At 64.7% G+C, this 56959-nt stretch carries 55 protein-coding genes and 1 other RNA gene; 50 read left to right on the top strand and 6 right to left on the bottom strand.

What is annotated here, in order from left to right:
* Nucleotides 1-27 precede the first annotated feature (27 nt).
* A complete protein-coding gene (locus tag ABQU90_RS17130; RefSeq protein WP_055854422.1) occupies nucleotides 28-1254 on the bottom strand; it encodes an ATP-binding protein in 1227 nt (408 codons plus the stop codon).
* A gap of 133 nt (nucleotides 1255-1387) precedes the next feature.
* Between ABQU90_RS17130 and ABQU90_RS17125 the strand changes: the two genes are divergently transcribed.
* Nucleotides 1388-1462, top strand: a non-coding RNA gene (locus ABQU90_RS17125) — sX9 sRNA.
* A gap of 226 nt (nucleotides 1463-1688) precedes the next feature.
* Here ABQU90_RS17125 and ABQU90_RS17120 read toward each other — a convergent pair.
* The 3 genes from ABQU90_RS17120 to flgA all read right to left on the bottom strand — a co-directional run bounded on the left by ABQU90_RS17120 (nucleotide 1689) and on the right by flgA (nucleotide 3059).
* Entirely contained in the window at nucleotides 1689-2021 is a 333-nt protein-coding gene (locus ABQU90_RS17120; RefSeq protein ID WP_055854424.1) for a flagella protein, read from the bottom strand.
* Between the two features lie 15 nt (nucleotides 2022-2036).
* Complete coding sequence (flgM, locus tag ABQU90_RS17115; RefSeq protein ID WP_055854427.1) at nucleotides 2037-2348, bottom strand: flagellar biosynthesis anti-sigma factor FlgM; 312 nt, start codon at nucleotides 2346-2348, stop codon at nucleotides 2037-2039.
* A 66-nt stretch (nucleotides 2349-2414) separates the two neighbouring features.
* Nucleotides 2415-3059 carry a flagellar basal body P-ring formation chaperone FlgA gene (gene flgA, locus ABQU90_RS17110; protein ID WP_055854430.1) on the bottom strand — a complete coding sequence of 215 codons (645 nt, stop codon included), beginning with the start codon at nucleotides 3057-3059 and terminating at the stop codon, nucleotides 2415-2417.
* Nucleotides 3060-3458: 399 nt separating this feature from the next.
* Here flgA and ABQU90_RS17105 point away from each other — a divergent pair, with 399 nt between their 5' ends.
* From ABQU90_RS17105 to ABQU90_RS17020, 18 genes are all read left to right on the top strand, one after another.
* Nucleotides 3459-4403, top strand: coding sequence for a chemotaxis protein CheV (locus tag ABQU90_RS17105; RefSeq protein ID WP_016901727.1), 945 nt, complete (start codon nucleotides 3459-3461; stop codon nucleotides 4401-4403).
* A gap of 566 nt (nucleotides 4404-4969) precedes the next feature.
* A complete protein-coding gene (gene flgB / locus ABQU90_RS17100) occupies nucleotides 4970-5371 on the top strand; it encodes a flagellar basal body rod protein FlgB (RefSeq protein ID WP_055854433.1) in 402 nt (133 codons plus the stop codon).
* A 3-nt stretch (nucleotides 5372-5374) separates the two neighbouring features.
* Nucleotides 5375-5782 (top strand): flagellar basal body rod protein FlgC, encoded by a 408-nt coding sequence (gene flgC, locus ABQU90_RS17095; protein ID WP_005914451.1) that lies wholly within the window; start codon nucleotides 5375-5377, stop codon nucleotides 5780-5782.
* Between the two features lie 37 nt (nucleotides 5783-5819).
* Nucleotides 5820-6491, top strand: a complete 672-nt coding sequence (locus ABQU90_RS17090; protein ID WP_115512938.1) for a flagellar hook assembly protein FlgD — start codon at nucleotides 5820-5822, stop codon at nucleotides 6489-6491.
* Between the two features lie 31 nt (nucleotides 6492-6522).
* Entirely contained in the window at nucleotides 6523-7746 is a 1224-nt protein-coding gene (gene flgE, locus ABQU90_RS17085) for a flagellar hook protein FlgE (protein WP_115527748.1), read from the top strand.
* Nucleotides 7747-7890: 144 nt separating this feature from the next.
* On the top strand, nucleotides 7891-8646 hold the full coding sequence (gene flgF, locus ABQU90_RS17080; protein ID WP_055854442.1) for a flagellar basal-body rod protein FlgF: 756 nt from the start codon (nucleotides 7891-7893) through the stop codon (nucleotides 8644-8646).
* A 991-nt stretch (nucleotides 8647-9637) separates the two neighbouring features.
* Nucleotides 9638-10423, top strand: coding sequence for a flagellar basal-body rod protein FlgG (flgG, locus tag ABQU90_RS17075; RefSeq protein WP_006452262.1), 786 nt, complete (start codon nucleotides 9638-9640; stop codon nucleotides 10421-10423).
* Between the two features lie 38 nt (nucleotides 10424-10461).
* Nucleotides 10462-11154 (top strand): flagellar basal body L-ring protein FlgH, encoded by a 693-nt coding sequence (flgH, locus tag ABQU90_RS17070; protein WP_323522972.1) that lies wholly within the window; start codon nucleotides 10462-10464, stop codon nucleotides 11152-11154.
* A 10-nt stretch (nucleotides 11155-11164) separates the two neighbouring features.
* Nucleotides 11165-12283 carry a flagellar basal body P-ring protein FlgI gene (locus tag ABQU90_RS17065; protein WP_055854446.1) on the top strand — a complete coding sequence of 373 codons (1119 nt, stop codon included), beginning with the start codon at nucleotides 11165-11167 and terminating at the stop codon, nucleotides 12281-12283.
* A 1-nt stretch (nucleotide 12284) separates the two neighbouring features.
* Nucleotides 12285-13475, top strand: a complete 1191-nt coding sequence (gene flgJ / locus ABQU90_RS17060) for a flagellar assembly peptidoglycan hydrolase FlgJ (RefSeq protein WP_323522974.1) — start codon at nucleotides 12285-12287, stop codon at nucleotides 13473-13475.
* Nucleotides 13476-13486: 11 nt separating this feature from the next.
* Nucleotides 13487-15361: a flagellar hook-associated protein FlgK gene (gene flgK / locus ABQU90_RS17055; RefSeq protein ID WP_115512935.1), complete on the top strand. Its 1875-nt coding sequence runs from the start codon at nucleotides 13487-13489 to the stop codon at nucleotides 15359-15361.
* The gene (gene flgL, locus ABQU90_RS17050) at nucleotides 15361-16566 is read left to right on the top strand and encodes a flagellar hook-associated protein FlgL (RefSeq protein WP_055854455.1); all 1206 of its coding nucleotides are present in this window, start codon (nucleotides 15361-15363) and stop codon (nucleotides 16564-16566) included. Before flgK ends, flgL begins: the two co-directional genes overlap by 1 nt.
* Nucleotides 16567-16884: 318 nt before the next feature.
* Nucleotides 16885-18084 carry a flagellin gene (locus ABQU90_RS17045; protein ID WP_055854457.1) on the top strand — a complete coding sequence of 400 codons (1200 nt, stop codon included), beginning with the start codon at nucleotides 16885-16887 and terminating at the stop codon, nucleotides 18082-18084.
* A 236-nt stretch (nucleotides 18085-18320) separates the two neighbouring features.
* Nucleotides 18321-19646 carry a flagellar filament capping protein FliD gene (gene fliD / locus ABQU90_RS17040; RefSeq protein WP_323522976.1) on the top strand — a complete coding sequence of 442 codons (1326 nt, stop codon included), beginning with the start codon at nucleotides 18321-18323 and terminating at the stop codon, nucleotides 19644-19646.
* Between the two features lie 150 nt (nucleotides 19647-19796).
* Nucleotides 19797-20210 (top strand): flagellar export chaperone FliS, encoded by a 414-nt coding sequence (gene fliS, locus ABQU90_RS17035; protein WP_055854461.1) that lies wholly within the window; start codon nucleotides 19797-19799, stop codon nucleotides 20208-20210.
* 8 nt (nucleotides 20211-20218) lie between these two features.
* Nucleotides 20219-20512: a hypothetical protein gene (locus ABQU90_RS17030; protein ID WP_055854464.1), complete on the top strand. Its 294-nt coding sequence runs from the start codon at nucleotides 20219-20221 to the stop codon at nucleotides 20510-20512.
* Nucleotides 20512-21078, top strand: coding sequence for a PilZ domain-containing protein (locus ABQU90_RS17025; protein WP_323522977.1), 567 nt, complete (start codon nucleotides 20512-20514; stop codon nucleotides 21076-21078). The genes ABQU90_RS17030 and ABQU90_RS17025 overlap by 1 nt, the downstream gene beginning before the upstream one ends.
* A 70-nt stretch (nucleotides 21079-21148) precedes the next feature.
* Nucleotides 21149-21781, top strand: a complete 633-nt coding sequence (locus tag ABQU90_RS17020; protein WP_055854470.1) for a response regulator transcription factor — start codon at nucleotides 21149-21151, stop codon at nucleotides 21779-21781.
* Here ABQU90_RS17020 and ABQU90_RS17015 read toward each other — a convergent pair.
* Entirely contained in the window at nucleotides 21763-21936 is a 174-nt protein-coding gene (locus ABQU90_RS17015; protein ID WP_161961611.1) for a hypothetical protein, read from the bottom strand. The two genes, ABQU90_RS17020 and ABQU90_RS17015, sit on opposite strands and share 19 nt — an antisense overlap.
* A gap of 98 nt (nucleotides 21937-22034) precedes the next feature.
* Between ABQU90_RS17015 and rpoN the strand changes: the two genes are divergently transcribed.
* From rpoN to fliP, 26 genes are all read left to right on the top strand, one after another.
* A complete protein-coding gene (gene rpoN / locus ABQU90_RS17010; protein WP_323522979.1) occupies nucleotides 22035-23438 on the top strand; it encodes an RNA polymerase factor sigma-54 in 1404 nt (467 codons plus the stop codon).
* Between the two features lie 8 nt (nucleotides 23439-23446).
* A complete protein-coding gene (locus ABQU90_RS17005; protein WP_005997154.1) occupies nucleotides 23447-23830 on the top strand; it encodes a response regulator in 384 nt (127 codons plus the stop codon).
* On the top strand, nucleotides 23823-25307 hold the full coding sequence (locus tag ABQU90_RS17000) for a sigma-54 dependent transcriptional regulator (RefSeq protein ID WP_055854474.1): 1485 nt from the start codon (nucleotides 23823-23825) through the stop codon (nucleotides 25305-25307). Before ABQU90_RS17005 ends, ABQU90_RS17000 begins: the two co-directional genes overlap by 8 nt.
* Before the next feature lie 117 nt (nucleotides 25308-25424).
* The gene (locus tag ABQU90_RS16995) at nucleotides 25425-26534 is read left to right on the top strand and encodes a DegT/DnrJ/EryC1/StrS family aminotransferase (RefSeq protein WP_115561984.1); all 1110 of its coding nucleotides are present in this window, start codon (nucleotides 25425-25427) and stop codon (nucleotides 26532-26534) included.
* 64 nt (nucleotides 26535-26598) lie between these two features.
* Complete coding sequence (locus ABQU90_RS16990) at nucleotides 26599-26823, top strand: acyl carrier protein (RefSeq protein WP_055854478.1); 225 nt, start codon at nucleotides 26599-26601, stop codon at nucleotides 26821-26823.
* A 5-nt stretch (nucleotides 26824-26828) separates the two neighbouring features.
* On the top strand, nucleotides 26829-27869 hold the full coding sequence (locus tag ABQU90_RS16985; protein WP_316692455.1) for a ketoacyl-ACP synthase III: 1041 nt from the start codon (nucleotides 26829-26831) through the stop codon (nucleotides 27867-27869).
* Nucleotides 27866-28630 carry an SDR family NAD(P)-dependent oxidoreductase gene (locus tag ABQU90_RS16980; RefSeq protein ID WP_323522980.1) on the top strand — a complete coding sequence of 255 codons (765 nt, stop codon included), beginning with the start codon at nucleotides 27866-27868 and terminating at the stop codon, nucleotides 28628-28630. The genes ABQU90_RS16985 and ABQU90_RS16980 overlap by 4 nt, the downstream gene beginning before the upstream one ends.
* Entirely contained in the window at nucleotides 28627-29364 is a 738-nt protein-coding gene (locus tag ABQU90_RS16975; RefSeq protein WP_323522981.1) for an SDR family NAD(P)-dependent oxidoreductase, read from the top strand. The genes ABQU90_RS16980 and ABQU90_RS16975 overlap by 4 nt, the downstream gene beginning before the upstream one ends.
* Complete coding sequence (locus ABQU90_RS16970; protein ID WP_323522982.1) at nucleotides 29361-30005, top strand: NeuD/PglB/VioB family sugar acetyltransferase; 645 nt, start codon at nucleotides 29361-29363, stop codon at nucleotides 30003-30005. Before ABQU90_RS16975 ends, ABQU90_RS16970 begins: the two co-directional genes overlap by 4 nt.
* A gap of 12 nt (nucleotides 30006-30017) precedes the next feature.
* Nucleotides 30018-31163: an aromatic ring-hydroxylating oxygenase subunit alpha gene (locus tag ABQU90_RS16965; RefSeq protein WP_323522983.1), complete on the top strand. Its 1146-nt coding sequence runs from the start codon at nucleotides 30018-30020 to the stop codon at nucleotides 31161-31163.
* Nucleotides 31153-31776, top strand: a complete 624-nt coding sequence (locus ABQU90_RS16960) for an LbetaH domain-containing protein (protein WP_323522984.1) — start codon at nucleotides 31153-31155, stop codon at nucleotides 31774-31776. Before ABQU90_RS16965 ends, ABQU90_RS16960 begins: the two co-directional genes overlap by 11 nt.
* Before the next feature lie 18 nt (nucleotides 31777-31794).
* Complete coding sequence (locus tag ABQU90_RS16955) at nucleotides 31795-32454, top strand: class I SAM-dependent methyltransferase (RefSeq protein WP_055854496.1); 660 nt, start codon at nucleotides 31795-31797, stop codon at nucleotides 32452-32454.
* Nucleotide 32455: 1 nt separating this feature from the next.
* Nucleotides 32456-33406 (top strand): hypothetical protein, encoded by a 951-nt coding sequence (locus ABQU90_RS16950; RefSeq protein ID WP_323522985.1) that lies wholly within the window; start codon nucleotides 32456-32458, stop codon nucleotides 33404-33406.
* Between the two features lie 172 nt (nucleotides 33407-33578).
* Nucleotides 33579-37076 (top strand): glycosyltransferase, encoded by a 3498-nt coding sequence (locus tag ABQU90_RS16945; protein ID WP_323522999.1) that lies wholly within the window; start codon nucleotides 33579-33581, stop codon nucleotides 37074-37076.
* Nucleotides 37077-37673: 597 nt separating this feature from the next.
* Nucleotides 37674-38045: a flagellar hook-basal body complex protein FliE gene (gene fliE / locus ABQU90_RS16940; protein ID WP_055854604.1), complete on the top strand. Its 372-nt coding sequence runs from the start codon at nucleotides 37674-37676 to the stop codon at nucleotides 38043-38045.
* A gap of 13 nt (nucleotides 38046-38058) precedes the next feature.
* Entirely contained in the window at nucleotides 38059-39783 is a 1725-nt protein-coding gene (fliF, locus tag ABQU90_RS16935; protein WP_115553762.1) for a flagellar basal-body MS-ring/collar protein FliF, read from the top strand.
* 10 nt (nucleotides 39784-39793) lie between these two features.
* Nucleotides 39794-40783: a flagellar motor switch protein FliG gene (gene fliG, locus ABQU90_RS16930; RefSeq protein WP_055854507.1), complete on the top strand. Its 990-nt coding sequence runs from the start codon at nucleotides 39794-39796 to the stop codon at nucleotides 40781-40783.
* Nucleotides 40780-41400, top strand: a complete 621-nt coding sequence (locus ABQU90_RS16925) for a FliH/SctL family protein (protein ID WP_055854509.1) — start codon at nucleotides 40780-40782, stop codon at nucleotides 41398-41400. Before fliG ends, ABQU90_RS16925 begins: the two co-directional genes overlap by 4 nt.
* Nucleotides 41397-42773: a flagellar protein export ATPase FliI gene (gene fliI, locus ABQU90_RS16920; protein ID WP_005997126.1), complete on the top strand. Its 1377-nt coding sequence runs from the start codon at nucleotides 41397-41399 to the stop codon at nucleotides 42771-42773. The genes ABQU90_RS16925 and fliI overlap by 4 nt, the downstream gene beginning before the upstream one ends.
* Before the next feature lie 3 nt (nucleotides 42774-42776).
* The gene (gene fliJ / locus ABQU90_RS16915; RefSeq protein WP_323522986.1) at nucleotides 42777-43232 is read left to right on the top strand and encodes a flagellar export protein FliJ; all 456 of its coding nucleotides are present in this window, start codon (nucleotides 42777-42779) and stop codon (nucleotides 43230-43232) included.
* Nucleotides 43229-44506 (top strand): flagellar hook-length control protein FliK, encoded by a 1278-nt coding sequence (locus tag ABQU90_RS16910; protein ID WP_323522987.1) that lies wholly within the window; start codon nucleotides 43229-43231, stop codon nucleotides 44504-44506. Before fliJ ends, ABQU90_RS16910 begins: the two co-directional genes overlap by 4 nt.
* A gap of 165 nt (nucleotides 44507-44671) precedes the next feature.
* Nucleotides 44672-45223, top strand: coding sequence for a flagellar basal body-associated FliL family protein (locus tag ABQU90_RS16905; protein WP_193552442.1), 552 nt, complete (start codon nucleotides 44672-44674; stop codon nucleotides 45221-45223).
* A gap of 9 nt (nucleotides 45224-45232) precedes the next feature.
* Nucleotides 45233-46246, top strand: coding sequence for a flagellar motor switch protein FliM (gene fliM / locus ABQU90_RS16900; RefSeq protein ID WP_115561971.1), 1014 nt, complete (start codon nucleotides 45233-45235; stop codon nucleotides 46244-46246).
* Nucleotides 46243-46581 (top strand): flagellar motor switch protein FliN, encoded by a 339-nt coding sequence (gene fliN / locus ABQU90_RS16895; protein ID WP_104616694.1) that lies wholly within the window; start codon nucleotides 46243-46245, stop codon nucleotides 46579-46581. Before fliM ends, fliN begins: the two co-directional genes overlap by 4 nt.
* Nucleotides 46578-46985, top strand: coding sequence for a flagellar biosynthetic protein FliO (fliO, locus tag ABQU90_RS16890; RefSeq protein ID WP_323522988.1), 408 nt, complete (start codon nucleotides 46578-46580; stop codon nucleotides 46983-46985). Before fliN ends, fliO begins: the two co-directional genes overlap by 4 nt.
* Nucleotide 46986: 1 nt before the next feature.
* A complete protein-coding gene (gene fliP / locus ABQU90_RS16885) occupies nucleotides 46987-47832 on the top strand; it encodes a flagellar type III secretion system pore protein FliP (protein WP_055854522.1) in 846 nt (281 codons plus the stop codon).
* 726 nt (nucleotides 47833-48558) lie between these two features.
* On the opposite strand, the gene ABQU90_RS16880 is transcribed toward fliP, so the two are convergent.
* The gene (locus ABQU90_RS16880; protein WP_323522989.1) at nucleotides 48559-48696 is read right to left on the bottom strand and encodes a hypothetical protein; all 138 of its coding nucleotides are present in this window, start codon (nucleotides 48694-48696) and stop codon (nucleotides 48559-48561) included.
* Between the two features lie 67 nt (nucleotides 48697-48763).
* Between ABQU90_RS16880 and ABQU90_RS16875 the strand changes: the two genes are divergently transcribed.
* The 5 genes from ABQU90_RS16875 to ABQU90_RS16855 form a co-directional block, all read left to right on the top strand.
* Nucleotides 48764-49033 (top strand): flagellar biosynthetic protein FliQ, encoded by a 270-nt coding sequence (locus tag ABQU90_RS16875; RefSeq protein WP_055854528.1) that lies wholly within the window; start codon nucleotides 48764-48766, stop codon nucleotides 49031-49033.
* Nucleotides 49034-49046: 13 nt separating this feature from the next.
* Nucleotides 49047-49838: a flagellar biosynthetic protein FliR gene (gene fliR, locus ABQU90_RS16870; RefSeq protein WP_005996206.1), complete on the top strand. Its 792-nt coding sequence runs from the start codon at nucleotides 49047-49049 to the stop codon at nucleotides 49836-49838.
* Nucleotides 49839-49930: 92 nt separating this feature from the next.
* Nucleotides 49931-52897 (top strand): ligand-binding sensor domain-containing diguanylate cyclase, encoded by a 2967-nt coding sequence (locus ABQU90_RS16865; RefSeq protein WP_323522990.1) that lies wholly within the window; start codon nucleotides 49931-49933, stop codon nucleotides 52895-52897.
* 523 nt (nucleotides 52898-53420) lie between these two features.
* Nucleotides 53421-56342, top strand: a complete 2922-nt coding sequence (locus ABQU90_RS16860) for a diguanylate cyclase domain-containing protein (RefSeq protein ID WP_323522991.1) — start codon at nucleotides 53421-53423, stop codon at nucleotides 56340-56342.
* Between the two features lie 93 nt (nucleotides 56343-56435).
* The coding region (locus ABQU90_RS16855) for an MHYT domain-containing protein (protein ID WP_323522992.1) at nucleotides 56436-56959 on the top strand (524 nt) is incomplete at its 3' end.

Genomic DNA, 56959 nt, shown 5'->3' with positions numbered 1-56959 from the left:
CGATTCCCGATTCCCAGCGCGTCAGCGCTACTTCGGCTGCCGGATCGGCAACACGATGCGGAAGCTGGCGCCCTGCCCTGGCACGCTTTCGACGTCGATACGGCCGTGGTGCTTGTTGATGATGCCGTAGGAGATCGATAACCCCAGGCCGGTGCCGCTGCCGACCGGTTTGGTGGTGAAAAACGGGTCGAAAATGCGCTGTAGCAGGTCCGGGGCGATGCCGGCGCCGCTGTCCTGGAACTGGATCCACACGTTTTCAGCTTCATCGCGTCCGCTGGTGACGGTGATGGTGCCGCGCTCGACAATCGCCTGGCCGGCGTTAAGCAGCATGTTCATGTAGACCTGGTTGAGCTCGGATGGCAGGCATTCCACCAGCGGCAGCTCGGCGTAATTGCGCTCCAGCGTCACCTTGTACTTGAGCTCGTTCCAGATGATGTTGATCGTGGATTCGAGGCCGGCATGCAGGTCCACCATCTTCCACGACTCGGAACGGTCCGAGTACGAGAAGTCCTTGAGGTCGCGCACGATGCGGGTAACCCGCTCGATGCCTTCGCGCGATTCGGCCATCAACTGCGGCAGATCGCGGCTGATGAAGTCGATATCGGCACGGTTGCGGATTTCGTCGATCTCCGGAATCAAGGCCTTCGGGTCCGGCGCCTGCAGCGCGCGCTCGTAGGCTTCGATCAGGGTGAACAGGCTGCGCAGGTACTCCTGCAGGCTGCCAAGATTGGAGTGCACGTAGCCGATCGGATTATTGATCTCATGCGCCACGCCGGCCGCCAACTGGCCGATGGAGGCCATTTTTTCCGACTGCAGCAGTTTGTCCTGTGCGCCGTTCAAGCGCATGTAGGCCTGGCGCAGTTCGGCGTGGCGTTGTTGCAGCTCGCGCTCGTAATCCTGCTGGCCTTCGATGTTGTGGAACAACGCCAGAAAATGCCCGACGCCCTGCTCTTCGTTGTAATACAGGTGCGCGATGACCACGCGGTCGGCTACCGGCAGGCTGCCGGTCCAGCTGCCCTTGCTGCGCGCCTGGTTCAGCGCATCCGATGGCAGCACCTGCGAAATCCGCTCGCCCAGATTGCGATCGTCGGCGGGGTCTTCCTTGCACAGGCTCTGACGCGCGACGGCGTTGGCCAGAATCAGCTGCCCATCGGCCCGGAACAGCAAGACGCCTTCAAGCATCTGGTCGCCGAATGCGCGCAGGATGGTCGAAGACGGCAACAATGCTTGATTGAGAAAAAACTTGGCGGTCACGGGACACGGCGGCAGCAGGGACGCTTCAATATACGCCGAACCATAGGGCAGCCATATCGCCACTTGGTCTTAGAGCAGCTAGCAACAGGACCGGTGCAGCTACTAGGCGGGCGCGGCCGGTGCTCGGTGCGGCATGTACCGTTCGTACACTCCGGTTCCTCCGCGCCCTAGACACACACCAACGGCTGCTCGCTACGTTTTGTTAGCCGTTCTTGGAGCAGTCTTCAAACTGCTCTATTGGCAGTTGCCAGGCGCGACCGCTGATCGGCATGGCGTGCGTGCGTGCATTGGAACAGCGGTGATTCCACGCCGTCCCTTTCCGTCGGTCGATTGCGCACGGTGTCTGCCAGCCGGCAGTGTCGACCGTAGCAAACCTGCGTGGCCTGCGTGCGCGCAGCACCTGGGTGCGTGCGCCCGCTGCAGTGACGGCTACCTCAGGCGACTGCCAGCGAGCGTCCGCCGCGCAGTACGTTGGATTGGCCCTTGGCGTCGTAAGAAGGCGCGCTTTCGGTTCGCCCCAGGTGACGCAGCGCCCAGTTCACTTCGCGGCGGCGGCGTGCCAGCAGCGCACCATTGGCACGATTGGCTTCGGCCAGCTCACGCAGACGCTCTTCTTCGCCTTCGGGCATTCGCGCTTCAAGCGCGCGCAGCGCCGACAGCTTGTCCTGCGTGTGCCGCATCAACCCGTCGATGTCGTTCTCGAGTAATGCCTGGCGTTCGCCGGCCAGCGCATCGCTGAGACGTTGCAGGAACTCGTTCACGTTCATCCTTTTAGTCGGGGATCAACCCGCCAGTTGCTGATTCAGATCCATCATGCGGCTGGCGATGGCATCCGGGTTGATGGAGTAGCTGCCGTTCTGCAAGGCGTCTTTCACAGCCTGGACGCGACCGGTGTCGATCGCCGAGGACTGCGACAGCTCGCGCTGCAGGTTCTGCAGATTGGTGGCTTCGCCGGTCAGCTTGACGCTGTCGGTGGGCGGTAAGGCTGCAATCGGGGACGCGCGATCTTCACCGGCCGGAACGATCTTGCTGCTCGTGGCCGCGGTGCGAAGGGTGGCAGCGGTCGGTAGATTGCCTTCAATTTTCTGGGTCATGTCAGGAACTCCTCTACAGGTCGTAGGGGATAACGGCACCCAGAAAAAAAACTTTATAGAAAATTTTTACCTGGAGACCACAACGGTTCCGCTCGCTTCAACAATCCCCTGCACCACACGGCGGGACGAGGAGTTCTCGACCGAAACCCGCTCGTTTTCGCCGGCATCGGAGAGCGCGCGACCGCTCATGCGCACCTCCAGACCGCCGTTGCGCGACACCAGCGGGACGGTATCGCCGCGCCGGACCAGCCGCTGCGTCACCAGATCATTGGCCGAGAGCAGCGAGCCGGCCGGCAGGACACGGCGGGCGGACTTGCCCACTGCGGCCACCGGGTCGGCCAGTACCGCACCGACGATGCGGGCGGCGTCACGCTTCTCGATACTGATATCGGCTAGCGAGATGGTTTCTCCAGCGCTGATGCCCCGACGCAACACCAGGACATCCTGGTTGCGACGCACTTTCAATGGCACGAACAAACGCCAGCCAGCCGGCTGCGGGCAGGCCACTTCGACGGTGTTGGTGCCGGTGGGCTGGGCTTGCAGCGCGATGGGACAGGCTGGCATGCGCAGACCCGGATCGAGCGTGGCCTCGGCTTCGGCATCGGGGCCAACCGTGGCCAGCGCCGCTGCGCGAATGGAATCGACCGACTGGTACCCATCGGCCCAGGCCGGGGCGGCGACCAACAAAATGACAAGCAGGAGCAGGCGCATGGGACCAGATCCGTAGGAAGACGCGGAAGCTCATGCAAGCGGTGTGCCTGTTTTTGCCGGGATTGGAGATTCGGGATTTGGGATTGGTTGGAGCGGGCTGTTGCGTGTCTGCAGGATTGTGGTGACTGCAGCTGGATCTGCGTAGGCCTAACTCAAGTGAGTGGCGGTACCCAGACCCAGGACATCTTCCGGCAGCCCGTCGCGGCTCAACCGCCAGATCCCTGCTCCAGCTTTGGCTTTGGCTTTGGCTTTAGAGCTTGATCCCGCTCCAAAACCAATCCCGAATCCCCCAATTACCAATCCCTGCCTCTAAGCGAATCCCAACTCCCGCATCTCGACAGCGCTCCGACCAACCACAAAGCCCTCAAGTTTCCAGGCGGCGCTGTCGATATCTGCCCCATGACCCACGATCTGCTCAACCGCATCGACCAGCGCACCCGACTGGCTGGCCACAATCGACTGGCGCTGCTGCTGTTTAGGCTAGGCGGGCGCCAGCTTTTTGGCGTCAACGTCTTCAAGGTGCAGGAAGTGCTGCGCCGCCCAGAATTGTTCCAGGTGCCCGGCCTGCCGACCGAATTCGCCGGCGTTGCCGACGTGCGCGGGCGCTCGGTCCCGGTACTGGATCTGGGCCTGGCCATCGGCCACCCGGAACGCGACGCGCACTCCGAAAATGGGCCCGGCTACCTGGTGGTGGCCGAGTTCAACCGCTCGGTCCAGGGATTTCTGGTCAGCGGCGTGGAGCGCATCGTCAATATTGCCGTGGAAGATATCCACCCGCCGCCAGAACTAGGCGCCGAAGCCACTTATTTGACGGCAGTGACGCGGTTCCAGGGCGAGCTGATCCAGGTGATCGACGTGGAAAGCGTGCTGGCCGACATCGCCAAGGTCAGCAAGGACGTGCAGCTGGATCCGTCGCTGCAGCTGGTGGCCTACGACCGTCAGTTCCAGGTATTGGTAGTGGACGACTCGCGGGTGGCGCGTCAGCAGATTCGCAGCGTGCTCGACCAGCTCGGCGTGTCGGCAACCTTGTTGTCCGACGGCCGCCAGGCGCTGGATCACCTGCTGCAGGTGGCGGCCTCGGGCGAAAACCCGGCCGACCGCTATGCGATGGTGATCTCCGATATCGAAATGCCGGCAATGGACGGCTACACGCTGACGACGGAAATCCGGCGCACGCCGGGCCTGCAAGGCCTGTACGTGCTGCTGCACACCTCTTTGTCGGGCGTGTTCAACAACGCCATGGTCGAGCAGGTGGGTGCCAATGCCTTCGTGGCCAAGTACAGCGCGCACGAGCTGGCCGACTACGTGTTGGCACGCTTGAAAGTGGTTGCCGAAGCGGCCTGAGCAAGAGATCGACTGACCGGCTTGCCGGCGGCGGGGCGTTCGCAGCGCCGGCCGCGTGGAGGTGTCGATGGCAATGAGAAGGAATGCCTTGCAGGCATTCCCGGCGTAGAACTCCGGCGACACCCAAGCTGCCTTGGCGACGCGCCTTCGACGAACCAGCAGCCTGTTGGCGTGAATTACCGTCAATAGTGGCTTCGCAACACTCCCCACCTAATCTCGTCAGGCAAGACGCCCACATTGGGCGCAGCGCATTTCTAGAGTTGCGAGCCGTTGCCGCTGTCACCTGCCCCTTCCAGATGGTCCCGGTCTAGATAGTCACGACCGTTGCTGGCCGCAGCCGCTAGCCAAGCAGCGCCTCGCACAGGACTTGCATCAGCTAGTCCGATAGCGCGAAAGAGCCCCGAACCGGCCGCCCAGGTTCGCCTTCCTGGCTGAAACCGCGGCCTTGGCCGATCAAGGCCACGCCAGGGCGCTCCAGCCGCCCTACCCGATCGACGGGTCCAGCAGCACCCCTGATTTGGCACAAACATTGCTTCTTCTCTGGCAACACTTCGCGGGAGAGCACCGTGTCCAATCCCTTCTCGTCCTTCCTCGGCGTCCACGGCGACGCATTGTCGCTGCGCGAGCAGCGCATGAAGCTCATTGCCAGCAATCTGAGCAATGTGGACACCCCCGGGTACAAGGCCAAGGATCTCAACTTCGAAGCGGCCCTGAAGTCGGCCCAGGGCGTGCAGGATGGCGGCCTGATGCAGGCCACCGACGCCAAGCATTACGAAGTGGGCGGCGGCGCCGGGCTCAACCCGTTCCAGATCACCCGCGAATCCGATCAGCCCAGCCTGGACGGCAACACCGTCGATCCCGATGCAGAACGCGCCGCCTACGGCCGCGCCGCGCTGGAATACCGCGCGTCGCTGAGCTTCCTCGAATCCAAGGTGCGCTCGATGCTCACCGCGATCACGGGCCAATAAGTCATGAGCAACCTTCCCATTTTCGATGTGGCCGGCTCGGCGCTGCATGCGCAGTCGGTCCGCCTGAGCACCATCGCCTCCAACCTGGCCAACGCCGATTCGGTGGCCGGTTCTGCAGAAGCCACCTACAAGCCGATCGAGCCGATCTTCCAGGCCCAGCAGAGCCGTCAGGACCCCAGCCTGACCTCGGTGAACGTCAAGGAGATCACCACCACCAACGCGCCGCCGATCCGTCGCTACGAGCCCGGCCACCCGCTGGCCGATGCCGACGGCTACGTGTTCTCGCCCGACGTGGACCCGGTCTCGCAGATGGTCAACATGATTTCCGCCTCGCGCAATTACCAGGCAGGCGTGGAAATGCTCAATACCGCCAAGGAACTGGCGCTCGCAACCCTGACCATGGGTCGCTGACCCTCCTTGCTGACCTTTTTCCTACGGACCCTTTCCAATGAGCACGATCGGTAGCGACCTCTACACCAGCCTCGGGCTGACCTCCAGCAGCGCCACATCGACGAAGAAGAAAGAGGAAGCACTCGGCCAGGCCGACTTCCTCAAGTTGATGACCGAACAGCTGCAGCACCAGGACCCGCTCAAACCGATGGAAAACAGCGCGTTTCTAGGCCAGTTGGCGCAGTTCTCCACCGTGCAGGGCATTGGCGACCTCAATACCAAGGTCGGCAATTTCTCCGATTCGATGAACGCCGACCAGGTGCTCAAGGGCGCCGCGCTGGTGGGCCACAACGTGTTGGTGCCCTCGGCGCAGGTCGCCATCGATGCCACCGGCTCGGCCAAGGGCGTGGTCGCCGCGACCTCGGCTGGCTTCGTCAATTTTGAAATCACCGATGCCAACGGCGCCTTCGTCAAACAACTCAGCGTGCCGGCCAGCGCCGCCGGTGAGGTGTCGTTTGCCTGGGACGGCACCGACGCCAACGGCAACCGCATGGCCGCCGGCAAATACGGCATTACCGCAACCCAAACCGACACCGCCGGTGCCAAGAGCAAGTTATCCACCTATGTCGATGCACCGGTGGACAGCGTCACGATCGGCTCGGACGGCCTGTATCTCAACCTGACCGGGCTAGGCACTTCCCCGCTCGCCAACGTGCTCCGCGTCAGCTGAGCCGGCAACCGACACTTAAAGGAACTCATCCATGGCTTTCAATACCTCGTTGTCCGGCATCAACGCAGCCAATGCCGATCTGAACGTTACTTCCAACAACATCGCCAACGTCAACACGACCGGGTTCAAGGAATCGCGCGCCGAGTTTGCCGACATGTTCCAGAGCACCAGCTACGGCCTGTCGCGCAATGCGGTCGGTTCGGGCGTGCGGGTCAGCAACGTGGCGCAGCAGTTCTCGCAGGGCAATATCGACCCGACCGGCCGCAGCCTGGATCTGGCGATCTCCGGCGAAGGCTTCTTCGCGGTGTCCTCCAACGGCGCCAAGATGTACACCCGCGCCGGCAACTTCCAGACCGATGCCAACGGGTATGTGGTCAATCCGCAGGGCGCGCGCCTGCAGGTGTTCGCGCCGAATCCCAGTGGCAATGGCTTCGACGTGGGCCGTCTGTCGGACCTGCAGCTGCTGACCACCGACAGCCCGCCCAAGTCGACCTCCACGGTCAACCTGGCCTTCACCCTGCCCGGCAACGCCACCGCACCGACGGTGACCCCGTTCAGCCCGGCCGACGACAAGACCTACAGCCACTCCACCGGCGGCATCAATGTCTATGACTCGCTGGGTGTCAGCCACGTGCAGACCTCCTACTTCGTCAAGACCGCCAATCCGAACGAATGGCAGGTGCACAACTATGTGGACGGCACGGCAGTCGGTGCTCCGACCACACTGCAGTTCTCCGACACCGGCTCGCTGACCACTCCGGCCAACGGCATCATCGCGATGGACCCGTTCACTCCCAGCACCGGTGCCGGCGTGCTGAACATGCAGCTCAACGTAAGCGGCTCGACCCAGTACGGCGAAGCCTTCGCGCTGCGCGACACCCGCCAGGACGGCTACGCCAGCGGCAAGCTCAACGAGATCAGCTTCGACACCAGCGGCGTGGTGTTTGCGCGCTATTCCAACGGCGCCGACAAGCCGCTGGGCCAAGTCGCGCTGGGCAGCTTCGTCAATCCGCAGGGCCTGCAGTCGCAGGGCAACAACATGTGGGCCGAAAGCTACACCTCCGGCGCCGCACGCATTGGCGCACCGGACACCTCGGACCTGGGCCAAATCGAATCCGGCTCGCTGGAAGCTTCCACGGTGGACCTGACCGAGCAGTTGGTGAACATGATCGTGGCCCAGCGCAACTTCCAGGCCAACTCGCAGATGATCTCGACCCAGGATCAGGTCACCCAGACGATCATCAATATTCGTTAAGGGCTGGGAATGGGGAATCGGGAATAGGGAATCGTAAGAGCCGGCGTCACGTCTAGCGGACAACGGCCTTACCTCCCCTCTCCCAGTCTCCAGCAATCCCGCTTATACGATTCCCGATTCCCCACTCTCGATTCCCGGTGTCAAATGGACAAAGCCCTCTACGTCGCAATGACCGGTGCCCGTGCCTCCCTGCAGGCGCAGAGCACCGTGTCGCACAACCTTGCCAACGTCGATACGGTGGGGTTCAAGGCCGCATTGGCCAATACCGAGGCCTTCAAGATCCAGGGCAAGGGGTATCCGTCGCGGATCGATGCGCTGCACGTGGATCAGGGCTTCGATCGCAGCCAGGGCCATCAGAAAGTCACCGGCAACCCGCTGGACGTGTCGCTGCAACAGGACCGCTGGCTGGCCGTGCAATCGCCGGATGGCAGCGAGGCCTACACCCGCAACGGCGAATTGGCGCTCACCGCCAATGGCCAGTTGGTCACCGCCAACGGACATGCGGTGCTGGATGAAGGCGGCAACCCGATGACCATCCCGCCGCACCAGGCGATGGAAATCGGCAGCGACGGCAGCATTTCCATCATCCCGCAGGGCGAAGGCCCGCAGGCGATGGATATCGTCGGCAAGATGAAGGTGGTCGATGCGCCCGCCGACCGTTTGACGCGGCGCCCGGACGGGTTGATGCGCAATACCAGCACCGACCCGGCGCAGGCGTTTGCGGTGGCCACCGGCAAGACCGTCAACAGCGGCATGCTGGAAGGCAGCAACGTGGATGCCGCCGGCGCGCTGGTGGAGATGATCCAGCTGCAGCGCCAGTTCGAAATGCAGGTCAAGATCATCAAGAACGGCGACGACAACGCGCAGTCGGCCAATTCGTTGCTGCGGGTCAGCGGCTAACAACGCCTGGCGAGCGTTGGCCACGCGGGTGCGGCCGGCGCGGAGGACCCGAGTACGCAGCGATACCTGCCGATTCCGGGCACCGGATGCGCTTGTATGCTGGCCATCCAGTAACCGTCAGATGCTCTAAACGTGATCGCCGAAGCGATTGCTCCGTCAGACGGGTGCCTATGGCGGTCGTTCGGCTGCTTGAAACACCGCGATCGCGTTATTGCGGCGCGTTTATCGTACCTGCCGTCTTCGGCGTCAGGCCTGAAAGCTGCCGGCCTGCAAGCGGTCCAAACGCTCAGTGCACAGTGCGCATGGAGTCGCTCCAAGCCGTTGCACCCATTCGCCAGCGAAGACATCAGTCAACGCACGGCACCTGATTCAACCGCCACGTCTATCAACGCCGCGTTATATCTCAGTCACCGACCAAAACCGGCGGTGCTTGCGCGCGTGTAGGCGTGGGACCTTATGCGGCATGGATGCCGCATAAAGCCTCCATTGATGGATTCACGGCGTGTTCCACGCCTACACGCGTGCAAGCGCCCTCAGCAGACCGCCGCCCGCCATAAATTGGGGGCGGTTAGTAGAAGTGGAGCCCTCGTGACTGGACGGGTGTAATGCGCGGGTTGGTCAATGCGCGGCGCCGTCTCCGGAAGCGGGACACGCCGTGAATCCGTCCGTGGAGGCTCGGTAGCGGCATCCATGCCGCTACACGGTCCCGCCCCCGGAGACGACGCCGCGCTTGCACGGTTGGCCACTGCTGATCGGAAGCAATCGCGGAAGGCATAAACGTTCACTGCCTTGCCGTCTGTACGCCGACACATCCCGCAGGCGTCCGCGGTCTCCGACGCACCGATGCATCGTCTCCCGGCCGCCGCGTCTTGGCCCTGCGCCGCGTGATCCACCGCACAGCCGGCAAGATTCCGACGCGGGTTTGGCACAGCACGTGCATATACCCAGCCGTACCCGGAACACATCCCCGGGTCTAACGAGGAATCGGGTCATGAATCAGGCTTTGTGGGTCGCCAAAACCGGACTGGATGCGCAGCAGACGCGCATGTCGGTCATTTCCAACAACCTGGCCAATACCAATACCACCGGCTTCAAGCGCGACCGTGCCGCGTTCGAAGACCTGCTGTATCAACAGGTGCGTGCGCCGGGTGGTTCCACCTCCGCGCAGACGCAGCTGCCGACCGGCCTTCAGTTGGGTACCGGTGTGCGGGTGGTTTCCACCTTCAAGGGCTTCGACCAGGGCAGCCAGCAGCAGACCGGCCGCGCGCTCGACGTGATGGTCAACGGCCGCGGCTTCTTCGAAGTGCAGATGCCCGACGGTACCTCCGCCTACACCCGCGACGGCACCTTCCAGATCAATGCGCAGGGCGAAGTTGTCACCAACAGCGGCTACCCGCTGCAGCCCGGCATCCAGGTGCCCGAAGGCGCGCAGTCGCTGACCATCGGCAACGACGGCACCATCAGCGTGACCCTGGCCGGCCAGGCCGCGGCGCAGGAAATCGGTGCGTTGACGCTGACCGACTTCATCAACCCCTCGGGCCTGCAGTCCAAGGGCGAGAACCTGTTCGTCGAAACCACCGCCTCCGGTCCCGCGCAGAACGGCACTCCCGGCCTCAATGGCCTGGGCACCACCGTGCAGGGCGCGCTGGAAGGCAGCAACGTCAATACGGTGGAAGAGCTGGTGAGCATGATCGAGACGCAGCGCGCCTACGAAATGAATGCCAAGGCGATCTCCACCACCGACTCGATGCTCGGTTACTTGAACAACAACGTCTGATCGGCTCGCCGGTCGCTGCCCTCTCAGGAATCCACGCCATGTCACGCCTGCCCTCTCTCTCTTCGCTGTCTCTTGCCATTGCCTGCAGCGCGCTGCTGGGTGGCTGCGTGGCAGCCGGCGATGTGCGGCCGTTCGCCGAACTGGCGCCGATCGTGCCGGTGGTCGCGCCGGTGGCGCAGCCCAGCGCCGGTGCGATCTATGCCGCCGGCCCGGGGCTGAACCTGTATGGCGACCGCCGCGCCCGCGACGTCGGCGATCTGCTGACGGTGAACCTGGTGGAAAGCACCACCGCCTCGTCCACCGCCAATACCAGCATCAGCAAGGCCGACACCGTCGACATGAGCACGCCCACGCTGCTTGGCGTGCCGCTCACCGTCAACGGCACCGACGTGCTGCGCAACTCCACCAATGGCGACCGCAGCTTTGCCGGCAAGGGCAACACCGCGCAGAGCAACCGCATGCAGGGCAGCGTGACCGTCACCGTGATGCAGCGCCTGCCCAACGGCAATCTGGTGATCCAGGGGCAGAAGAATCTGCGCCTGACCCAGGGCGACGAGCTGGTGCAGGTGCAAGGCATCGTGCGTGCCGCCGACATCTCCCCGGACAACACCGTGCCGTCGAGCAAGGTGGCCGATGCCCGCATCGCCTACGGCGCCCGCGGTGCGATCGCGCAGTCCAACGCGATGGGCTGGTTGAGCCGCTTCTTCAATTCCCGTCTGTCGCCCTACTGAGCCTGCGACCATGAATCTGTCATCCCTGCCCTTCCGTTTGCTCGCCGCCGCAGTCGCGCTGTGCGCGATTGCCGCACCGGCATCGGCCGAACGCATCAAGGATCTCGCCCAGGTCGGCGGCGTGCGCGGCAACGCGCTGGTCGGCTATGGCCTGGTGGTCGGCCTGGACGGCAGCGGCGACCGCACCAGCCAGGCGCCCTTCACCGTGCAGAGCCTGAAAAACCTGCTCGGCGAGCTGGGCGTCAATGTTCCGGCGAACGTCAACCCGCAGCTGAAAAACGTCGCGGCCGTGGCGATCCACGCCGAGCTGCCGCCGTTCGCCAAGCCGGGCCAGCCGATCGACATCACCGTGTCCTCGATCGCCAACGCGGTGTCGCTGCGTGGCGGTTCCTTGCTGATGGCACCGCTGAAAGGCGCCGATGGCCAGGTCTATGCAATGGCACAGGGCAACCTGGTGGTTGGCGGTTTCGGTGCGCAGGGCAAAGATGGCTCGCGGGTGTCGGTCAATATTCCCAGCGTCGGCCGCATTCCCAATGGCGCCACCGTGGAGCGCGCCCTGCCGGACGTGTTCGCCGGTAGCGGCGAGATCACCCTCAACCTGCACCAGAACGACTTCACCACCGTCTCGCGGATGGTCGCGGCGATCGACAGCAGCTTCGGCGCTGGCACCGCGCGTGCGGTGGATGGCGTGACCGTGGCGGTGCGCTCGCCTACCGACCCGGGTGCGCGTATCGGCCTGCTGGCGCGGCTGGAAAATGTCGAACTCTCGCCGGGCGATGCGCCGGCCAAGGTCGTGGTCAATGCACGCACCGGCACCGTGGTTATCGGCCAGCTGGTACGGGTGATGCCGGCCGCCATCGCGCATGGCTCGCTCACCGTGACCATCAGCGAAAACACCAACGTCAGCCAGCCGGGCGCCTTCAGTGGCGGCCGCACGGCGGTGACACCGCAGTCCACGATCACGGCGACCTCTGAAGGCAGCCGCATGTTCAAGTTCGAAGGCGGCACCACGCTCGATCAGATCGTTCGCGCGGTCAACGAAGTGGGCGCGGCTCCCGGCGACCTGGTCGCCATTCTCGAAGCCCTGAAGCAGGCTGGCGCGCTGACGGCGGAGCTAGAGGTCATCTGACATGCGTATCGCAGCCTCGCCCATTGATCTCAATCCGAGCACCAAGGCCGATCCCGCAAAGATCGACAAGGTCTCACGTCAGCTCGAAGGCCAGTTCGCGCAGATGCTGGTCAAGAGCATGCGCGATGCCAGCTCCGGCGACCCGATGTTTCCTGGCGAAAACCAGATGTTCCGCGAGATGTACGACCAGCAGATGGCCAAGGCGCTGACCGAAGGCAAGGGACTGGGCCTGTCGGCGATGATCTCCAAGCAGTTGAGTGGCGACACTGGCGGCCCGGCGTTGAACACCTCGCTGAGCACCGCCGAAGCGGCCAAGGCCTATGCCCTGGTCGCCGGCAAGCGCGATGCCTCGCTGCCATTGCCTGCCCGCGACGGCTCGGCAACCAGCGTCGGTGCGAGCCTCGGCGCAGCTGTCGGCGCCGCGGCAGGCATCGGCGCAGGCGGCCTGACCGGTATCGGCATGAGCCAGGTGCTGGATCTGATCGCCGGGCGCAGCGGCGGCAGCGATGCCGGCAGCGACGACGCGGCCGCGCTGAGCTGGCCGTCGGCCAACGATCGCTGGTCCGATGTGGCCGCCAGCGACGCCGCCGACGCCAATACCGCCGTCAACGCAAGCGCGGCCAGCACTGCTGCTGCCAGCCTGGGCGAGCGCACACCGGAAGGCTTTGTCGCCAAAATCTGGACGCACGCACAGAAAGCCGCGCGCGAACTCGGTGTGGACCCGCGTGCGCTGGTTGCACAGGCCGCGCTGGAAACCGGCTGGGGGCGGCGCGGCATCGGCAACGGTGGCGATTCCAACAACCTGTTCGGCATCAAGGCGACCGGCTGGAGCGGCAACAAGGTCACCACCGGCACCCACGAATACGTCAACGGCGTCAAAACCACCGAAACCGCTGACTTCCGCGCCTATGGCTCCGCCGAAGAGAGCTTTGCCGACTACGTGCGCCTGCTGAAAAACAACAGCCGCTACCAATCCGCGTTGCAGGCCGGCACCGATATCAAGGGTTTTGCACGCGGCTTGCAACAGGCTGGTTACGCCACCGATCCGGGCTACGCAGCCAAGATCGCGGCGATCGCCAACGGCCCGACCATCGACCGTGCGGTCGCCGCCATCGGCAACGCAGCGGCAGATCTGTCCAACCGTTACGCCAGCACCGCCGAGCCTGCCGGGCTTGGCACCATCCGTCGTTGAGGTAAACGCCCATGTCCATCATGTCCACCGGGACCAGCGCGCTGATCGCCTTCCAACGGGCGTTGTCGACCGTTAGCCATAACGTCGCCAACATCAATACCGAAGGCTACAGCCGCCAACGCGTGGAATTTGCAACGCGCACGCCCACCGACATGGGCTACGCGTTCGTGGGCAATGGCGCCAAGATCACCGATGTGGGCCGGGTGGCGGACCAGCTGGCCATCTCGCGCCTGCTCGACAGCGGCGGCGAACTCTCGCGCCTGCAGCAGCTGTCGTCGCTGTCCAACCGCGTCGACGCGCTGTATTCCAACACCGCCACCAACGTGGCCGGGCTGTGGTCGAACTTCTTCGATTCCACCAGCGCGGTGTCGTCCAATGCCTCCTCCACCGCCGAGCGCCAGAGCATGCTCGACAGCGGCAACTCGCTGGCGACGCGTTTCAAGCAGCTCAACGGGCAGATGGACAGCCTGAGCAATGAAGTCAACAGCGGATTGACGTCCTCGGTGGACGAAGTCAACCGTTTGACGCAGCAGATCGCCAAGCTCAACGGCACCATCGGCAATAGCGCGGCCAACGCTGCGCCAGACATGCTCGATCAGCGCGATGCGCTGGTGAGCAAACTGGTGGGCTACACCGGCGGCACCGCGGTGATCCAGGATGGCGGCTTCATGAATGTCTTCACCGCCGGCGGCCAGGCGCTGGTGGTGGGAACGACCTCGTCCAAGCTCACCACCGTCGCCGACCCGTACCAGCCGACCAAGCTGCAGGTGGCGATGCAGACCCAGGGGCAGAACGTCAGCCTCAGCGCCAATTCGCTAGGCGGGCAGATCGGCGGCCTGTTGGAATTCCGTAGCAGCGTGCTGGAGCCGACCCAGGCCGAACTGGGCCGCCTTGCGGTGGGCATGGCCAGCACCTTCAACGCCGGTCACGCCCAGGGTATGGACCTGTATGGCGCGATGGGCGGCAACTTCTTCAACATCGGCTCGCCCACCACTGCGGCCAACCCGAGCAATACCGGCACCGCTTCGCTGACCGCCAGTTTCAGCAACATGTCGGCCGTGGACGGGCAGAACGTCACGCTCAGCTTCGATGGCACCGCGTGGAAAGCTACCAGCGCCAGCACCGGCGCGGCCGTGCCGATGACCGGCACCGGCACCGCTGCCAACCCGCTGGTGCTCAATGGCGTCAGCATGGTGGTCGGCGGCACGCCGGCCAGCGGCGACAAATTCCTGCTGCAGCCCACTTCCGGGCTGGCCGGCACCGTGTCGGTGGCCATCACCGACCCGTCGCGCATTGCCGCAGCAACGCCGGTCAAGGCCACCGCCACCGTCGCCAACCTGGGCTCCGGCAAGATCAGCGACGTCAAGATCACCAATGCGCAGAACCCGGCGCTGCTGACCCCGTCGTCGGTGGAGTTCATCGATGCCAACCAATACACCATCGACGGCGCCGGCCCGTTCGCCTACACCCCCGGCCAGACCATCAGCGCCAACGGCTGGAGCTTCGCGCTGGATGGCGCGCCCAAGGCTGGCGACACGTTTGGCGTCGGTCCGACGGGCGCCGGCTCCAGCGACAACGGCAATGCCAAGTTGCTGGCCAAGATCGACGATGCCAAAGCGCTCAGCGGCGGCACGGTCACGCTCAACGGCGCGCTGTCGGGCCTGACCACTTCGGTGGGCTCGGCCGCGCGTGCGGCCGATTACGCCGCCGACGCGCAGAAGGTCATCAACGACCAGGCGCAGGCCAGTCGCGATTCGATTTCCGGCGTCAACCTCGATGAGGAAGCCGCCAACATGCTCAAGCTGCAGCAGGCCTATCAGGCGGCCGCACAGATGATCTCCACCGCCGACACCATCTTCCAAGCCATCCTGGGCGCCGTACGCTGATGACCGACCGTATCTCCACCAGCATGATGTACAGCCAGTCGATCGCCTCGATGGGCGCCAAGCAGACGCGGCTGAACCAGCTCGAATCGCAGCTGTCCAGCGGGCAGCGCCTGGTGACCGCCAAGGACGATCCGGTCGCTGCCGGCACTGCCGTGGGTCTGGATCGCGCGCTGGCCGCGATTACCCGCTTCGGCGAGAACGCCAACAACGTGCAGAACCGCCTAGGCCTGCAGGAAAACGCGCTCTCGCAAGCCGGCGACAAAATGGCGCGCGTCACCGAATTGGCGGTGCAGGCCAACAACTCCTCGCTCAGCCCCGACGACCGCAAGGCGATCGCATCGGAACTGACCGCGTTGCGCGACAGCATGGTGAGCCTGGCCAACAGCACCGACGGCACCGGGCGCTATCTGTTCGGCGGCAGCGCCGATGGCAGCGCACCGTTTATCAAGAGCAATGGCGGCGTCGTCTATAACGGCGACCAGACCCAGAAGCAGGTCGAAGTGGCGCCGGACACCTTTGTCAGCGACACCCTGCCCGGCAGCGAAATCTTCATGCGCATCCGCACCGGCGACGGCACCGTGGACGCGCACCCTTCCAACGCCAATACCGGCACCGGCCTGCTGCTGGATTTCAGCCGCGATGCCAGTACCGGCAGCTGGAACGGCGGCAGCTACAGCGTGCAGTTCACCGCCGCCGACACCTACGAGGTGCGCGACAGCACCAATGCAGTGGTCAGCACTGGTACTTATAAGGATGGCGACGACATCACCGCGGCCGGCGTGCGCATGCGCATCAGCGGCGCACCGGCGGTCGGCGACAGTTTCCAGATCGGCGCCTCCACCACCAAGGACGTGTTCTCCACCATTGACGATCTGGTTGGTGCGCTCAATTCCGACACGCTGACCAAGCCGCAGAAGGCAGCGATGATCAATACGCTGCAGACGTCCATGCGCGACATCGCGCAGGCCTCGTCGAAAATGATCGACGCGCGCGCCTCTGGCGGCGCGCAGTTGTCGGCCATCGACAATGCCAACTCCTTGCTCGAATCCAACGAAGTCACCCTCAAGACCACCCTGTCGTCGATCCGCGATCTGGACTACGCCTCGGCGATCGGGCAGTACGAACTCGAGAAGGCCTCCTTGCAGGCCGCTCAGACCATTTTTCAGCAGATGCAGTCGTCGTCCTTGTTCAACATGATCCGCTGATTTGCAGCAGAAAACCTGCGTTTTCTTCGCTCCTGCGCGTGAGCACTTGCGCAGGCGGACGGAGTTTATTTTTCGAACGGTTATACCAACGCTAAAGATTTAAGGGGTGCTGCCGAATAAACCAAACCCCTTGATACACAACGCTTACGCATTTCGTCCCGCAGCAGAAAAACAGTAAAAAAATACTGAATTTCGCTAAAGGTTCCCGACGCAACGCCGTTATTCATCTCAGCAGCGGCAACGGCCAACTTGATGGCCCCCCTGCGGAGGCTCCGGGCAAGTCCCCCTTGCCGGAAAAATCGCTTAGGAGAAATCAAAATGGCACAGGTAATCAACACCAACGTAATGTCGCTGAACGCTCAGCGTAACCTCACCACCAGCAGCGCCAGCATGTCGACGAGCATCCAGCGTCTGTCGTCGGGCCTGCGCATCAACAGCGCCAAGGACGACGCCGCCGGTCTGGCGATCTCCGAGCGTTTCACCACGCAGATCCGCGGCCTGGACGTTGCCTCGCGCAACGCCAACGACGGTATCTCGCTGGCCCAGACCGCTGAAGGCGCGATGGTCGAAATCGGCAGCAACTTGCAGCGTATCCGCGAGCTGTCGGTGCAGTCGTCCAACGCCACCAACTCGGCCACCGACCGTGACGCGCTGAACTCCGAAGTCAAGCAGCTCACCGCTGAAATCGACCGCGTTGCCAACCAGACCAACTTCAACGGCACCAAGCTGTTGAACGGCGACTTCTCCGGCGCGCTGTTCCAGGTCGGCGCCGACGCTGGCCAGACCATCGGCATCAACAGCATCGTCGATGCCAACGTCGATTCGCTGGGCAAGGCCAACTTCGCTGCCGCCGTCTCCGCCGCCGGCGTGACCGGTACCGCCACCGCTTCTGGTTCGGTCAGCGGCATCAGCCTGTCGTTCAATGACGCCAGCGGTTCGGCCAAGAGCGTCACCATCGCCGACGTCAAAGTCGCTTCGGGCGACACCGCTGCCGATGTGAACAAGAAGGTCGCTGCGGCCATCAACGACAAGCTGGACCAGACCGGCATGTACGCCTCGATCAAGAGCGACGGCTCGGTGCAGATCGAATCGCTGAAGGCCGGCCAGGACTTCACCTCGCTGTCCGCTGGCACCTCCAGCGCCACCGGCATCACCGTCGGCTCCGGCATCACCACCGCCTCGGCCGCTTCCGGCACCACCGCTTCGACCCTGAGCAGCCTGGATATCTCCACGTTCTCCGGCTCGCAGAAGGCCCTGGAAATCGTCGACAAGGCGCTGACCGCGGTCAACTCCTCGCGCGCCGACATGGGTGCGGTGCAGAACCGCTTCACCTCCACCATCGCCAACCTGAGCGCCACCTCGGAAAATCTGTCGGCCTCGCGTAGCCGTATCCGCGACACCGACTACGCCAAGGAAACCGCCGAGCTGACCCGCACGCAGATCCTGCAGCAGGCCGGTACCGCGATGCTGGCCCAGGCCAAGTCGGTTCCGCAGAACGTGCTGAGCCTGCTGCAGTAACTTGCCGCAGTCGTTCAGAAGCGCTTCGCAGCAAATCAAAAGCCCCTCTTCGGAGGGGCTTTTTTGTGGGTGCGGGTTTTTTGACGCCGGTCGTTTGGCGCAGCCGGCACGGAAGTTGCATCCGCTTGGTGGTCAACAAGACGCGTCGGCGCCGCTAAAGTCCTCCCGGATGCGGCCGATACCCGTCTCGTAATCCCATGCATCCGCTGTCCGGATGCCCAGACGAGGAATGCAACATGGCATCGGTGATCAGTACGTCCGGCTCCGGGCTGGATATCCCCACCGTGGTGTCCACCCTGGTATCCCGTCAGAAGGATCCGGAGCAGGCGCGCATCAACAAGGCCGGCACCGCAGCGACCACGCAGCTGTCGGCCATCAGTCAGATCAAGAGCAGCATGACCACGCTCAAGTCTGCGCTGGACAAGGTTGTCAGCAGTGCCGATACCAACGCCTACAAGGCGACGGTCCCGACCGATGCCGGCTTCACCGCCACCACCACCAGCTCGGCCGCGCCCGGTAACTATTCGGTGGAAGTGGTCTCGCTGGCCGCGTCGCAGAAACTGGCCTCCGGCGCATTCACCGCCGATGCCACGGTCGGCAGCGGCACGCTGACGATCGGCTACGGCGACCAGAGCGTTACCGTCGACATCAGCGGCACCGACAAGCTCACCGACATCGCTGCAGCCATCAACAAGGCCGCCGGCGGCAAGGGCGTCACCGCCAGCGTGGTGACCGCCAACGATGGCCAGCACCTGGTCTTCAACGCGGTCGACTCCGGCACCAAGGGGGCGCTGACCGTCAGTGCCAGCGACCCGAGCTTGAACAGCCTCACCTTCGGCGCCGGTGTCACCGGCGGCCTGACACAGCAGGTGGCCGCCGCCGACGCGCTGGTGCGCGTGGACGGCTTCGAGCGCACCTCCAGCTCCAACACCATCAGCGACATCGTGCCAGGCGTGGTGCTCAACCTGACCAAGGCCGCCGAAGGCACCAAGTTCAACCTGGGCGTCGCCCCCGACACCAGCGGCCTCAAGGCCAATCTGACTGCGTACGCCGCCGCCTACAACACTGCCAACACCTTGCTGGCCAAGAGCAGCGCCTACGACGCCACCACCAAGACCGCCTCGGCACTGACCGGCGACTCACTTGTGCGTGGCCTGCAGCAGCAGTTGCGCGGCCAGGTCAGCGGCAACGTCAACGAGCTCAAGTCGCTGGGCCTGACGATCGACAAGGATGGGGTGATGAGCTTCGACGGTGCCAAGTTCGACACCGCCATCGCCTCCGACGGCGGCGCTGCCGCCGAGGTGCTCGGCAAGGACAGCAAGTTCGGCTCCGGCATGACCAAGCTGCTGGACAGCAACGTCAACGCCAACAACGGCACCCTGACCCTGCGCTCGGACAGCTTGAACAAGACCATCAAGGGCTATGAGGCCGACCTGGACGATCTGGACGCACGCATGACCAAGCTGACCGATCGTTACACCGCGCAGTTCACCGCGATGGAAACCATGATCAGCAAGCTGCAGAGCAGCGCCAGTTCGCTCAGCAGTCTGTTGAACAGCTGATTTCCGTGATGCCGATCCTCAAGTCCCGCAAGGGTCTTGCCGATACAAGAAGGGCCTATCGTGATTTCGGCCTTGCCTTCTGGCAGGAGCGTCGTCGCAGGAGCACAGCGCTCCGGGACCAGCGAAGGTCAGCCCATTGAGGAGTCATCCATGTACGGTTCCAATCGTCAATATGCCGAGCAATACCGCAAGGTCGGCGTGTCCACCAGCGTGACCGAAGCCGACCCGCACAAGCTGGTGTCGCTGCTGTTCGCTGGCGCCTGCCAGCGCATCCGTCTGGCTCAGGCCTGCCTGGCGCAGGGCGACCAGGCGCGCAAGGGCAAGGCCATTGGCGAAGCCTGTGCGATCGTCGGTCATTTGAACGGCTCGCTCGATCACGAAGCCGGTGGCGAGATCGCTGGTAACCTGTCGGCCCTGTACGACTACGTCATGCAGCGTCTGACCGCAGCCAACCTGCACAACGACGAGACTGCGTTGACCGAAGCGCTGGAGTTGCTCAGCGAAATCGACTCGGCGTGGAACTCCATCCCCCTCGAACAACGCGGCCTCGCTGCGGTTTCCTGAGTCCAGCCATGCATAACGCGCAAAGCCTTCAAGCCGAAATCGCCGATCTCCGCCTCGCCATGGCGCAAGAGGACTTCGAGGCGATGCCGTTCCTGCTCGACAGCCATGACCTGCACCTGCGCGAGTATGCGCAGCACGTGGATCTAAGCCAGGACCGCGACGCGCTGCAGACCTTGCAGACGATGCAGCAGGACTTGATGCGGATGATGCTCGACCGTCGCCGCAAGCTGCTGGACCTGATCCGCGCGCAGCGCACCTCGTCGTCGGCCAGCCTCGCCTACGCCCGGGTCGGCCGGATCTGATGACCGCGCTCGGCACACTCGCGCCATCCGCCGATGCCGAGCTGTTTGCCGACACGCTCAGTTGCGAATTGCGTCTGCCGGCCGGTTTCCACGCCGGTGCCGACGCCGGCTCGCACAGCGCCGCCGAAACCCTGCTGCGCAGCCTCGGCCAGGTCGAAGACCTGCGTAGCGAAGAAACCAGCGAAGACCGTGGCGAACTGCCGCTGCTGGTGCAACGCATGGATGCCAAGCTCGATCTGATGCTGGCACTGATCGGCCGCCTGGTCCGCCAGGGCGACAGTGGCCTGATCCAGGATGTGGTGCATTGGTCGGTCCGCGGCATCCGCTTGAATTGCGCAACCAGCCACGTACCGGGCACCACGGGCAGTGTCTGCCTGCAGCCATCCGACTGGCTTCCTGAATTGGTACAGCTTCCTGCCGAGGTGCTGGCAAGCGCCAGCGATGGTCACGATCAGTGGCTGTGGCTGCGGTTCGCGCCCCTGTCGCCGGGTTTGCAGGACGCCCTGGAACGTCATTTGTTTCGTTTACATCGCCGTCAGATCGCCGACGCCCGCCGCCAGCGCTGATCCCGCTAGTTGGCGCCAGACGCCGGGTCGGCTAAGGTGCCCCATACCGAAAAAAGGTCTCATCTGCGCCGTGCGAGTCATCATCGTCGACGATCACACCCTTGTCCGTGCAGGCCTGTCCAGGCTGCTGCAAACCTTCGCCGGCATCGATGTCGTCGCTGAGGCCAGCAACGCGCAACAAGCCCTGGATATGACATCCCTGCATCGCCCGGATCTGGTGCTGATGGACCTGTCCCTGCCCGGCCGTAGCGGTCTTGATGCCATGACCGACGTGCTGCGCGCTGCGCCGCGCACGCATGTGGTGATGATGTCGATGCACGACGACCCGGTGCACGTGCGCGATGCGCTCGATCGCGGCGCGGTCGGTTTCGTGGTCAAGGACGCCGCACCGCTGGAGCTGGAACTGGCGCTGCGTGCCGCTGCTGCCGGCCAGGTGTTCTTGAGCCCGCAGATCTCGTCCAAGATGATCGCGCCGATGCTGGGCCGCGAAAAACCGGTCGGCATCGCCGCCCTGTCCCCGCGTCAGCGCGAAATTCTGCGCGAGATCGGCCGCGGACAGAGCAACAAGGAAATTGCCGCCGACCTTGGCATCAGCGTCAAGACCGTCGAAACCCATCGCGCGCGCATGATGGAATCGCTGGGTTGTCGTCGCGCCAACGATCTGGTCTTGCTCGCCGCCAAGCATCACAACGAACTGGTCTGAGCGATTGCAGCCGCAATCGCCGTATCGGTCATTCGAAATACCCGGCGCGGCCCGCACAGGGCCGCCGCGACGAAAACAGTGACGGAATTCCGGCGGGCACGCTTGAGCTCGCCCTTCATGTCAGGGAGTTCCTGACAGACTGTCAGGAAAATCATGAGTCACCTCACCTGACTCCCTGATTAGAAACCCGTCGCTTTGTCCTGCAAGATGCGTTCCATCGCTGCTGCATGCAGCGCCCTTCGGAAGCGCTTCCATGAAGACGACCATTTCCGCCCAGCTTGGCCAGCAACTGCACCTCACCCCGCAGTTGTTGCAGTCGATCCGTCTGTTGCAATTGGACGGCATGCAGTTGGAACTGGAAATCCGTCGTGCCCTGGAAACCAATCCGTTGCTGGAGTTGGAAGAGCTGGCCGATAACGGGGATGAGGACACCACCAACGACGATGGCGCCGGCGATATCGCTGCGTTCGATGAGCTGCCGGAAAGCACGATGTGGGACGTGCAGAGCAGCAGTTGGAACGATGGCGACGACGACCGCATGCAGCGCGTGGCCGCCGGCGAGTCCACCGATCCGCATGTGCGCATCCTGCGCGAACTGGCGCTGGACCTGGACGAGGCCGCTTTGGGGGCCGCCGCGTTCTGGTTGGAGCAGACAGATGACGCGGGGTATCTGACCGAGGCGCTCTCGACGCTGCAGCAGCTTGGCGCCACCCGCCTGGGTATGACCGTAGAGGCAGTGGAAGCGATCCGTCAGCGCCTGCTGCACGGCGACCCCGCCGGCCTGGCCGCCTGCGACCTGCGCGAGTGCCTGCAAGCCCAGTTGAACGCCCTGCCCGGCCGCGTCCCGGCTCGTCATCTGGCTGCGCGCATCCTGTCCGGCGATCTGGATCTGCTGGCCAGCCACGACTACGCGCTGCTGGCGCGTGCGCACGATGCCGAAGTGGACGATGCGCGCGAAGCGGTGCGGCTGATCCTGTCGCTGCAGCCGCGACCGGGCGACGACCTGCTGCAGGAAAGCAACGCCAGCGTGATTCCGGATGTGCTCGCCTGGCATGCCGATGGCAGCTGGCGCGTGGCGTTGAATCCGGCCACCACGCACCGCGTCAGCATCAACCCGGTACACGAACGCGCATTGGCCGAGGCCGGCGATGCCGCGCAGCCGCTGCGCGACATGCTGCAGGAAGCGCGTTGGCTGACCCGCGGGCTGTCGATGCGCTACGAAACCCTGCTGCGCGCCACGCGTGCGATCGTCGAACGCCAGGCCGCCTTCCTGGCGCGCGGCGAAGAAGCGATGGCACCGCTGACATTGAAGGAAATCGCCGACGAAATCGGCATGCACGAATCGACGATTTCGCGCATTACCACCGGCAAATACCTGCAAACCCCGCGTGGCACCTTTGAACTCAAACATTTCTTCGCCGTGCGGTTGGAAGGCGCCAGCGTCTCCGGTCAGGCGGTCAAGGCCATGGTGCGTCGTTTGATCGAGAGCGAGCCGGTGGGTCGCCCGCTGGCCGACGAAGCCATCGCCGGCCTGTTGTCACGCCAGGGCGTTAATATTGCGCGAAGGACCGTGGCCAAGTACCGCGAACAACTCGAGATCGCCCCGGCCCGCGAGCGCCGCCGTAATAACAAACCGCTGCTTGCGCGAGCGGGATAAGGACTACTATGAGCAAACTCACCGTGCTGCTGGTCGACGACCACGAGGGCTTCATCAACGCTGCGATGCGTCATTTTCGCAAAGTGGAGTGGCTCAACATCGTGGGCAGTGCCGCCAATGGACTGGAAGCGATCGAGCGCTCTGAGTCGCTGCGCCCCAATGTCGTGCTGATGGATCTGGCCATGCCCGAGATGGGCGGACTGCAGGCAACGCGTCTGATCAAGACGCAGGACGATCCGCCGTATATTGTCATCGCGAGCCACTTCGACGATGCCGAGCATCGTGAACACGCTCTTCGCGCGGGTGCTGACAATTTTGTCAGCAAGCTGTCCTATATCCAGGAAGTCATGCCAATCCTGGAGGGCCTGACGGAAGGAGCCAGGAATGAGTGAGTCCCGCATTCTGTTGATCGACAGTGACGCCGTGCGCGCCGAGCGCACCGTGTCGCTGCTCGAGTTCATGGACTTCAATCCCCGCTGGGTCACCGACGGCGCCGACATCAATCCTGGCCGTCACCGCCACGATGAGTGGATGGCGGTGATGGTGGGCTCGGCGCAGGACGCCGCGCAGGCCGACAAATTCTTCGACTGGCTGGCCGATGCCAAGCTGCCGCCGCCGGTGCTGTTGATGGAAGGCAGCCCGATCACGTTTGCGCAGACGCACGGCCTGCACGAAGCCAATGTCTGGGCATTGGACACCCCCCTGCGCCATGCACAGCTGGAAGCCTTGCTACGCCGCGCGAGCCTCAAGCGTCTGGATGCCGAGCATCAGGCCGGCGTGCAGCAGGACACCGGTCCAACCGGCAACAGCGAGGCGGTGACCCGCCTGCGTCGCTTGATCGACCAGGTGGCCGCGTTCGACACCACCGTGCTGGTGTTGGGCGAATCCGGTACCGGCAAGGAAGTAGTCGCGCGCGCCATCCATCAACATTCGCCGCGCCGCGACGGGCCGTTTGTCGCAATCAATTGCGGCGCGATCCCGCCGGATCTGCTCGAAAGCGAACTCTTCGGTCACGAAAAAGGCGCCTTCACCGGCGCGCTGACCACACGCAAGGGCCGCTTCGAAATGGCCGAAGGCGGCACGTTGCTGCTGGACGAAATCGGCGACATGAGCTTGCCGATGCAGGTGAAGTTATTGCGCGTGCTGCAGGAGCGCAGTTTCGAGCGCGTTGGCGGTGGCCAGACCATCCGCTGCAACGTGCGCGTGATCGCTGCCACCCACCGCAACCTGGAAACGCGCATCAGCGACGGGCAGTTCCGTGAGGATCTGTTCTATCGCCTCAACGTGTTCCCGATCGAAATGCCGGCGTTGCGCGAGCGCGTCGACGATCTGGCCATCCTGGTGCAGACGATTGCCGGCCAGCTGGCGCGCACCGGGCGCGGCGAAGTGCGCTTTGCCGATGAAGCCTTGCAGGCGCTGCGCAGCTACGACTGGCCGGGCAATGTGCGCGAACTGACCAACCTGGTGGAGCGCCTGGCGGTGCTGCATCCCGGTGGGCTGGTGCGCGTGCAGGACCTGCCGGCGCGCTACCGCGGCGATTTTGCATCGTCCATTCCGGTCGAGCTGCCGCCGGAACCAGCCTTTGTGGCGGCGCCCACCGACGCTGGCGCACTGCCGAGCAACGTGGTGACGCTGCAGCCCAAGACGGCCGATGCCGAACCGGCCGCTGCCGCCAGCCTGCCCGACGACGGCATCGACCTGCGTGGCCACATGGCCACCATCGAGTTGGCCTTGATCAACGAGGCCCTGGAACGCACCCAGGGCGTGGTTGCGCATGCGGCCCAGCTGCTCGGCCTGCGCCGTACCACGCTGGTGGAGAAGCTGCGCAAGTACGGCATCGACCGCGAGCAGACCGAGCTGGCGAACTGAGCGGGCCGCTGCTCCGCCAGCGCCCGCTGGCATAGCGCTTGCTTCAACAGGATCACTCCGTCCGCAGCCACTGGTTGCGGCGGAATCCCGACATTCACCCGTCCCAGCGAGGCATTGATGCCCATCCCCGTCACCAGTCCGCTGCTGCCGCCGCTGGAAGACTTTCTGCCGTATCTGGAACGGATCTGGACCAGTCGCATCCTCAGCAACGGCGGCGAGATGCACCGTGCGCTCGAGCAGGCGCTGTGCGACTACCTGGGCGTGCCGCATCTGGCCCTGTTGACCAACGGCACCACCGCGTTGATCACCGCCCTGCAGGCGCTGCGCATCACCGGCGAAGTCATCACCACGCCCTACTCCTTCGTGGCCACGGCGCACTCGTTGCTGTGGAAGAGCATCACCCCGGTGTTCGTGGATATCGACCCGGTGACGCTCAACATGGACCCGTCCAAGATCGAAGCGGCCATCACCCCGCAGACCACAGCGATCATGCCGGTGCACTGCTATGGCACCGCGTGCGACACCACCGCGATCACGCGCATCGCCGACATCTACAACCTCAAGGTGATCTACGACGCGGCACATGCGTTCGGCGTGCGCGATGACGGCGGCTCGATCCTGCGTCACGGCGACCTGAGCGTGTTGAGCTTTCATGCCACCAAGGTGTTCAACACTTTCGAAGGCGGCGCCATCGTGTGTCCTGATGAGAGAACCTATCAACGCATCGGGCATCTGAAAAATTTCGGCTTCGTCGACGAAACCACGGTGGTCGCACCGGGCATCAACGGCAAGATGAATGAGATCAGCGCCGCGTTCGGCCTGCTGCAACTCAAGCACATCGACGAGGCCATTGCGCAACGCGGCGCCATCGACGCGCAGTACCGGCAGCGGCTGAGCGCAGTGCGCGGCATCCGCTGCGTGGCATCGCCGCAGCATTCCAGCGCCAATCACGCGTATTTTCCGATCCTGGTGCAGGACGACTACCCGCTGTCGCGCGATGCGTTGTATCAGTTGATGCGCGAACACGGCATCCTGGTACGGCGTTACTTCTATCCGTTGATCAGCGACTTCCCGATGTATCGCGCCCTGCCCTCATCGGCACCGGCGTGGTTGCCGGTGGCGCGCTCGGTGGCCGCGCAGGTGTTGTGCCTGCCGATCTTTCCCGGCTTGCACAGCGACCAGGTCGACACCATCGCCGACCTGATCGCCGGCGCACAGGCAACATGATCGCAACACGCTGCACCTGCATTTCAGACTTCCATCTCTTCAACAGGCAACCAGGCGAGATCGCATGACCCAGGCAACATTTATCGAGAACTTCCTCTCCGCCACCGACTTCCAGGAACCGGTGGAGGTCACGCTGGAGACCGTGCTGCTGGAATTGCCGGAGTGGGATTCGCTGGCCGCGCTGGGCGTGATCGTCATGTTCGACATGGAGTACGGCAAGACCATCACCGGCGAACATCTCACCACCGCCGTCACCGTGGGCGATCTCTACAAACTCACCGAGGCGTAAGCACCATGCCGACCTCCACGCTGCACAACGTCCGCTTTGCCGGCATGGCGACCTGCGTGCCCAAGCGGGTCGTGTCCAATCTCACCGACTGCCGGCCGCAAATCCGCTCCGAACGCGAGCGCCTGGTGCGCAACATCGGCATCGAGACGCGCCGTATGGCCTCGGAGTGGCAGTGCTTTTCGGACCTGGCCTTCGATGCGACGGAAGTGCTGCTGGACAAGCTGCAGTGGAAGCGCGAAGAGATCGACGCACTGATCGTGGTGACGCAATCGCCGGACTATCCGATTCCGGCCACCGCCATCATCCTGCAGGACCGGCTCGGCCTATCGCATGCCACGGTGGCGTTCGACGTCAACCTGGGCTGCTCGGCCTACCCGTTCGGTATCAACCTGCTCGGCTCGATGATCGCTGCCGGCGGCGTCAAAAAGGGCCTGCTGCTGGTGGGCGACCGTAGCGCGAACCTGGAAGACCCGATCTTCTCCGACTCCGGCACCGCCACCGCGCTGGAGTTCAGTGCCGATGCGCCGCCGATGTATTTCGACCTCAACAGCGACGGCAGCGGCTATAAGGCGATCATCCTGCCGGTGGGCGGTCAACGCGAACCGGTTGCCATGCAGCATCTGATTCCGTTCCGCGAAGAACCCGATGGCCCCTGGCGCCGCGCAACCGACCTGATCCTGGATGGCGTGGCGGTGTTGAGCTTCTCCACTCAACGTATTCCACCGGCGGTACAGAAGCTGCTCGACTACACCGGCGTTTCCAAGGATGAGATCGATTACTTCGTGTTCCATCAAGCCAACCGGATGATCAACGAGACCATTCGCAAGAAGCTCGGCCTTCCGGTGGAAAAGGTGCCCTCCACGTTGCGTGATTTCGGCAACTCCAGCGGCGCGTCGCTGCCAGTTACCATGAGCGCGCGCATTAACAAGGAACTCGAAGCTGGCCCCAAGCGCGTGCTGCTGTGCGGCTTCGGCATCGGGCTGTCGTGGGGCACTTGCCTGCTCGACATCGAGGGAGCCGTTTTTCCGGATGTGATTGAATCGTGAGTATTGCCCCAGACCCGTTCTCGCTCGCCGGCAAACGCATCCTCGTCACCGGTGCCTCCTCGGGTATCGGCCGCCAGATCGCTATTTCCTGCGCCGAACTGGGTGCCCATTTGGCGATCAGCGGACGCGACCTTGCGCGACTAACGTCCACCCTGGAGGTGTTGCCGGGCGACGGGCACGTGGCAATTTCGGCAGACCTTGACCGGCAGGAGGACATCGATCGCTTGGTCGCCGAAGTCGGCGTCTTGGACGGGATGGCACACGCGGCCGGGATTTCCCGACTAGTCCCGCTGCGCCTGGTCAATCGGGCGCATTTGGACGACATTTTCTCTAGCAACACATTTGCACCGATGCTGCTGACACGCGGCTTGCTGGCGAAGAAGCGCATCGCCGCGAACGGCTCGCTGGTGTTCGTCGCTTCGGTCGCTTCGCACATCGGGCCGATGGCGAGCAGCGCCTACGCAGCCAGCAAGAGCGCCCTGCTCGGCATGGTGAGATCGCTGGCGCAGGAAGTTGCCAAAAGCGGCATTCGCGCCAACTGTATCGCCCCGGGTTACGTGCGCACGCCGCTGCTAGATGGCTTGCAGGGTAGCGGCGGCAACATGGAAGGGCTGTTCGAACTGACACCACTTGGCATGGGCGAGCCGGAGGACGTCGCCTACGCCGCCACGTTCCTGCTGGCCGATGCGAGCCGCTGGATTACGCGTAACTATTTCGTCGTGGACGGCGGCCTCACCGTGCCGATGGATATCTACGCATGAACACGCCCGCACGCAAAGCGTTTTCGCTCGAGGGCAAGACAATCCTGGTGACGGGAGCGTCGTCGGGACTGGGTCGGCAGATCGCTATCGCGTGCGCACAGCGAGGCGCCCGTATCGTTCTCGCTGGCCGCGACGAAGACCGCCTCGCACACACCCAGGCGCAGTTGCAGGGAACGGGCCACGTTGGCGTGCTTGGCGACCTGACCAGCGCCGCCGATCGCGAGACACTGGCAGTTGCGGCCGGCGCGACGGTACATGGCGTGGTGCACTGCGCTGGCATGCAGAAGCACTGTCCGATCCGGCAATTGACCGAGGCGGCGATGACCGAGATGTACACAGTCAACTTTCTCGCTCCGGTGATGCTGACGCAGCGCCTGCTGCAAGCAAATGCCATCGCCCCGCAGGGCTCGATCGTGTTTATGCTGTCCACTGCCGCGCACCTCGGCACGCGCGGCGTGGGGCCGTATTCGGCGATGAAGGCTGGCCTTATCGGCATCATCAAGTGTCTGGCTCTGGAACAGGCCAAGCGCAGAATCCGGGTCAACGGCATTTCCCCGTCGGCCGTGGCCACGCCGATGTGGGGCGCCGACCAGCTTGAGGCGCAGAAGGCGCGGCATCCGCTGGGCCTGGGGGAGCCGCAAGACGTGGCCAACGCAGCCGTCTACCTGCTAGCCGACGCCAGCCGCTGGGTCACTGGAACCAGCCTGGTTATGGACGGTGGCGCGATCCTATGACTCATCCAGTTTTGATTGTTGGCGCCGGCGGATGGGGTCGCGAGGTCCTGGCGCAGATGCAGGGCGATCCGGCGTGCGGAACGCAGTGGCATCCGGTGGGCTTTCTGGACACGCGCCCCCAGATGCTGGACGGTCTTAGCTGCGAGCTCGCCATTGTCGGCAGCCCGCTAGCGTACCAGCCACAGGACGAAGAACGATTCGTCTGCGCGATCGGCGATCCGCATGCGCGCCAGCGCTACGCGCAGCCATTGCTGGCGCAAGGCGCGCAATTCATTCCGATCATTACCGGCGCCTTCCTGAGCCCCCGCGTGCACATCGGCCAGGGCTGCTTCCTGAGCCATCGCGTACAGCTCAGCCCCGACGTGTGGCTGGGCGACTTCGCCAACGTGCATGCCAATACCATGCTCGGGCACGACGTCCATGTCGGTGATTACGCGCAGATCGGGGCGATGACCTTCGTCGGCGGCGGCGCGCGAATCGGTAAGCACGCCATCGTGCACCCACATGCCACCATCCTGTCTGGCATCCATATCGGCGACAGCGCCGTCGTCGGCGCCGGTGCGGTCGTGGTGAAGGACGTGCCGGCAGGCGCCAGCGTATTCGGCAACCCTGCCCGAGTCATTTACCACAAGGATTCCTGAGGAAGCCCGCCGATGCGATCGCGAATGCACCCCAGCTACTACCTGTCGACGGAGATCTTCGAGCGTGAACAGCGCAAGATCTTCCGCAAGGTCTGGCTCTTTGCCGGCCTTAAGGTGCTGCTGCCTGATAACAACTGTTTCATCACACGCAAACTCGCCGGCATTCCGGTGTTGATCCAGAACTTCCATGGCCGGCTTCGCGCGTTCGAGAACGTCTGCCTGCACCGCAGCGCGCTGCTGCAGACCGCTGCGGTGGGAAAGCGCCCGCTGGTCTGCCCTTACCATGCATGGAAGTACGACGCCGACGGCCGGGTCGAGAACATCCCCGAATGCGATGCCCTCTATGGCTTCGGCGATGAGGAACGTCATGGTCTGAAGCTGCGCGAGTTCGCTTTGCGCGAGGTGGGCAACCTGCTGTTCGTCAACCTCGACGACACGCCAATGCCACTAGAGGCGCAGTTCACGCCGGAATTTCTGCGCTCGCTAGAAAGCAGTTCCAGTATCTACGACAGCGAGGTCATGGTGACCACCTGGCAAGGCCGATATAACTGGAAGCTGGCCTACGAAAACCTGCGCGACGCAAACCATCCGCGATTCGTTCACCCAAAGAGCCTGGCGCGCACGGTCAAGTTCATTCCGCGCATCGATCGTGCGCTGCTGGAGGACTCTTCGCAGCCGCTGGCCGACACCAGCCAAGCCGGCCTCCGCCGCGAGATGGCGCGGTTCAGTAGTGGCGGCGCTGACGCCCCGCTCCCCGAGCTCAAGCACGTCGGCTGGCACGACAAGGTGCAGCGTTGGGGCGATCAAGACGTCTACTACAACTGGCTGGCGTTCCCGAACATGCACATTGCCAGCGCCAACGGCGGCCGCTCATTCACGCTGGAGAACCATACCCCGGTGGCGCCGGACCGCACCGACCTGGAGATCTACTGGTTCACGGCGCGCAAGACTCAGCCCTATGCGGGCTCGCACCAGGTGCTGCTGGCGCAAATGCACGGCAGCAAATTGGTAGTTGGCGAAGACGTGGAAATCTTGGAGCAGGTGCAAGCTGCACTGCACGCCGACGCGCCAGTGCCATACCAGGGCGCCTACGAGTCGACCAACCGGCTGGTCGAACGCTGGTACGCAACGTTAATGGAGAGCGATCATGGCATCTAGGTGGATCGTGGGCGCCGGCCCGTTCCTGGACGTGGTGGTTGACACCTGGCAGCAGGCGCTGCCGGACGAGTCGTTACAGCGGCTGGAGATCCCCATGCGCGAGGACCATACGTTCGACATCGAACCTCTTCAGCGCATCGATGGCGACAACCTTGGTGCGTTCGTGGCGTTCGATGAGCGCTTCGGCAACTTCAGACGCATGGAGCTGATGCGCGCGGCGATGGAACGCGGGCTGCGGCTGGAGCCGTTCGTGCACCCGACCGCACTGGTTGCGCGCAACGCATCGATTGCTGCCAACGCCTTCATCGGCCCCTATGCGGTCATCGGACACGGCTGCCAGATCGGCTACAACAGCGTGGTCCTTGCAGGCGTGCAGATAGGACACGGGACTCGTATCAAACCCTCGTGCTGGATAGAAGGCGGGGTACAGGTATGCGCGCATGTAGAGGTGGAAAGCCATTGCACCATCCGTGCCGGCACGGTGCTCCAGCGCGGCATCAAAGTCGGCCGGGGCTGCGAACTGGGGTGGCCGCAAGCCTATGCCCACGATATCCCGGCCCGGACCGTGTTCGACCCGCGCTACGACGCACCGATCCATGTGTATGGCCAGTAATCCATTGGAGGCGGCAAGATGAAAGACTACGCGCTGAAAAGCGGCGAGCGATACCACACCCTCGACCCGAACCTTGTCGGCGGAGACCACTTGTGGCGATACCGTTACGCGGCTTCTCGCCTCGCCGGTGGCGACCGACAGCTATTCGGCGCAGACATCTTCTGCGGCTCCGGCTATGGCGCCGCGCTGGTGGCGCGCCAAACACAGGCATCAATCCTCGCGATCGACGGATCGGAAGAAAGCATCGCTCTCGCCGGGAGCAAGATCCACGCGCCGAACATCATCTGGGCGGCCAAGTTGTTCCCCTTCGATCTGCCCGATGGATGTTTCGATTTCGTCATGAGTATGGAGTCAATGGAACACGTGAAGAATCACGAAGCATTTTTCTGGGTGTTGACGAAATCATTGAAGCGCGGCGGGCAGCTTTTCATTTCCTGTCCCAACGAAAACGTCATGCCCTACACGGGCTACAAGTGGCACTACCGCCACTTCGTTCCTGCGGAGGTGCGTGCGCTCGCTCGCGAGAATGGGCTGGAGGAAGTCGCTGCATTCTCGACCGTATGTTGCGGATTCAAGGATGGCAAGACCGCAGTGTTCTATCCGCACCAGATGGGTAATGACCAGCCGCGGGATGTCGAAGTCGGCGACACCATGTTCTTCGAATTCCGGAAGCACTGACATGCGCATCTACGCCGCCGGCTGGGCTCTGCAGAGCCCCGCGCTCAACTTCTTCAAACGATTTCTGCGACTGAATGCGATGCAGCTGTCCGGCATCATCTACCCGCGCCAGATACCGGACGACCTCGACGGCATTAGGGTGCTGGACTTTGATGCCGCCCGCAGCGTGGTGCGCATGGACGACATTGTCCTTGAGTGCCACCGCCCCGGTCTGGCGGATGTGCGGCTGGGTGCCGATCTGCGGGACTTCTTCGCCACGCTGGGAATCCGAACGCAGGGGGTTGCCGAGTTCATCAGAGACCTAGTGGACCAGGACCATGGGGACCGGTTGCGCTTCCCCCTCGCCGGCGTCACGTCGTCGGACCTGCGCAGGCTGCGCGATTGTCCCGTACCGCATCTCATCGGCAACGGCTTCGCCGATCTGCGCTCGCACCAAGTCGCGATCCAGTTGGACGCGATCGCCAGGAGCTGCGATTGGGACCAGATGCTTGCCTTCGACGACGACCGGACGCCGGACGACGAGCTGCGCTTCTTGCTCTGCGATCTGTACGCGTATGGTGCGCTCAAGCGCGTACATGTGCTGGACACGCCACTGCCCTTTCTGGAGGCGCTGCTGAGTTGGCGAATCCAGGAGCCCGACGCCGAATTGGACGTGGAGTTGTCGACCGCTGCTGCCGAAGCGCTGGGGCCGCAGCTGGAATTCTACCGGCGCAGCCTAGGCTGCCTGCCTGTCGCCGAGGCAATGACCGACGCCGTTTATCTGTCCGGTTCCGCCGACGCGATCGCTTCTCTTCACCCCGAGCGCGCCGTCGTCCCTTCGGTGTTTTTCATGCGACGTTCGATCCTGGACCTGGGCACCCTTCGCCACGCGCTTGATTCGCGCCCGCACCGGCTCTTGCTACGTCAGCCAGACACCGATCCGGGCAACCTGATCGCAGCGCTGCTGAACTGAAAGGAAAGCGCCTGGACCCAGATGCCCTGTGGGCCGCCACCTATTGCCGAACGCCGGCCGCGTTGGACTCCCTGTTTTCGAATCTCCCCGACGAAATGTTACGAGTCCTAGTTATCCAATCCTCGAACACGGTCCACCCTGCATGACTTCCACCACCCTCGTCAGCATCGTCATGCCGACCTACAAGCCGCGCTACTTTGAGCAGGCGCTGGATAGCGTGCTGGCACAGACCTACGCAGCGTTGGAGCTAGTGATCTGCGACGACAACGGAGATGGCGCGATTGCGGCCTTGCTGGAACCCAGGCTGGCAGACGCACCCTTCGCGATCCGCTATCACCTCAACGCACCACGGTTAGGCGAGCTGGGCAGCACCGTTAAAGGCATAGGGCTAGCACAGGGCGAGTACGTCAAGTTTCTGCATGACGACGATGTGCTGGCGCCGGACTGCATTGAGCAGTTGGTGGCGGCGATCGAGCGCAATCCGGGCACGGCGATGGCATCGTCGCGTCGGTTGCGCATCGACGACAACGGTGCGCCGTTGCCGGACATCCTGGCCACCTGCTTTCCGTTTGCCGATGATGCGTTGATCGATGGGCAGGAGCTGGTGTCGTTCCTGGCGGACCACACCATCAACTTCATCGGCGAGCCGAGTTGCGTGCTGTGTCGGCGCGCCGATCTGCTGGCTATGGGCGCTGACTTGATGTCGTTGAACGGTAAGCCGATCCATTGGGTCGGCGACCTGGCGATCTACGTCAAGCTGCTGCGCCACGGCAACCTGGCGCTGCTGTCCAGGCCGCTCACGCACTTTCGGGTGTCCAATGCGCAGTTCAGCCAGGCCGGTCGTAATCAGCCCGGCATCGGCGATCAGGGCCACGAGGATCTACGCCAGGGCATCCGCCAGCTGGGTTGGCGGCGCGAGACCGGCGACAACCGGCAGGTGCGGGTTGCGCCGCTCAGCCCGCACAAGGCGCGGGTGTTCAAGTCGGTAGACCTGGTCAATGCGCTGATGCAAAGCGCCGGCATGGCCGAGCGGGTGTCGCCGGCCACTTGGCTGGGCGTGCGACACCCCAGCAATGTGCAGCGCGCGTTGATCGATGCCCGCCTGCAGGCGCATGCCGGCGGGCCACGCATTGCAGTGATGCTGATCGACCGCGATGGCGATGCCGCCGCAGTCGCCACAACCCAGGCCAGCATCGACGCGGTGGCCTGCTATCGAAATCAGCAGACCTGGGTGGTCAGCAGCGCACCGCAGCAGGTGGCCGAGTACGGCGAGCATGGGGTACTGATTGGCGAGGCGGGTCTGGTGGCCGCACTCAACCAGGCCATTGCAAGGCAACAGGAGGTCGATTGGGTGGTGCTGGTGGAGGCCGGCAGTGTCTTTACGACCAGCGGCCTGATGATGTTGGCGCTGGGCATGATCGAGCTGCCCGAGCAGTGTCAGGCGGTCTATGCGGACGAAGTGGTCACGCTGGACACCGGGCAGCTTGGGCTGGCGTTGCGGCCGGCGCTGTATCTAGATGCGCTGTTGAGCGCGCCGTCCACGCTGTCGCGGCACTGGCTGTTCCGCCGCAGCAGTCTGGTGGCCGACGGCGGTTTTCCGGCGGACCTTGGGCAGGCCTTCGAACTCGGCTATCAGCTTGGCCTGGTCGAGCGTTACGGCCTGGCCTGCGTGCAGCACATCGCCGAGCCCTTGTTGGTGGCCGCGGCCCAGACCCGGCACACCGATGCGGACGAGCAACATGCTATTGCCCGCCATCTGGCCGCGCGCGGGTATGCGGACGCGCGCGTGCACAGTGCCGGCCCTGGTCGGCATGCGGTGGATTACCAACATGCCCAGCAGCCGCTAGTCAGCATCCTGGTGCTGGTCGATGGCCGTTTGCCGCAGGTGCAGCGCTGTCTGGAAAGCATCCTGGCCAACACGACCTACCCGCATTACGAAGTGCTGCTGCTGGATCGCAACAGCACTGCCCCGGACCTGCACGATTGGCTGGCCGGCATCGATGCGCTGGGCATGCAGCAGATCCGCGTGCTGCGCTTTGCCGCGGAGCCTGCGCGTGAGGCGGTCTGCAACGCGGCCGCCGAGCATGCACGTGGGGACGTGCTGCTGTGGCTGTCGGCCGGCGCTGCGGTGATGAAGGCCGATTGGCTGGAGCAACTGCTCAACCATGCACTCCGTCCGGAAGTGGGCGCGGTGGCGGGCAAGCTGTTGCGCGGCGACGGCACGGTGCATCACGCCGGTCTGCTGCTGGGCTTGGGGGCACCGGTGGCGCGCGCGTTCGAAGGCAGTGCGTTCGACGAATCCGGCTATCTGCAGCGCCTGCAGCTGGATCAGAACTACACCGCCTTGAGCGGCGAGTGCCTGATGCTGCCGCGCCAGCTATTTATCGACGCAGGCGGCTTTGCGCTGGAGCCGGCACTGGCGCAGTGGAGCGATGTCGACCTGTGCCTGCGCCTGCACCAGGCTGGTTACTTAAATGTGTTTGCCGCGCGCGCACAGCTGTTGATCGACCCACCCGAGCAGACGCCTGCCACTGCGCTGGACGAAGAGGCGATGTATGCGCGGTGGTTACCGGTGATGGCCAACGACCCGGCCTACAACCCGGGGTTTTCGCTGGACCCGGGCGCCGGCTTTGCGCTGGCCGACCCGCGCGCCAGCTGGCGGCCGTTGCAGTCGTGGCGGCCTCTACCGAGCGTGATCGCACTGCCGGCAGATATCGAAGGCTGCGGACACTACCGGGTGATCCAGCCGTTGCGCGCCCTGCGCGAGGCCGGGCTGGCCGAGGGCGTGTTGTTCAACGGCTATTTAGAGATCAGCGAGCTGGCGCGTCAGGATCCCGACGTGGTGATCCTGCAACGCCAGGTGGGCGAAGCGCGGCTGGAAGCGATGCGGCGTATGAAGGCGTTGTCGCGTGCGTTCAAGGTCTACGAGCTGGACGATTACCTGCCCAACCTGCCGCTGAAAAATACCCATCGCGCGCAGATGCCCAAGGACATTCTCAAGACCGTGCGGCGCGGGCTGGGCCTGGTGGACCGCTTTGTGGTGTCCACGCCTGCGCTGGCCGAAGCGTTCGCCGGGTTGCACAGCGATATCCGCGTGGCCGAAAACCGCCTGCCGCCGCATTGGTGGGCGGCATTGCCGGAGCGCAAAGTCCGCCAAGGCGGCAAGCCGCGGATCGGTTGGGCCGGCGGCGCCAGCCATACCGGCGACCTGGAACTGATCGCCGACGTGGTGCGCGAGCTGGCCGACGAGGTCGAATGGGTGTTCATGGGGATGTACCCGTTCGCGCTGCGCCAGCACGTGCACCAGTTCCAGCCCGGCGTGCCGATCGATCACTACCCGGCCGCGCTGGCCGCGCTGGATCTGGATCTAGCGCTGGCACCGGTGGAGCAAAACCTGTTCAACGAATGCAAAAGTAATCTGCGACTCTTGGAGTACGGCGCCTGCGGTTATCCGGTGATCGCCAGCGACGTGCGTTGCTACCAGGGCAATCTGCCGGTGACGCTGGTGAAAAACCGCTACCGCGACTGGATCGGGGCGATCCGCGAGCATCTGTCCGACCCGGCCGCTTCAGCAGCGAAAGGCGCAGCGTTGCGCGAGGCAGTGCGCCGCGACTGGATGTTGAGCGGCAGCCATCTGGACACCTGGCAAGCCGCCTGGTTGCCGGACTAGCGCGGGGACGCTGCTTCAGCGTTCTCCCGCTTGCGGTAGGACGGATGCGTGGCTGAGTATGAATTGACGGTGGTGCCCTCATCCGGCGCTGCGCGCCACCTTCTCCCGCCAGCGGGAGAAGGGAAAGCCTGGCTGCACGCGACTGGTCGGTTGCACTGCAACTGGTGGCCCACCCGTTCCCTTCCCTCGCTTGCGGGGGAAGGTGCCCGAAGGGCGGATGGGGGGCGTACTGCCGCGTGTTGCTCTGCCTGCAGCCGCGTGGCAGTTAACGCGCGCCCTCATCCGGCGCTGCGCGCCACCTTCTCCCGCCAGCGGGAGAAGGGAAAGCCTGGCTGCACGCAACTGGTCGGTTGCACGCGACTGGTTGGCTTTACGTAACTGGTTGGCTGCGCGCGACTGATCGGTTGCACTGCAACTGGTCACCCATCGGCTCCCTTCCCTCGCTTGCGGGGGAAGGTGCCCGAAGGGCGGATGGGGGCGATCTCGCTGCAACGTTCCCGCCAACAGGCGCGACAGGAATGCCCCGTGCCGGAATCCCGGCGCGATTTCGGCACGCCGCTTGCATTAGTGTGGATGCCTCCCTGGCTGACCGCACCCATGAGCGACTCCGTTACCTCGATTCTTTCGCAGATCCGCAGCTACCAGACTCAGATGGGCCAAGGCCCGATGGGTGCGGTGGGCGATGCGGCGCGCGGCAATCAGATCCAGGGATTGGCTGGCGCACAGGGAACGCCGGCAACCCAGGCGCCCAGCTTCAGCGAGACCTTGCGCGGCGCCATCGGCGGCGTCAACGAGGCCCAGCAGAAGTCTGGTGCGCTGGCCAAAGCATTCGAAATGGGCGACCCCAGTGCCGATCTGGCACGGGTCATGGTCGCCTCCCAGCAATCCCAGGTGGCCTTCCGCGCCACTGTCGAAGTCCGCAACCGTCTCGTCCAGGCTTATCAGGACGTCATGAACATGCCGCTGTAAAGGTCGAACACCCATGGCACTCGCAATCAGCAGAGAAAACATGAACCAGAACGCCGAAAAGGCGGGCCAGTGGTTCGACCGTGTCCGTAGCCTGCAGATCACCCGCAAGCTGACCATGATGGCGATGATCGCCCTGGCGGTGGGTGCCGGCCTGGCGGTGTTCTTCTGGTCGCAGCAGCCGGGCTATCAGTCGCTGTACACCGGCCTGGACGAAAAGGGCAACGCCGAGGCGGCCGACCTGCTGCGCACCGCGCAGATCCCGTTCAAGATCGACCAAGGCACCGGCGCCATCTCGGTACCGCAGGACCGTCTGTACGACGCGCGCCTGAAGCTGGCCGGCTCCGGCCTGACTGGCAAAGAGACCGGCGGCGGTTTCGAGCTGATGGAAAAGGACCCGGGCTTCGGCGTCAGCCAATTCGTGGAAAACGCCCGTTACCAGCACGCGCTGGAAACCGAACTCTCGCGCACCATCAGCACCCTGCGTCCGGTACGCGAGGCGCGGGTGCATCTGGCCATTCCCAAGCCCAGCGCCTTCACCCGCCAGCGTGATGTCGCCAGCGCCTCGGTGGTGCTGGAGTTGCGTGGTGGCCAGGGCCTGGAGCGCAATCAGGTGGATGCCATCGTCAATTTGGTGGCATCCAGCATCCCGGACATGACCCCGGAGCGCGTGACCGTGGTCGACCAGAGCGGCCGCATGCTCTCCATTGCCGACCCCAACAGCGACGCCGCGCAGCATGCCGCCCAGTTCGAACAGGTGCGTCGCCAGGAAAGCTCCTACAACCAGCGCATCCGCGAGTTGCTGGAACCGATGACCGGCCCGGGCCGGGTCAACCCGGAAGTCAGCGTGGACATGGACTTCTCGGTAGTCGAAGAAGCGCGCGAGCTCTATAACGGCGAGCCGGCCAAGCTGCGCAGCGAGCAGGTCAGCGACAGCAGCACCAGCGCCACCGGCCCGCAGGGCCCTCCGGGCGCCACCAGCAACAGCCCCGGCCAGCCGCCGGCTCCGGCCGTCGCCGGTGCGCCGGGCACCCCGGCCGCCGCCAACGGCCAGGCCGCAGCGCCGGCCGCGCCGACCGAAAGTTCCAAGAGCGCCACCCGCAATTACGAATTGGACCGAACCTTGCAACACACCCGTCAGCCGGCCGGCCGCATCAAGCGGGTGTCGGTGGCGGTGCTGCTGGACAACGTCCCGCGCCCCGGTGCCAAGGGCAAGATGGTCGAGCAGCCGCTCACCGCCGCCGAGCTCACCCGCATCGAGGGCCTGGTCAAGCAGGCGGTAGGCTTTGATGCGGCACGTGGCGACACGGTGTCGGTGATGAATGCCCCGTTTGTGCGGGAAGCGGTTGCGGGCGAGGAAGGCCCCAAGTGGTGGGAAGACCCGCGCGTGCAGAACGGTCTGCGCCTGCTGGTCGGTGCGGTGGTGGTGCTGGCGCTGCTGTTCGGCGTGGTACGCCCCACCCTGCGTCAACTCACCGGCGTGACCGCGATCAAGGAAAAACACCGCAAGGGCGGCAACGATGGCACTCCACAGAGCGCCGACGTGCGGATGGTCAACGACGACAACGACCTGATGCCCGGCCTGGAAGAAGACACCGCGCAGATCGGTCAGGAACGCAAGACCCCGATCGCCCTGCCGGACGCCTACGAAGAGCGCATGCGCGTGGCGCGCGAAGCAGTCAAAGCCGATTCAAAACGTGTCGCACAAGTCGTAAAGGGATGGGTCGCCAGTGAAGCCTGAAACACAACCGATGACTGGAGTGCAGCGCGCCGCGGTGCTGTTGCTGTCGCTGGGTGAAAGCGATGCAGCCGAAGTGCTCAAGCACATGGACCCCAAGGAAGTGCAGAAGATCGGCATCGCCATGGCCACCATGACCGGCATCTCGCGCGATCAGGTCGAGAAGGTGATGGACGACTTCAACGGCGAACTGGCCGGCAAGACCTCGCTGGGCGTGGGCGCCGACGACTACATCCGCAATGTGCTGATCCAGGCGCTGGGCGCCGACAAGGCCGGCGGCCTGATCGACCGCATCCTGCTGGGCCGCAACACCACCGGCCTGGACACCCTGAAATGGATGGACCCGCGCGCGGTCGCCGACCTGGTGCGCAACGAACACCCGCAGATCATCGCCATCGTGATGGCGCATCTGGATAGCGACCAGGCCGCAGAGGCACTGAAGCTGCTGCCCGAGCGCACCCGCGCCGACGTGCTGCTGCGCATCGCCACCCTGGACGGCATCCCGCCCAACGCGCTGAGCGAGCTCAACGACATCATGGAGCGCCAATTTGCCGGCAACCAGAACCTGAAGTCGTCCAACGTGGGCGGCATCAAGGTGGCGGCCAACATCCTCAACTTCCTGGACACCGGCCCGGAGCAAGGCGTGCTGGGCGAGATCGGCAAGATCGACGCCGACCTGGCCAGCAAGATCCAGGACCTGATGTTCGTATTCGACAACCTGGTGGACCTGGACGACCGCGGCCTGCAGACGCTGCTGCGCGAAGTCTCCGGCGAGCGCCTGGGCCTGGCCCTGCGCGGTGCCGACACCAAGGTGCGCGAAAAGATCACCCGCAACATGTCCCAGCGCGCTGCCGAGATCCTGATCGAAGATATGGAAGCACGTGGCCCGGTACGCCTGGCCGACGTGGAAGCGGCGCAGAAGGAAATCCTCACCATCGTCCGCCGTCTGGCTGACGAAGGCGCCATCAGCCTCGGCGGCGCCGGTGCGGAGGCCATGGTATGAACGACGTGGTCACCCGCTGGCTGGCCCCCGACCTGCACATGGCCCTGGCCGCGCCGGAACCGGAGTTCGACGAACCGGCCGTGTACGAGCCGGTGCTGCGCCCGCCGACCCTGGAAGAAATCCAGGCCATCGAAGACGCCGCCCAGCAGGAAGGCTTTGCCCGCGGCCATGCCGAAGGCTTTGCCCAGGGCCAGTCCGAAGTGCGCCGTTTGACCGCGCAGATCGACGGCATCCTGGACAACTTCACCCGCCCGCTGGCGCGACTGGAAAACGAAGTCGTCGGCGCGCTCGGCGAGCTGGCCGTGCGCATCGCCGGTCAGCTGGTCGGGCGTGCCTACCAGGTCGAACCGCAACTGCTGGCCGACCTGGTCGGCGAGGCCGTGGATGCGGTCGGCGGCGCCGGCCGCGAGGTCGAAGTGCGCCTGCACCCGGACGACATCACCGCGCTGCTGCCGCATCTGGCGCCCAGCAGCACCACCCGCGTGGCCCCGGACATGAGCCTGAGCCGCGGCGACCTGCGCGTACATGCCGAAAGCGTACGCGTGGACGGCACCCTGGAAGCGCGCCTGCGGGCCGCGCTGGAGACAGTCATGCGCAAATCCGGAGCGGGCCTGTGAGCGCCCTGTTTGGCGCCACCCCGGCCGATTGGCTGGATGCACGCAATCTGCGCCTGGCCACCCGGCTGGGCACGCTTGGCCTGGAACCCACCGCCGGCCGCACGTTGATCCGCGAAGGCATCCTGCGCCGCGCCGTCGGCCTGACCCTGGAAGCCACCGGCTGCGAAGCGCCGATGGGCGCCACCTGCAAGGTCGAAGTCGATGGCGGCTGGGTGGATGCCGAAGTGGTCGGCTTTGCCGGCGAACGTACCTATCTGATGCCCAGCGCCGAACTGCACGGCCTGCTGCCCAACGCCCGCGTGGTGCCCTCGCGGCGCCGCGGTGGCGTGGAAGTGGGCGAAGGCCTGCTCGGCCGCGTCATCGACAGCGATGGCACCCCGCTGGATGGCAAGGGCCCGATCCGCGGCGAAGGCAGCGTCAGCATGGCCGGCATGTCGATCAACCCGCTGGCGCGCGAGCCCATCACCACCTCGCTGGATGTGGGCGTGCGCGCCATCAACGCCATGCTGCCGATCGGCCGTGGTCAGCGCGTGGGCCTGTTCGCCGGCTCCGGCGTCGGTAAATCGACGCTGCTGGGCATGATGACCCGCTTCACCTCCGCCGACGTCATCGTGGTCGGGCTGATCGGCGAACGTGGCCGCGAAGTGCGCGATTTCGTCGAAACCACCCTGGGCGAAGAAGGCCTGCGCCGCGCCGTGGTCGTCGCCGCCCCGGCCGACCGCCCGCCGCTGGCGCGCCTGCATGGCGCCTACCGCGCCACAGCGATTGCCGAATGGTTCCGCGACCAGGGCTTGAATGTATTGTTGCTGATGGATTCGCTGACCCGCTTTGCCCAAGCGCAGCGCGAGATCGGCCTGTCGGTCGGCGAGCCGCCCACCACCCGCGGCTACCCGCCGTCGGTGTTCGCCAAATTGCCGGCGCTGGTGGAACGTGCCGGCAATGGCGCCAAGGGCCGCGGCTCGATCACCGCCTTCTACACCGTGCTGACCGAAGGCGACGACCCGCAGGACCCGATTGCCGACGCCGCCCGCGCCATTCTGGACGGCCATATCCTGCTCTCGCGTCGGGTTGCCGACAGCGGCCTGTACCCGGCCATCGACCTGGAATCGTCGGTCAGCCGCGTGGTGCAGGACATCGCCGACGAACCCTGGCGCCTGCGTATCCGCAAGCTCAAGCGGCTGCTCTCTGCCTACACCGCCAACCGCGACCTGATCGCCATCGGCGCCTACCAGCGCGGCAGCGACCCGGCCACCGACGAAGCATTGGCGCGCTGGCCGGAGATCGTCGAATTCCTTGGCCAGGACGTCCACAAGGCATCGCTGCTGAGCGATAGCCTGTCCGCGCTGCAGCAGCTGGTGGAACCCGAGAACTAATCCATGATGCAGTCCAAGCGAATCGATCCCCTGCTACGGCGGGCACAGGAACAGGAAGACAAGGTCGCCCGCGAACTGGCCGAGCGCCAGCGCACCCTGGAGACCCACCAGTCGCGCCTGGAAGAACTGCGCCGCTACGCCGAGGAATACGCCAACAGCCAGCTGGCCGGCACCAGTGCGGTCGCGCTGAGCAACCGCCGCGCCTTTCTGGATCGGCTCGACAGCGCCGTGCTGCAACAGGCCCAGACCGTGGAAAGCAATATCGCCAAGGTCGAATCCGAGCGCACCCGCCTGCTGCTGGCCAGCCGCGAGAAACAGGTACTGGAGCAACTGGCCGCCAGCTACCGCGCCCAGGAAAACAAGGTGATCGAACGTCGCGACCAGCGCGAGATGGACGATCTTGGCGCACGCCGCTCGCGCCTGGCGCGGGCCGAAGATACTCACGGAGAATCCGTATGAACCCCCTGTCCGCGTTTGCCGCCGGCCTTGGCGCGCTTGCCAGCACTGGCAAGAAGTCCAGCTACAGCGACCCGTCGTCCGAACAGGACCCGGCGCAGGACCAGTTTGCGCGCATGCTCAATCCGGCCAATACGCCCAACCACGCCCCGCAGCAGGCGCCCGAGCGCGTGCCGGCCAAGCAGCCCGCGGCCAAATCCAGCCAGCCCGACAAGAACCGCGGCGACGACGAACAGAACGATGACGCGCCCGGCGATGCGACCAAGCGCCCGCGCGCCCAGGACGGCGAGACCAAGTCTGCGCAGCCCGCCAAGGAACCGACGGCCAAGGACAGCACTACCGCCACCGCAACCGGCAAGAGCGCAACCGCCAGCAAGGACAGCAAGGACGCCCCCACCGATGCCGCCGCGCCGACCGAGGCCGGCTGGCCGCCAGCGGGGCTCGGCGGTTTTGGCATGAGCCTGCTGGCCCAGGCGGTACCGGGCGGCGATGTGCTCGCCGCCGCTGCCGCAGCACTGGCCGCCAGTATGGCCAATGCGGCCGGCGCCACGCCGACCGCAACCGCACTGCCGACCGACGCCACCGCACCCACAGCCACTGCTGCCGCAACCGCCACGAGCGCCCTGCCCGCCCTGGGTGCGCTCGCGCCGGCTGCCGCCGCAGGCGCCAAGCCCACCTCGACCACCGCAGTCAGCGGCGATGCGCAAGCCGCCGCGCTGATGAGCATGGCGGTCAAGGCGCTGGACCCGGCCGACGACACCGCCGCAACGGACGCGCCGGATGCCCCGGCGTTTGTGTTGCCGACCGCCGCGCCTACGCTTACCCGCCTGCAGGACCCGGCGCCGGTCTTCGCCGCCTCGCCCACCCCGACCCCGGAGATGGGCAGCGACACCTTCGACGATGCCATCGGCGCCCGCCTGAGTTGGCTGGCCGACCAAAAGATCGGCCACGCGCACATCAAGGTCACCCCGAACGAGATGGGCCCGGTCGAGGTGCGTCTGCATCTGGACGGCGACAAGGTCAACGCCAGCTTCACCGCCGCCAACGCCGACACCCGTCAGGCCTTGGAACAGAGCCTGCCGCGGCTGCGCGAAATGCTCGGCCAGAACGGTTTCCAGCTGGGCCAGGCCGATGTCAGCCAGCAACAGCAGAGCCAGACCGGCAACCGCAACGGCGGTGGGCGCGATGGCAACGGCCTCACCCTGGACGACAGCCCGCCCGTCGGAATTCCGTCGGTGGTGTTACGCCAGCGTGGATTGCTGGACGCCTACGCCTGAGCCACCGCGCCGGATTAGCCCGGCGCGCTGCACAAACGCGCGTCGCACCGACGCTGCGGCCATTCCAACCCCCACGCGGCGCAAGGCTCGTGGGGGTTTTTGTGCACGCGCGCCTGCAGTGCCAGGAAACCGTCGCGGTTTTGGCATGCCAATTGCATCCATTGGATGAGCATTCTCCTGGAGCAGAACGTGGCAGCGGCCAAGAAACCTGAAAAGACCGAAAAGACCGAAGAGAAAGACGAGAAGAAGAAAGGCGGCAAAAAGCCTCTTCTGCTGATCGCCATCGGCGTGGTCGTGCTGGCAGCGGCCGGCGGCGGCGCGTGGTTCTTTCTGGGCCACAAGGGCGATGAAAAAGGCGGCAAGCACGCCGCGCCCAAGGTCGCCGAAGTGCCCAAGCCGGCACAGTATTTTCCGATGGACCCGGCGATCGTGGTCAACCTGGCCGACCCCGGCGACGGCCCGCAGTACCTGCAGGTCGAAGTGCAGCTGGTCACCCGCGACCCGGAAGAACTCAAGCTCATCACCGAAAACGCGCCGGCCATCCGCGCACACCTGTTGATGCTGCTGTCGCAGACCAAGGCCACCGATGTGGCCGATCTGCCCGGCAAGCAGAAGCTGCAGAAGGCCGCGCTGACCGAAGCGCAAAAGGTCATGACCAGCGAAACCGGCAAGAAGTGCGTCGAAGAATTGCTGTTCACCAGTTTCGTTACCCAGTAAGGCTTGCCCATGAGCGTCAGTGATCTGCTTTCCCAGGACGAGATCGATGCCCTGCTGCATGGCGTGGATTCCGGAGCGGTCAATACCGAGCCGGAGCCGTTGCCCGGCGAGGCGCGGCAATACGATCTGTCCAGCCAGGACCGCATCATCCGTGGGCGCATGCCGACCCTGGAGATGGTCAACGAGCGCTTTGCGCGGCTGTGGCGCATCGGCCTGTTCAACCTGATCCGGCGCTCGGCCGACCTGTCGGTGCGCGGCATCGACCTGGTCAAGTTCAACGAGTACATGCACTCGCTGTACGTGCCGACCAACCTCAACCTGATCCGCTTCAAACCGCTGCGCGGCACCGGCCTGATCGTGTTCGAACCCACGCTGGTGTTCACCGTGGTGGATAACTTCTTCGGTGGCGATGGCCGCTTCCACACCCGCATCGAAGGCCGCGAATTCACCGCCACCGAGATGCGCGTGATCCAGCTGATGCTCAAGCAGACCTTTGCCGATCTGAAGGAAGCCTGGGCGCCGGTGATGGAGGTGGACTTCGAGTACATCAACTCCGAGATCAACCCGCACTTCGCCAACATCGTCACCCCGCGCGAGTACGTGGTGGTGTGCCGCTTCCATGTGGAGCTGGAAGGCGGCGGTGGCGAGATCCACATCACCCTGCCGTATTCAATGCTGGAACCGATCCGCGAGCTGCTCGATGCCGGCATCCAGAGCGACCGCAACGACCGCGACGACTCCTGGAACGTGATGCTGCGCGAGCAGCTCAACACCGCCGAGGTAACGCTGTCGAGCGTGCTGGCCAGCAAGCGCATGAGCCTGCGCCAGCTCACCGGTTTGAAGGTCGGCGACATCCTGCCGATCGATCTGCCCGCACAGGTACCGCTGTGCGTGGAAGAAATCCCCATGTTCACCGGCGAATTCGGGGTCTCCAACGGCAACAACGCCGTGAAGATCACCGCCGTCCGCCCGCCCGGCGTGCAAGCCCCGCGTGCCGTTCCATCCCAGGACTCCAGCAAATGATGAACTCCGACATCCTCGACGCCGCGCCCGCCACCTTCGACAACCTGCAGGCCGAGCACGACAACAACGCCACCGACCTCAATCTGGACGTCATCCTGGACGTGCCGGTGACGCTGTCGCTGGAAGTGGGCCGCGCCCGCATCCCGATCCGCAACCTGCTGCAGCTCAATCAGGGCTCGGTGGTGGAACTGGAACGCGGCGCCGGCGAACCGCTGGACGTGTACGTCAACGGCACCCTGATCGCGCATGGCGAAGTGGTGGTGATCAACGACCGCTTCGGCATCCGCCTGACCGACGTGGTCAGCCCCAGCGAACGGATCCGGAGGCTGCGGTGATCGGCCTGCTGGCTGCCGCCGCGCCCGTCGCGGCCAAGGCCACCCAGGTCGGCGCGCACGCGCCATCCTCGCCCAGCCTGTTTGGCGCGGTCTTTGCATTGCTGTTGGTGCTCGCGCTGATCGTCGGTCTGGGCTGGTTGCTCAAGCGCATGCCCGGCAGCGGTTTTCGCAACAGCGAGGGCCTGCGCGTGGTGACCAGCCTGGCGGTGGGTGCCAAGGAGCGTGTGGTGGTGGTGGAGGTGAACGGCCAGCAGCTGCTGCTGGGTGTCACCGCCGGCGGCATCAGCACCTTGCACACCTTGTCCGAACCGCTGCCGCCCACGCCTGCACCCACCCTGCCCAATTTCAAGCAACTCCCCAATTTCGCCCAGCTGCTCGCTCAGAAGCTGCGCAAGGACCCGTGACATGTTCAGTTGTTGGAATCGCTGGGGGCGCAGCCTGCGCCTGATCTTGATCCTGCTGGTGATGAGCTGTCCGCTGCTGGCCGCCGCCACACCGGCCGCGTTGCCGTCGATGGCGCAGGCTGCCGCGCCCGCTGCCGCACCGGCGGCGGTGCCGCCCGGCTCCAACCAATTACCGACCCTGCCGAACGTGAGCGTCGGCCGCATCGGCGACCAGCCGGTGAGCCTGCCGCTGCAAACCTTGCTGCTGATGACGGCGATCACCCTGCTGCCGTCGATGCTGCTGGTGCTCACCGCCTTTACCCGCATCACCATCGTGTTGGGCCTGCTGCGCCAGGCACTGGGCACCGGCCAGACTCCGTCCAATCAGGTGCTGCTGGGCCTGGCGATGTTTCTGACCGCCCTGGTGATGATGCCGGTGTGGCAAAAGATGTGGGGCGCTGGCCTTCAGCCGTACCTCAACAACCAGATCGACTTTTCCACTGCCTGGACCCTGACCACCCAGCCGCTGCGCGCCTTCATGCTGGCGCAGATCCGCGAAACCGATCTGATGACCTTCGCGGGCATGGCCGGCGACGGCAAGTACGCCGGCCCGGACGCGGTGCCGTTCCCGGTGCTGGTGGCGTCGTTTGTGACCAGCGAGCTGAAGACGGCATTCGAGATCGGGTTTTTGATCTTCATTCCGTTCGTGATCATCGATCTGGTGGTGGCGAGCGTGTTGATGTCGATGGGCATGATGATGCTGTCGCCGATGTTGATCTCTGCGCCGTTCAAGATTCTGTTGTTCGTCCTGGTGGATGGGTGGGTGTTGGTGGTGGGGACGCTGGCTGCGAGCTTTAATGCGTCGTAGGTGTGGGCGCGCGTTGCGCGCGCGGTAGCACTCCCCCCAGCTGACTTTTGTTAAAGGCCGTCACAGCACAGCTGTATTACTCAAGCATCTGCGACGCGTTCCGCGTTCCGCCTTCCGCCTTTTGCCTTTTGCTTTGTATTTCGCTCTGGCTTCCAGCTTCTCCGGGGCCCCATACCGCAGCGGCAGGCCATCCGGGGCAAACCCCGCAGGGGCGGCGCGCATGGATGCGCGACGTTTTTCAAAGGGACATGGACGTCCCTTTGAAAAATTCCCGGATGGCATGCGGACCTGGAGCGCGTAGCGCGGAAGGCGCGAGGACGGGGTGTGCTTTCTTTTGGTTACTTTTCTTTGCACAAGCAAAGAAAAGTGACTCGCGCCCGTAGGGCGTGAAAGCCCTCGCTTGACGTTTGAGCTCCATAGAAAGCAAAGACATAAGCACAAGCAAGTGCAGAGCTTTCGGCCCCCTTCGGGGGTCGAGTTACTTTCTTTGCTTGTGCAAAGAAAGTAACCAAAGAAACACACCCCCGTCCTCGCGCCCCTCCGCGCCAAGGCGCTCCGGGTAAGCAAGCCGGGTAGAAATTTTTGTAAGGGACATCCATGTCCCTTACAAAAACGTCGCGCATCCATGCGCGCCGCCCTGCGGGTTGTATCTACCCGGCTTGCCGCTGCGGTATGGGGGATGGGAAGCCAACGGCAAAAAGGCAAAGGCAAAGGCAAAGCTCAACATCAGAGCCAAGCCAACATCCAAAGCGACAGCGACAGCGACAGCGACAGCGACAGCGACAGCGACAGCGACAGCGACAGCGACAGCGACAGCGACAGCGACAGACAGTGCAACACGAGGTAAGTCAGATCGCCGCTCACCTACCAATCCCAAATTCCAAATCCCCAATCCCCGTCCTTTGGCACCGCACTTGCATCAGCACTCCCCATGAGCCCTGAAATCGCCCTGACTGAATTACGTGGTGGCCTGGTCACCGTCCTGTGGATTGCCGGACCGATGTTGCTGGCAGTGTTGGTCGTCGGTGTCGTCATTGGCGTGGTGCAGGCCGCCACCCAATTGAATGAGCCCACCATCGGCTTCGTGGCCAAGGCCGTGGCGTTGACCGCGACCCTGTTTGCCACCGGCAGCATGCTGCTGGGGCATCTGGTGGAGTTCACCATTGCGCTGTTCCAGCGCATTCCGCATTTGATCGGCTAGCGGACCAGACCGGATGGATTCCGCTACCCAGATGGTGATCGACGGCCAGCGCGCGTTTGCGATGGTCGGGGCGATCATGTGGACCATGCTGCGCACCGGCGCGCTGCTCACGGCCATGCCGTTGATCGGCACGCGTGCGGTGCCCGGGCGGGTGCGGGTGATGCTGGCCGGGACCTTGTCGATGGTGCTGGCGCCGATCCTGCCGCCGGTGCCGGAGTGGGATGGCTTTACGGCGCAGGCGGTGCTGAGCATCGCGCGTGAGCTGGCCGTGGGCGCAAGCATGGGCTTCATGCTGAAGCTGATCTTCGAGGCAGGCGCGCTGGCCGGCGAGTTGGTGTCGCAGTCCACCGGCCTGTCGTTTGCGCAGATGTCCGACCCGATGCGCGGGGTGACCTCCGGCGTGATCGCGCAGTGGTTCTATATCGGATTCGGCTTGCTGTTCTTTGCGGCCAACGGGCACCTGGCGGTGATTTCGCTGCTGGTGGACAGCTACAAGGCGTTGCCGATCGGCACAGCCATTCCCGACGCCCGCGCGTTCGCGGAGGTGGCGCCCACCTTGTTCCTGCAGATCATGCGCGGCGGGCTGACCCTGGCCTTGCCGATGATGGTGGCGATGCTGGCGGTCAACCTGGCCTTCGGTGCCTTGGCCAAGGCGGCGCCGGCATTGAACCCGATGCAACTTGGCTTGCCGTTGACGGTCTTACTGGGGCTGTTCCTGCTGTCCAGCTTCGCAAGCGAGTTCGCGCCACCGGTGCAGCGCATGTTCGATACCGCCTTCGACTCCGCCAGAGAACTGACGGGTTAAGCGTACGGACGCTCAAGTTTTGCACCAGTTCGCCGTCAACGCTGAGGACGATTGGCCCGTTCAATCGCACGTCCCCCTTTCCGCGAAAGCCGATGCCCAACGTGTCTGCGCTGTTCGTTTCACCTGGTGTGCGCGGCAAGGCGCTGCGTCGTCTGGCAACGCTGTGCCTGCTCGGATGGCTGATCGCAGGCAGCGCATGGGCGAAAACCTACAGCTTCCGCGATTACGCACAGGCCGATGGCCTGCAGGGTATGACAGTCAACAGCCTGCTCGAGGATCGACAGGGTGTGGTCTGGGTCGGCACCGAACTGGCATTGCATCGCTTCGAACGCGAACAATTCATCCCGGTCGGCCAGGAAAGCGGCCTGGACGCGCGCTACATCCGCGCGTTGACGCTGGATGCGCGCGGGCGCTTGTGGGTGGCCAGCGCCAATGGCGTGTTCGTGCGCAATGGCACGACCTTCAGCCCGGTGCTACATGACGGCGCGCCGATCCGTGCCGACAGCGGCAATGTGATCGCCGCGTACGCGGGTGGCGTGGTGGTGGTCAGCGAAAATCAGCTGTTGCACCTGACGCCGACCAAGCCAGGCGGCTGGAGCGCCCGGGTGTTGCCGTTGCGCCTGGACGACGGCACCACCCTGCCCGCCGGGAAAGCCTTGCTTGCCGATGGCAGCGCGCTGTGGGCCAGTTGCGGAAAACGCGTCTGCCGCATTGATGCCAACGGACGCATCACTCAGTTGGGCGATGCCGACGGTGTGCCGGAACGGCAATGGCGCGCGGTGTTCCGCGACCATCGTGGCGACCTGTGGCTGCGCGGTGGCGGCATGGTGATGTCGCGCGCAGCAGGCGAGCGCGTGTTCCGCGACCATGCGCCTCCAGCCGGCACCAGGTTCGACACCTTGGCTGGCGCAACCACCTTGTCGGAGGATGCGCAGGGCCGCCTGATTACCCGTTCCGACCGCGGAGTGGTGCGCTGGGAAGGCGACCACTGGCACTATTTCGGGCACGACCAGGGGCTGTCGATCAGCCCGATGGTGGGCCCCTTGATGATGCAAAGCACCGGCCAGCTGTGGATCGGTACGCGCGGGCTGGGGGTGCAGCGCTGGCTGGGCTACGGCAACATCGAGCATTGGGACGAAAGCCAGGGCCTGGCCGAATCGCCGACCTGGGCCATCCAGCGGCTGCCAAGTGGTGAGCTGCTGGTGGGCGGCGATGCCGGCTCCAATGTGCTGGATCCGCGGACCGGGCGCATGCAGCCGTGGACACTCGCCAACGGCGAACCAATGCTGCAATCGATCTCCATCGCACTGTCGCCGAAGGATGGCGCGGCCTGGGTGGCGCGCTCGTCGGGCGCCCTCTCCCGTCGCGACCCGCAGACGGGCAAGACCTTCGACGTGCTGCAGCTTGGGCTGCCCACCAACAAGCTGTTGTTCGATTCGGGTGGCGTGCTGTGGGTCACCACGCCACGCGGCCTGTACTCCGTCGCGCCGGAGCTGCCGTTGCAGGCCAGACGCGAAGAGGCCGTGCCTGCGGCGTTCGTGGGCGATATCGATGTGGATCTTCAGGGGCGACTGTGGGCCAGTACCCGCAAAGGGCTGTATCGCCAGGAAAAAAATGGCCGCTGGTTGCAGGTGGAGGTGCACGGCAACCTGCCCAGCCACGATTACTTCCTGCTGGATTTTTCGGCCGACGGCCAGCTCTGGCTGTCCTTGCGCGACACCGGGCTCTGGCATGGCGCCGTGCAGAACGCAGCGACGGTCACGCTGACCGCAGTCAACGACCCGCTGGTGTCGCGCGTGATGCCGTTCATCCTCTCTCACGACAGCAAGGGGCGCTTGTGGCTGGGCAGCAGCCAGGGCCTGGACCTGCTGGAGAATGGGCACTGGTCGCGCACCACGCGCAGCGAGGGCCTGTTGTGGGACGACGTGTCTGCCAATGCTCTGTTCGAGGACGTCGATGGCAGCGTGTGGCTCGGCAGCAGCCGCGGGTTGACCCACCTGATCGATCCGTCACGTGTGTTCGCGTCGCCGCCGCTGCGGGTGGAAGTGCTGCGCGTGCGGCGTGGCGAACAGACCCTTGCCGCCGGTGCGCAGGTGCCCTGGTCGCAGGTTCCGCTGGACGTGGATCTGAGCACGCCCGGCGCCGAAGGCGGCCCGGACCGCATCAGCTTCCGCTACCGCGTGGAAGGCCACCAGGCCAGCTGGACCAGCACCTCGCTCAGCCACATCACCTATCCGCTGCTGCCGCCCGGCCGCTATGCGCTGGAGGTGCAGGCAGTGGACGCCGGCCAGCGCAGTGCCAGCCCGATCACACGCTTTGCCTTTGCGCTCAGTCCACCCTGGTGGCGCAGCATTCCCGCCTTGATCGCCTATGTGCTGCTGGCGATCGCCGCGGTGATTGCGCTGTTGCGCTGGCGCACCGCCAAACTGCTGCGTCGCAAGCGCGAGCTGGAACAACTGGTTGCCGAGCGCACTGCCGAGCTGGAACAGGACAAGCGCGACCTGGAATCGGCACGGGCCGAACTTGCCCTCAAGGCCACCCACGACGAACTCACCGGCCTGCTCAATCGCGCCGGCATCCTTGCCGCGTTACGCAACATGCTGCTGCGGGCCGATGCGACGGCGCGACCATTGGCAGTGGTATTGATCGATCTGGATCACTTCAAACTGGTCAACGATCAGCACGGGCATCTGGCCGGCGATGCGGTGCTGGCCGGGGTCGGTCGCCGGCTGGATACGCTGGTGCGTGGCGACGACCGTATCGGCCGCTACGGCGGCGAAGAATTGCTGGCGCTGCTGCCGGGGCTGACGCACGAAGCCACGCACCGATTGGACGCGCTGCATCGTGGTATCTGCGGCGATTACCCCATCGATGGCGGCTGGCTGCACGTCACCTGTTCGATCGGCGTGGCGTGGTTTATGCCCGGCGAAACCCTCGAGCAATTACTGGCGCGCGCCGATGCCGCGCTGTATAGCGCTAAACGCCGCGGACGCAATTGCATCGATTACGACGCTGGCCACCTCATTGCGCTTGCGGCACCCGACCATCGCGCCGACTGATCGCCGCGCGCGGGCCACCATCGCGCCCGACATCGCACGTAGAAACAGCGATGTTGGCGGTGGCAAAGCATCCGCACCCATCCAGCGAATGCAGCAGCGAATGCCAGCACTACCTGCAGCTAAGCGCGGTCGCGGCCGCCACATTGTCTGGATCGAACACCGGTGTTGGTCGCAGTCTCGGCCGATTTAGCGCATCCATGTGTGGCAGTGCAGCAGTCGCGCCCGCTCGATCGTGCCAGCATCGATTGCCACATGACGCACACTGGCGAGTACGCGTAGCGCGCAATACTCAACCTGTCGATAACACCAAACCGCAGTCTTTGCATGCCACACGCCCCTCCAGACTGCAGTCGTGCTTGCTGGCAGCTGCACAATGCGCAAGGGTGGTGTCCTAAAGTAAAGCGCGTGAACAGCCGCTAGTCGATATAACGCGGCCTGCTATGGGGGCTGCCAATGGCAAGCGTGAGACACCGCGCGAGGGGCGCGGACCGCACGCACCGATGCGTGGGAGATTGCAACGCTCGTGGGGTTCTTGCACCGCCAAGGGAGGTCGTCAGGCCGAGGGGCATCGTTTGCTGCGATGCTGCTGCTGGCGTTGCTGTCGTTTGCCGATCTGGCCAGCGCACAGAGCGCCAGCATCCGTCGCTATGCCCACGACCAGGGCCTGCTCGGTCTTGCCGGTACTTGCCTGTTGCAGACCCGCAGCACCTTGATGTGGGTCTGCACCGAGAGCGGGCTGTATCGCTACAACGGCCGCATCTTTCAACAGGTGATGCTGGACGGCCTGCGCAACGAACCGATTACCTCGATCAGCGAAGCGCCCGATGGGCGTCTGTGGGTCGCCGGCTTCCAGGCGTTGTTCGTCGGCGACGAGCACGGCTTTCGTAAACTCGCGCGCGATGAAGCCGAGCACCTGCAGGAAGGCCTGCTGCTTGCCAGCCCTGCATGGGGCACGGTGATCGCCAATGGCGGCGAACTGGAAGTGCTGCGCGCACGCAGCAACGGCCGTTGGCATAGCGAATATCTGCTGGACACCGCCACGCGCGTGCGCCTGCCCGATCTCTCCAAGGTGCTGAGTCTGTCGGTGGAAGGCGACACGTTGTGGGTCGGCTGCGGGCACAAGCTGTGCGCCATCGATGCGCAGCGCAAGGTACAGGTCTACGGGCCCGACGAGGGCGTGCCGGTCGATCGCTGGTACAGCGTGTTGCGCGACAACGACGGCGGGCTGTGGGCGCGTGGTGCCGGCACCCTGCTCTACCGCGCACCAGGTGCGAGCCGGTTCAGCGTGCGGCCGTTGCCGCTGCTCGACAGCAATACGGTCGGGCAACAGGCGCCGTTGGTGATGGATCGCGAAGGGCGCGTGCTGGTGCGCCGCAACGACGGCCTGGCGCGCTGGGAAAATGGCGCCTGGCGCAGCTTCGGCACCGAGAACGGGCTGCCGCCCGGCAGCAGCGACGCGATCGTGGTGGACCGCGACGGCGACGTCTGGATGACCGTGGATGGCGAAGGCCTGGTGCGCTGGGCCGGCTACGAATGGATCGAAAACTGGGACGCCTCGCAAGGCATGCCGGCCGCACCCACCTGGTCCATCGCACGCGATGCGCAGAACGCACTGCTGGTCGGCAACGAACACGGCATTGGGCGTCAGGCCCGACCCGGTGAGCGGTTTGTGCCGGCCCTGCCGCAGGCGGGCATCCAGATCGTCGGCATGGCGCGCACTACCGACGGCAGCGTGTGGACGCTCAATTCTGCCGGCTTCGTGCGCCGCAACTGGCCGGATGGCCGCAGCGCCGAGGCCGGCAAACTTCCGCGTACCGGACGGCGCCTTTATAACGACCGTCAAGGGCGCCTGTGGATTCTCACCCTCGGCGGACTGTTCGTGATCGAGCGCCCGCTGGACGGCGGCACCTTGCAGCCTGTCGCCGACATGCCTGCGATCGCCTACACCGATATCCAGCAGACCGCCGACGGCACTCTATGGGTCTCCAGTGCCAACGGGCTGTTTCGGTTGCAGGGCGAGCGCTGGTCCAAGGTGCAGGTCAAGGTCAACGGCGGCGACTCTGATCCGTGGATCAGCAAGTTCCACATCAGCGACAGCGGCGAGGTGTGGCTGGCGTTTTATCGCCCCGGCCTGTGGCACGGCATGTTGCTCGGCGATGGTCTGGACCTGCAGGCGATCAACGACGAAGCGCTGCGCGACGCGGGTGTGTACCTGATGCGCAGCGACAGCCTGGGCCGGGTGTGGGTGGGCCACGCACGCGGCGTGGAGGTCTATAACGGCGAGCGCTGGGCCCATCTGTCGCAGTCGCAGGGCCTGATCTGGGACGACATCTCCGAAGCCGCATTCTTTGAAGATCCCGACGGCTCGGTGTGGATCGGCACCGCGCGCGGTGTCAGCCACCTGGCGGATCCGGCGCGCCTGTTCGACGAGCGCCAGCCCAGCGTGCGCATCGACAGCGTCAGCCGCGGCGGCGTGCCGATACGCGCCGGGCAACTGCTGGCCTGGAGCGACACGCCGTTGCATATCGAACTGTCGACGATGGAGGTCTACGACGACCCCAGCCGGCTGACCGTGCGCTATCGCGTGCGTGGTCTGCACAACGAATGGATCGAGAGCGACGATCTGTCGATCGACCAACCGCCGCTGCCGTCCGGGCATTTCCGCCTGCAGGTGCAGCTGCTGGACCGCTATCGGCGCACCGCATCGCCGGTAGTGGATCTGGCATTTGCAGTAGCGCCGTTGTGGTGGCGCAGCCCGCCGGCGATTGCGCTCTATGTCTTGATCGGCGGCGGACTGCTGATCGGCCTGTGGAGCTGGCGGCACCGCCATCTGGTGGCGCGTGAGCGCATGCTGGCCGAGCTGGTGGCCGAACGCACCTATCAACTGGAGCGCGAAAAACGCGACCTGGAAAGCGCCCGCGCGGCGTTGGCATTGAAGGCCAGCCACGACGCGCTCACCGGCCTGCTCAACCGCTCCGGCATTCTCGACGCGATGACCGAAGAGCTGCAGGCCTGCACGCATGCCGAGCACGCGTTGGCGGTGGTGCTGATCGATCTGGATCACTTCAAGCAGGTCAACGACGAACACGGGCATCTGGCTGGCGACGCGGTGCTGGCCAAGGTGGGCGCGCGGCTCACCGCATGCCTGCGCGACTCGGACAAGGTGGGCCGCTACGGTGGCGAAGAACTGCTGTTGCTGCTGCCAGGCATGACCCGTCAAAGCCAGCACCGGCTGCGCGCCATCCACGAGGCGATCAGCCTGCCGCTGTACGACGTCGGTGCCGCGCGGCCACTGCAGGTGACCTGCTCGATCGGCGTGGCGTGGTTTCGCATCGGCGACACCGCCGCCACGCTGCTGGCACGTGCGGACGAGGCCTTGTATCGGGCCAAGGGCCACGGCCGCAATCGCATCGAACCGGAAGAACCCGAGGTTTCGGTCGCCTGATCCACTGCGTTGCGCCAGTGCGTGCTCAAGAACGCGCGCAGCGGGTCGCTAGCTCCTTGAGCAAGCGCGTCTTTCGACGTCGGAACTGGATGGGTGGTCGCAACCTACAACCTTGGCATGGTGCTGTTGTCGCTGGTGGTGGCCGTGTTGGCCTCCTACACCGCGCTGCATCTGGCCGCCCGCATGACCGCCAGCCGTGGCGGCATCGCCGCCGCATGGCTGGTGGGCGGCGCCATCGCGATGGGCATCGGCATCTGGTCGATGCACTTCGTCGGCATGCTGGCCTTCCAGCTGCCGATTCCGCTGGGCTACGACGTGGCGCTGACCGCCTATTCGATGCTGGCGGCCATCCTGGCCTCGGCGCTGGCGCTGTGGCTGACCTCGCAACCGCAACTGCCCTGGCCGCGGCTGGGCCTGGGTGCGGTGCTGATGGGGTTGGGCATCGCGCTGATGCACTACATCGGCATGAGCGCGCTGCGCATGTCGCCTGCCATTACCTATGACCCGGCGCTGTTCGCGCTGTCGGTGGCGATCGCCAGTGGCCGTGTTGGCCTCCTACACCGCGCTGCATCTGGCCGCCCGCATGACCGCCAGCCGTGGCGGCATCGCCGCCGCAT

This window comes from Xanthomonas sp. WHRI 10207, from assembly GCF_040202975.1.
In the GTDB taxonomy this organism is placed as follows: domain Bacteria; phylum Pseudomonadota; class Gammaproteobacteria; order Xanthomonadales; family Xanthomonadaceae; genus Xanthomonas.
The sequence above is the reverse complement of the archived record's forward strand: the minus strand, read 5'-3'. Positions and strand labels throughout refer to the sequence as shown.

Coding starts and splice junctions, on each gene's coding strand:
- ABQU90_RS17120 (WP_055854424.1), bottom strand. CDS start 2,021: ATGAACGTGAACGAGTTCCTGCAACGTCTCAGCGATGCGCTGGCCGGC.
- flgM (WP_055854427.1), bottom strand. CDS start 2,348: ATGACCCAGAAAATTGAAGGCAATCTACCGACCGCTGCCACCCTTCGC.
- flgA (WP_055854430.1), bottom strand. CDS start 3,059: ATGCGCCTGCTCCTGCTTGTCATTTTGTTGGTCGCCGCCCCGGCCTGG.
- ABQU90_RS17105 (WP_016901727.1), top strand. CDS start 3,459: ATGACCCACGATCTGCTCAACCGCATCGACCAGCGCACCCGACTGGCT.
- flgC (WP_005914451.1), top strand. CDS start 5,375: ATGAGCAACCTTCCCATTTTCGATGTGGCCGGCTCGGCGCTGCATGCG.
- ABQU90_RS17090 (WP_115512938.1), top strand. CDS start 5,820: ATGAGCACGATCGGTAGCGACCTCTACACCAGCCTCGGGCTGACCTCC.
- flgE (WP_115527748.1), top strand. CDS start 6,523: ATGGCTTTCAATACCTCGTTGTCCGGCATCAACGCAGCCAATGCCGAT.
- flgF (WP_055854442.1), top strand. CDS start 7,891: ATGGACAAAGCCCTCTACGTCGCAATGACCGGTGCCCGTGCCTCCCTG.
- flgG (WP_006452262.1), top strand. CDS start 9,638: ATGAATCAGGCTTTGTGGGTCGCCAAAACCGGACTGGATGCGCAGCAG.
- flgH (WP_323522972.1), top strand. CDS start 10,462: ATGTCACGCCTGCCCTCTCTCTCTTCGCTGTCTCTTGCCATTGCCTGC.
- ABQU90_RS17065 (WP_055854446.1), top strand. CDS start 11,165: ATGAATCTGTCATCCCTGCCCTTCCGTTTGCTCGCCGCCGCAGTCGCG.
- flgJ (WP_323522974.1), top strand. CDS start 12,285: ATGCGTATCGCAGCCTCGCCCATTGATCTCAATCCGAGCACCAAGGCC.
- flgK (WP_115512935.1), top strand. CDS start 13,487: ATGTCCATCATGTCCACCGGGACCAGCGCGCTGATCGCCTTCCAACGG.
- flgL (WP_055854455.1), top strand. CDS start 15,361: ATGACCGACCGTATCTCCACCAGCATGATGTACAGCCAGTCGATCGCC.
- ABQU90_RS17045 (WP_055854457.1), top strand. CDS start 16,885: ATGGCACAGGTAATCAACACCAACGTAATGTCGCTGAACGCTCAGCGT.
- fliD (WP_323522976.1), top strand. CDS start 18,321: ATGGCATCGGTGATCAGTACGTCCGGCTCCGGGCTGGATATCCCCACC.
- fliS (WP_055854461.1), top strand. CDS start 19,797: ATGTACGGTTCCAATCGTCAATATGCCGAGCAATACCGCAAGGTCGGC.
- ABQU90_RS17030 (WP_055854464.1), top strand. CDS start 20,219: ATGCATAACGCGCAAAGCCTTCAAGCCGAAATCGCCGATCTCCGCCTC.
- ABQU90_RS17025 (WP_323522977.1), top strand. CDS start 20,512: ATGACCGCGCTCGGCACACTCGCGCCATCCGCCGATGCCGAGCTGTTT.
- ABQU90_RS17015 (WP_161961611.1), bottom strand. CDS start 21,936: ATGATTTTCCTGACAGTCTGTCAGGAACTCCCTGACATGAAGGGCGAG.
- rpoN (WP_323522979.1), top strand. CDS start 22,035: ATGAAGACGACCATTTCCGCCCAGCTTGGCCAGCAACTGCACCTCACC.
- ABQU90_RS17005 (WP_005997154.1), top strand. CDS start 23,447: ATGAGCAAACTCACCGTGCTGCTGGTCGACGACCACGAGGGCTTCATC.
- ABQU90_RS17000 (WP_055854474.1), top strand. CDS start 23,823: ATGAGTGAGTCCCGCATTCTGTTGATCGACAGTGACGCCGTGCGCGCC.
- ABQU90_RS16995 (WP_115561984.1), top strand. CDS start 25,425: ATGCCCATCCCCGTCACCAGTCCGCTGCTGCCGCCGCTGGAAGACTTT.
- ABQU90_RS16990 (WP_055854478.1), top strand. CDS start 26,599: ATGACCCAGGCAACATTTATCGAGAACTTCCTCTCCGCCACCGACTTC.
- ABQU90_RS16985 (WP_316692455.1), top strand. CDS start 26,829: ATGCCGACCTCCACGCTGCACAACGTCCGCTTTGCCGGCATGGCGACC.
- ABQU90_RS16975 (WP_323522981.1), top strand. CDS start 28,627: ATGAACACGCCCGCACGCAAAGCGTTTTCGCTCGAGGGCAAGACAATC.
- ABQU90_RS16970 (WP_323522982.1), top strand. CDS start 29,361: ATGACTCATCCAGTTTTGATTGTTGGCGCCGGCGGATGGGGTCGCGAG.
- ABQU90_RS16965 (WP_323522983.1), top strand. CDS start 30,018: ATGCGATCGCGAATGCACCCCAGCTACTACCTGTCGACGGAGATCTTC.
- ABQU90_RS16960 (WP_323522984.1), top strand. CDS start 31,153: ATGGCATCTAGGTGGATCGTGGGCGCCGGCCCGTTCCTGGACGTGGTG.
- ABQU90_RS16955 (WP_055854496.1), top strand. CDS start 31,795: ATGAAAGACTACGCGCTGAAAAGCGGCGAGCGATACCACACCCTCGAC.
- ABQU90_RS16950 (WP_323522985.1), top strand. CDS start 32,456: ATGCGCATCTACGCCGCCGGCTGGGCTCTGCAGAGCCCCGCGCTCAAC.
- ABQU90_RS16945 (WP_323522999.1), top strand. CDS start 33,579: ATGCCGACCTACAAGCCGCGCTACTTTGAGCAGGCGCTGGATAGCGTG.
- fliE (WP_055854604.1), top strand. CDS start 37,674: ATGAGCGACTCCGTTACCTCGATTCTTTCGCAGATCCGCAGCTACCAG.
- fliF (WP_115553762.1), top strand. CDS start 38,059: ATGGCACTCGCAATCAGCAGAGAAAACATGAACCAGAACGCCGAAAAG.
- fliG (WP_055854507.1), top strand. CDS start 39,794: ATGACTGGAGTGCAGCGCGCCGCGGTGCTGTTGCTGTCGCTGGGTGAA.
- ABQU90_RS16925 (WP_055854509.1), top strand. CDS start 40,780: ATGAACGACGTGGTCACCCGCTGGCTGGCCCCCGACCTGCACATGGCC.
- fliJ (WP_323522986.1), top strand. CDS start 42,777: ATGATGCAGTCCAAGCGAATCGATCCCCTGCTACGGCGGGCACAGGAA.
- ABQU90_RS16910 (WP_323522987.1), top strand. CDS start 43,229: ATGAACCCCCTGTCCGCGTTTGCCGCCGGCCTTGGCGCGCTTGCCAGC.
- ABQU90_RS16905 (WP_193552442.1), top strand. CDS start 44,672: ATGAGCATTCTCCTGGAGCAGAACGTGGCAGCGGCCAAGAAACCTGAA.
- fliM (WP_115561971.1), top strand. CDS start 45,233: ATGAGCGTCAGTGATCTGCTTTCCCAGGACGAGATCGATGCCCTGCTG.
- fliN (WP_104616694.1), top strand. CDS start 46,243: ATGATGAACTCCGACATCCTCGACGCCGCGCCCGCCACCTTCGACAAC.
- fliP (WP_055854522.1), top strand. CDS start 46,987: ATGTTCAGTTGTTGGAATCGCTGGGGGCGCAGCCTGCGCCTGATCTTG.
- ABQU90_RS16875 (WP_055854528.1), top strand. CDS start 48,764: ATGAGCCCTGAAATCGCCCTGACTGAATTACGTGGTGGCCTGGTCACC.
- fliR (WP_005996206.1), top strand. CDS start 49,047: ATGGATTCCGCTACCCAGATGGTGATCGACGGCCAGCGCGCGTTTGCG.
- ABQU90_RS16865 (WP_323522990.1), top strand. CDS start 49,931: ATGCCCAACGTGTCTGCGCTGTTCGTTTCACCTGGTGTGCGCGGCAAG.